This window comes from Aeromonas sp. s13 (assembly GCF_040907905.1).
In the GTDB taxonomy this organism is placed as follows: Bacteria; Pseudomonadota; Gammaproteobacteria; order Enterobacterales; family Aeromonadaceae; genus Aeromonas; species Aeromonas veronii.
Map to the genome: position 1 here is coordinate 65601 of NZ_JBFOCS010000081.1, position 56048 is coordinate 121648.

At 59.0% G+C, this 56048-nt stretch carries 53 protein-coding genes (1 of these 53 only partly in view); 27 read left to right on the forward strand and 26 right to left on the reverse strand.

Features of this window, described 5'->3' with window-relative positions:
* Positions 1-67: 67 nt before the first annotated feature.
* Entirely contained in the window at positions 68-670 is a 603-nt protein-coding gene (locus AB5Y82_RS18830; RefSeq protein ID WP_368174382.1) for a nitroreductase family protein, read from the reverse strand.
* 487 nt (positions 671-1157) lie between these two features.
* Between AB5Y82_RS18830 and AB5Y82_RS18835 the strand changes: the two genes are divergently transcribed.
* Positions 1158-1640: a YMGG-like glycine zipper-containing protein gene (locus tag AB5Y82_RS18835; RefSeq protein WP_323936622.1), complete on the forward strand. Its 483-nt coding sequence runs from the start codon at positions 1158-1160 to the stop codon at positions 1638-1640.
* 80 nt (positions 1641-1720) lie between these two features.
* Here the strand turns inward: AB5Y82_RS18835 and AB5Y82_RS18840 are convergent, their stop codons facing one another.
* The 5 genes from AB5Y82_RS18840 to AB5Y82_RS18860 form a co-directional block, all read right to left on the reverse strand.
* On the reverse strand, positions 1721-2677 hold the full coding sequence (locus AB5Y82_RS18840) for a D-2-hydroxyacid dehydrogenase (protein ID WP_368174383.1): 957 nt from the start codon (positions 2675-2677) through the stop codon (positions 1721-1723).
* 132 nt (positions 2678-2809) lie between these two features.
* Positions 2810-3574, reverse strand: a complete 765-nt coding sequence (locus tag AB5Y82_RS18845; protein WP_368174384.1) for a DUF3530 family protein — start codon at positions 3572-3574, stop codon at positions 2810-2812.
* A gap of 134 nt (positions 3575-3708) precedes the next feature.
* Positions 3709-4275 (reverse strand): elongation factor P, encoded by a 567-nt coding sequence (efp, locus tag AB5Y82_RS18850; RefSeq protein ID WP_005335100.1) that lies wholly within the window; start codon positions 4273-4275, stop codon positions 3709-3711.
* Positions 4276-4320: 45 nt separating this feature from the next.
* A complete protein-coding gene (gene earP / locus AB5Y82_RS18855) occupies positions 4321-5529 on the reverse strand; it encodes an elongation factor P maturation arginine rhamnosyltransferase EarP (RefSeq protein ID WP_368174385.1) in 1209 nt (402 codons plus the stop codon).
* A 96-nt stretch (positions 5530-5625) separates the two neighbouring features.
* The gene (locus tag AB5Y82_RS18860) at positions 5626-6669 is read right to left on the reverse strand and encodes a GMP reductase (RefSeq protein ID WP_005348017.1); all 1044 of its coding nucleotides are present in this window, start codon (positions 6667-6669) and stop codon (positions 5626-5628) included.
* A 381-nt stretch (positions 6670-7050) separates the two neighbouring features.
* Between AB5Y82_RS18860 and AB5Y82_RS18865 the strand changes: the two genes are divergently transcribed.
* From AB5Y82_RS18865 to AB5Y82_RS18875, 3 genes are all read left to right on the forward strand, one after another.
* Positions 7051-7545, forward strand: a complete 495-nt coding sequence (locus tag AB5Y82_RS18865; RefSeq protein ID WP_368174386.1) for an ATP-dependent zinc protease — start codon at positions 7051-7053, stop codon at positions 7543-7545.
* Between the two features lie 138 nt (positions 7546-7683).
* Complete coding sequence (locus tag AB5Y82_RS18870) at positions 7684-8160, forward strand: CesT family type III secretion system chaperone (protein WP_236758015.1); 477 nt, start codon at positions 7684-7686, stop codon at positions 8158-8160.
* 33 nt (positions 8161-8193) lie between these two features.
* Positions 8194-9486 (forward strand): phospholipase, encoded by a 1293-nt coding sequence (locus AB5Y82_RS18875; RefSeq protein ID WP_368174387.1) that lies wholly within the window; start codon positions 8194-8196, stop codon positions 9484-9486.
* A gap of 94 nt (positions 9487-9580) precedes the next feature.
* On the opposite strand, the gene AB5Y82_RS18880 is transcribed toward AB5Y82_RS18875, so the two are convergent.
* From AB5Y82_RS18880 to AB5Y82_RS18910, 7 genes are all read right to left on the reverse strand, one after another.
* Positions 9581-11023 (reverse strand): ATP-binding protein, encoded by a 1443-nt coding sequence (locus AB5Y82_RS18880; RefSeq protein WP_368174388.1) that lies wholly within the window; start codon positions 11021-11023, stop codon positions 9581-9583.
* The gene (locus AB5Y82_RS18885; RefSeq protein ID WP_111900775.1) at positions 11020-11706 is read right to left on the reverse strand and encodes a response regulator; all 687 of its coding nucleotides are present in this window, start codon (positions 11704-11706) and stop codon (positions 11020-11022) included. The genes AB5Y82_RS18880 and AB5Y82_RS18885 overlap by 4 nt, the downstream gene beginning before the upstream one ends.
* Positions 11707-11836: 130 nt before the next feature.
* Positions 11837-12469, reverse strand: a complete 633-nt coding sequence (locus AB5Y82_RS18890; protein ID WP_201987357.1) for a tetratricopeptide repeat protein — start codon at positions 12467-12469, stop codon at positions 11837-11839.
* A 1-nt stretch (position 12470) separates the two neighbouring features.
* Positions 12471-13340 carry an SDR family oxidoreductase gene (locus AB5Y82_RS18895; protein WP_368174389.1) on the reverse strand — a complete coding sequence of 290 codons (870 nt, stop codon included), beginning with the start codon at positions 13338-13340 and terminating at the stop codon, positions 12471-12473.
* A 34-nt stretch (positions 13341-13374) separates the two neighbouring features.
* Positions 13375-14028 (reverse strand): TenA family transcriptional regulator, encoded by a 654-nt coding sequence (locus AB5Y82_RS18900; RefSeq protein WP_005362310.1) that lies wholly within the window; start codon positions 14026-14028, stop codon positions 13375-13377.
* Positions 14025-15521, reverse strand: coding sequence for an AMP-dependent synthetase/ligase (locus AB5Y82_RS18905; protein WP_368174390.1), 1497 nt, complete (start codon positions 15519-15521; stop codon positions 14025-14027). The genes AB5Y82_RS18900 and AB5Y82_RS18905 overlap by 4 nt, the downstream gene beginning before the upstream one ends.
* Positions 15518-16192 carry a thermostable hemolysin gene (locus tag AB5Y82_RS18910; RefSeq protein ID WP_111900771.1) on the reverse strand — a complete coding sequence of 225 codons (675 nt, stop codon included), beginning with the start codon at positions 16190-16192 and terminating at the stop codon, positions 15518-15520. Before AB5Y82_RS18910 ends, AB5Y82_RS18905 begins: the two co-directional genes overlap by 4 nt.
* Before the next feature lie 144 nt (positions 16193-16336).
* Between AB5Y82_RS18910 and AB5Y82_RS18915 the strand changes: the two genes are divergently transcribed.
* The 3 genes from AB5Y82_RS18915 to AB5Y82_RS18925 all read left to right on the forward strand — a co-directional run bounded on the left by AB5Y82_RS18915 (position 16337) and on the right by AB5Y82_RS18925 (position 19117).
* Positions 16337-16996: a class I SAM-dependent methyltransferase gene (locus tag AB5Y82_RS18915; protein WP_111900770.1), complete on the forward strand. Its 660-nt coding sequence runs from the start codon at positions 16337-16339 to the stop codon at positions 16994-16996.
* Positions 16997-17049: 53 nt separating this feature from the next.
* A complete protein-coding gene (locus AB5Y82_RS18920) occupies positions 17050-18276 on the forward strand; it encodes a winged helix-turn-helix domain-containing protein (protein WP_368174391.1) in 1227 nt (408 codons plus the stop codon).
* Positions 18277-18367: 91 nt separating this feature from the next.
* On the forward strand, positions 18368-19117 hold the full coding sequence (locus AB5Y82_RS18925; protein ID WP_368174392.1) for a substrate-binding periplasmic protein: 750 nt from the start codon (positions 18368-18370) through the stop codon (positions 19115-19117).
* A gap of 89 nt (positions 19118-19206) precedes the next feature.
* On the opposite strand, the gene AB5Y82_RS18930 is transcribed toward AB5Y82_RS18925, so the two are convergent.
* The 10 genes from AB5Y82_RS18930 to mscM form a co-directional block, all read right to left on the reverse strand.
* Positions 19207-20331 (reverse strand): M20 family metallopeptidase, encoded by a 1125-nt coding sequence (locus tag AB5Y82_RS18930; protein ID WP_368174393.1) that lies wholly within the window; start codon positions 20329-20331, stop codon positions 19207-19209.
* Between the two features lie 25 nt (positions 20332-20356).
* Complete coding sequence (locus AB5Y82_RS18935) at positions 20357-20824, reverse strand: YjiG family protein (RefSeq protein WP_058059223.1); 468 nt, start codon at positions 20822-20824, stop codon at positions 20357-20359.
* Complete coding sequence (locus AB5Y82_RS18940) at positions 20821-21549, reverse strand: nucleoside recognition domain-containing protein (protein ID WP_005335061.1); 729 nt, start codon at positions 21547-21549, stop codon at positions 20821-20823. The genes AB5Y82_RS18935 and AB5Y82_RS18940 overlap by 4 nt, the downstream gene beginning before the upstream one ends.
* A gap of 252 nt (positions 21550-21801) precedes the next feature.
* On the reverse strand, positions 21802-22158 hold the full coding sequence (frdD, locus tag AB5Y82_RS18945) for a fumarate reductase subunit FrdD (protein ID WP_005335059.1): 357 nt from the start codon (positions 22156-22158) through the stop codon (positions 21802-21804).
* Between the two features lie 10 nt (positions 22159-22168).
* A complete protein-coding gene (locus tag AB5Y82_RS18950) occupies positions 22169-22567 on the reverse strand; it encodes a hypothetical protein (RefSeq protein ID WP_005335058.1) in 399 nt (132 codons plus the stop codon).
* A 16-nt stretch (positions 22568-22583) separates the two neighbouring features.
* Complete coding sequence (locus AB5Y82_RS18955; RefSeq protein WP_005335057.1) at positions 22584-23318, reverse strand: succinate dehydrogenase/fumarate reductase iron-sulfur subunit; 735 nt, start codon at positions 23316-23318, stop codon at positions 22584-22586.
* Entirely contained in the window at positions 23311-25095 is a 1785-nt protein-coding gene (frdA, locus tag AB5Y82_RS18960; protein ID WP_005335056.1) for a fumarate reductase (quinol) flavoprotein subunit, read from the reverse strand. The genes AB5Y82_RS18955 and frdA overlap by 8 nt, the downstream gene beginning before the upstream one ends.
* Positions 25096-25604: 509 nt before the next feature.
* Positions 25605-27482, reverse strand: coding sequence for a methyl-accepting chemotaxis protein (locus tag AB5Y82_RS18965; protein ID WP_005354019.1), 1878 nt, complete (start codon positions 27480-27482; stop codon positions 25605-25607).
* 155 nt (positions 27483-27637) lie between these two features.
* Positions 27638-28321, reverse strand: a complete 684-nt coding sequence (locus tag AB5Y82_RS18970) for a glycerophosphodiester phosphodiesterase (protein ID WP_368174394.1) — start codon at positions 28319-28321, stop codon at positions 27638-27640.
* A 24-nt stretch (positions 28322-28345) separates the two neighbouring features.
* Positions 28346-31627 carry a miniconductance mechanosensitive channel MscM gene (gene mscM / locus AB5Y82_RS18975; RefSeq protein ID WP_368174395.1) on the reverse strand — a complete coding sequence of 1094 codons (3282 nt, stop codon included), beginning with the start codon at positions 31625-31627 and terminating at the stop codon, positions 28346-28348.
* A gap of 155 nt (positions 31628-31782) precedes the next feature.
* On the opposite strand from mscM, the gene AB5Y82_RS18980 reads away from it, so the two are divergent.
* Positions 31783-33120 carry an MATE family efflux transporter gene (locus tag AB5Y82_RS18980; protein ID WP_368174396.1) on the forward strand — a complete coding sequence of 446 codons (1338 nt, stop codon included), beginning with the start codon at positions 31783-31785 and terminating at the stop codon, positions 33118-33120.
* A 73-nt stretch (positions 33121-33193) separates the two neighbouring features.
* Here AB5Y82_RS18980 and AB5Y82_RS18985 read toward each other — a convergent pair whose 3' ends face one another.
* Positions 33194-34015 carry a peptidoglycan DD-metalloendopeptidase family protein gene (locus AB5Y82_RS18985; protein ID WP_368174397.1) on the reverse strand — a complete coding sequence of 274 codons (822 nt, stop codon included), beginning with the start codon at positions 34013-34015 and terminating at the stop codon, positions 33194-33196.
* Between the two features lie 302 nt (positions 34016-34317).
* On the opposite strand from AB5Y82_RS18985, the gene AB5Y82_RS18990 reads away from it, so the two are divergent.
* Positions 34318-35097, forward strand: a complete 780-nt coding sequence (locus tag AB5Y82_RS18990) for a BPSS1780 family membrane protein (protein WP_368174398.1) — start codon at positions 34318-34320, stop codon at positions 35095-35097.
* Between the two features lie 66 nt (positions 35098-35163).
* Here AB5Y82_RS18990 and AB5Y82_RS18995 read toward each other — a convergent pair whose 3' ends face one another.
* The gene (locus AB5Y82_RS18995; protein WP_111900764.1) at positions 35164-36063 is read right to left on the reverse strand and encodes a LysR family transcriptional regulator; all 900 of its coding nucleotides are present in this window, start codon (positions 36061-36063) and stop codon (positions 35164-35166) included.
* 126 nt (positions 36064-36189) lie between these two features.
* Here AB5Y82_RS18995 and AB5Y82_RS19000 point away from each other — a divergent pair, with 126 nt between their 5' ends.
* The 4 genes from AB5Y82_RS19000 to oxyR all read left to right on the forward strand — a co-directional run bounded on the left by AB5Y82_RS19000 (position 36190) and on the right by oxyR (position 40638).
* Positions 36190-37050, forward strand: coding sequence for a Vmh family MBL fold metallo-hydrolase (locus AB5Y82_RS19000; protein WP_111900781.1), 861 nt, complete (start codon positions 36190-36192; stop codon positions 37048-37050).
* 74 nt (positions 37051-37124) lie between these two features.
* Entirely contained in the window at positions 37125-37769 is a 645-nt protein-coding gene (locus AB5Y82_RS19005) for a DsbA family protein (protein WP_111900763.1), read from the forward strand.
* Positions 37770-37941: 172 nt separating this feature from the next.
* Positions 37942-39582 carry a methyl-accepting chemotaxis protein gene (locus AB5Y82_RS19010; RefSeq protein ID WP_019446348.1) on the forward strand — a complete coding sequence of 547 codons (1641 nt, stop codon included), beginning with the start codon at positions 37942-37944 and terminating at the stop codon, positions 39580-39582.
* 156 nt (positions 39583-39738) lie between these two features.
* Entirely contained in the window at positions 39739-40638 is a 900-nt protein-coding gene (oxyR, locus tag AB5Y82_RS19015; protein ID WP_005354003.1) for a DNA-binding transcriptional regulator OxyR, read from the forward strand.
* A gap of 48 nt (positions 40639-40686) precedes the next feature.
* Here oxyR and AB5Y82_RS19020 read toward each other — a convergent pair whose 3' ends face one another.
* On the reverse strand, positions 40687-43158 hold the full coding sequence (locus tag AB5Y82_RS19020) for a penicillin-binding protein 1A (protein ID WP_047437955.1): 2472 nt from the start codon (positions 43156-43158) through the stop codon (positions 40687-40689).
* Between the two features lie 300 nt (positions 43159-43458).
* Here AB5Y82_RS19020 and tapM point away from each other — a divergent pair, with 300 nt between their 5' ends.
* The 14 genes from tapM to AB5Y82_RS19090 form a co-directional block, all read left to right on the forward strand.
* The gene (tapM, locus tag AB5Y82_RS19025; RefSeq protein WP_162632569.1) at positions 43459-44520 is read left to right on the forward strand and encodes a PilM family type IVa pilus assembly protein TapM; all 1062 of its coding nucleotides are present in this window, start codon (positions 43459-43461) and stop codon (positions 44518-44520) included.
* The gene (tapN, locus tag AB5Y82_RS19030; RefSeq protein ID WP_005353997.1) at positions 44508-45086 is read left to right on the forward strand and encodes a PilN family type IV pilus biogenesis protein TapN; all 579 of its coding nucleotides are present in this window, start codon (positions 44508-44510) and stop codon (positions 45084-45086) included. The genes tapM and tapN overlap by 13 nt, the downstream gene beginning before the upstream one ends.
* Complete coding sequence (tapO, locus tag AB5Y82_RS19035; protein ID WP_111900761.1) at positions 45083-45682, forward strand: PilO family type IV pilus biogenesis protein TapO; 600 nt, start codon at positions 45083-45085, stop codon at positions 45680-45682. Before tapN ends, tapO begins: the two co-directional genes overlap by 4 nt.
* Positions 45679-46212: a pilus assembly protein PilP gene (locus AB5Y82_RS19040; protein WP_111900760.1), complete on the forward strand. Its 534-nt coding sequence runs from the start codon at positions 45679-45681 to the stop codon at positions 46210-46212. The genes tapO and AB5Y82_RS19040 overlap by 4 nt, the downstream gene beginning before the upstream one ends.
* Before the next feature lie 16 nt (positions 46213-46228).
* Entirely contained in the window at positions 46229-48463 is a 2235-nt protein-coding gene (locus tag AB5Y82_RS19045; protein WP_111900759.1) for a type IV pilus secretin PilQ, read from the forward strand.
* A gap of 191 nt (positions 48464-48654) precedes the next feature.
* Positions 48655-49173, forward strand: coding sequence for a shikimate kinase AroK (gene aroK / locus AB5Y82_RS19050; RefSeq protein WP_005335014.1), 519 nt, complete (start codon positions 48655-48657; stop codon positions 49171-49173).
* Positions 49174-49187: 14 nt separating this feature from the next.
* On the forward strand, positions 49188-50270 hold the full coding sequence (aroB, locus tag AB5Y82_RS19055) for a 3-dehydroquinate synthase (protein ID WP_111900758.1): 1083 nt from the start codon (positions 49188-49190) through the stop codon (positions 50268-50270).
* A complete protein-coding gene (locus AB5Y82_RS19060; RefSeq protein WP_368174399.1) occupies positions 50260-51840 on the forward strand; it encodes an SPOR domain-containing protein in 1581 nt (526 codons plus the stop codon). The genes aroB and AB5Y82_RS19060 overlap by 11 nt, the downstream gene beginning before the upstream one ends.
* A 70-nt stretch (positions 51841-51910) precedes the next feature.
* A complete protein-coding gene (locus AB5Y82_RS19065) occupies positions 51911-52783 on the forward strand; it encodes a Dam family site-specific DNA-(adenine-N6)-methyltransferase (protein ID WP_088868683.1) in 873 nt (290 codons plus the stop codon).
* A gap of 190 nt (positions 52784-52973) precedes the next feature.
* Positions 52974-53648: a ribulose-phosphate 3-epimerase gene (rpe, locus tag AB5Y82_RS19070; protein WP_005335006.1), complete on the forward strand. Its 675-nt coding sequence runs from the start codon at positions 52974-52976 to the stop codon at positions 53646-53648.
* On the forward strand, positions 53635-54303 hold the full coding sequence (locus tag AB5Y82_RS19075; protein ID WP_111900755.1) for a phosphoglycolate phosphatase: 669 nt from the start codon (positions 53635-53637) through the stop codon (positions 54301-54303). The genes rpe and AB5Y82_RS19075 overlap by 14 nt, the downstream gene beginning before the upstream one ends.
* A 42-nt stretch (positions 54304-54345) precedes the next feature.
* Positions 54346-55350, forward strand: a complete 1005-nt coding sequence (gene trpS, locus AB5Y82_RS19080) for a tryptophan--tRNA ligase (protein WP_111900754.1) — start codon at positions 54346-54348, stop codon at positions 55348-55350.
* Between the two features lie 118 nt (positions 55351-55468).
* Positions 55469-55684: a hypothetical protein gene (locus AB5Y82_RS19085; protein ID WP_005334997.1), complete on the forward strand. Its 216-nt coding sequence runs from the start codon at positions 55469-55471 to the stop codon at positions 55682-55684.
* 21 nt (positions 55685-55705) lie between these two features.
* Positions 55706-56048: the 5' portion of an aminodeoxychorismate synthase component II gene (locus AB5Y82_RS19090; protein ID WP_111900753.1), read on the forward strand. It continues 239 nt past the right edge of the window; 343 of the gene's 582 nt are visible here — the first part of the coding sequence; its start codon is at positions 55706-55708; its stop codon lies off the right edge, out of view.

Sequence of the window (56048 nt, forward strand, 5' to 3'; positions counted from 1 at the left end):
TATCCGCACTCTTGATGTCGAAATGAAAACGCCCCCGAGATGCGGGGGCGTTTTGCTTTCTCAACGGTTATTTGAAAACGCGGAAACGGGTAGCGTCGTCGATAAAGGTTTTGTCACCGGCCGGTTGCTTGATGCTGCCAAAGGGCATCTGGGCACGCAGCAGCCAGCTGGCGGGCAGGTTCCACTCCTTGCGTACCGCCTCGTCGATCAGCGGGTTGTAGTGCTGCAGGGAGGCGCCGACTTTCTCCTGCGCCAGCGTCGTCCAGACCGCAAACTGGGCGATGCCGGTGGCATGTTCCGACCAGATGGGGAAGTTGTCGGCGTAGAGGGCGAATTTTTGCTGCAGATCCTTGATGACGTCGGTGTCTTCGAAGAACAGCACGGTACCGAAGCCTGCGCGGAAGCTGCCATCTACCTTGGCCTCACTCTGGGCATAGGCCTCTGGCAGCACAATCTTTTTCAGCTCGGCTTTGACGATATCCCACAGCTTGTGGTGCTGGGCGCCAAACAGGATGACGGCGCGGGAGCTCTGGGAGTTGAAGGAGGAGGGGCTGTGTCTGATGGCATCCTGGATCAGGGCCGTCAGCTGCTCCGGCGTATGGGACACCTGGTCGCCCAGGGCATAGATGGTACGACGTGCTTTGATCTGTTCGATAAACGGACTGCTCATAACATCTCCTTTGCTTGATAGTCACCGGGCGCCAGCCTTGTGGCCAGCCATCCCCTGTTGTTCAAGCTATAGACTATACCACCCGATTATCTTCCGGGCGTTTACATGCAGTGGTGACACTTTCAACTGAGGGTTAACACCCCGCACATAGGCGATCCTGTTGCTCCCCAGTGAACGGGGTTGAGGCGCGCTGAACTGCCAGTCCAGCTGAGATTGCGCCACCCAACCCTGCGCAGGTGACAGGAGCTGTCCGATCGCCAGTAGTTGGGGTGGAGCTGCGACAGCCTCCCGCCCCTGCCGAGGGACGCGCCATACCTGTGAAATAGAAAATTTCTTGTGGTTATTCAAGAGATTGAATTCGGACTTGCCGGTCACGCCTATTGCCGGGTTTCAAGTGAAAATCTACTTGCCGCTAGTCACCCACTGGTTTGCTGCCTGCCGGTTTGTATAGTGCAGAGGAAATTAATCAGATTTGACAGGAGTACCCATGGAGATGAATTCGCGTGCTCTTCGCGCACTGGCACTGCTGGGCACCTTGCTGGCTGGCAGCACGACCGTGCACGCCTCCGAGACCCTCAATACCATTTTGGGTGGCGGTGCAGGCGGAGTAGCGGGCACCATGATTGGCAAGGAGCTGGGTGGTGATACCGGTGCGCTGGTGGGGGCTGCGTTGGGCGGTGCTGCCGGTGGGGCTGCGACGGCCAACAAGGGCAACAAGAATGAAGCGGCCCTTGGCGGCGCTGTGGGGGCGCTGGGTGGTGCTGCTATCGGCAAGAGTGTCGGTGGTGATACCGGTCAGCTGATCGGCGCCGGGGTCGGCGGGGCGAGCGGTTCGGCCATCGGTGCCAAGACCGGCGATGGCCACAAGAGCCAGGATCGCTATTACGATGATGACGATGATCATCACCATCACAAGCACCACAAGAAGTACAAAAAGCATAAGAAGCACAGATGGCACGACGACGATTGATGTGCGCGCAGTGAGTGCGAAAGATGCAAAACGGGGCCTGTTGGCCCCGTTTTGCATTGTGTGGTGACTCGCTCGTGCGGTTACACCAGCCGGTGCTGGCGGCGACCGGCGGCAAAGGCGTTGATGTTGTCGATCAGCTGATCGGCGAGACGCTGCATCGACTCCTCGCTGGCCCAGGCCACATGGGGGGTCAGAATGAAGTGGGGGTATTGCAGCGCCTTCATCAAGGGATGGTCGGGAGGCGGCGGTTCGACGCTCGCCACATCGAAACCGGCACCGCCGAGGCGGCCATTGGCCAGTGCTTGCAGCAGCGCCTCCTCATCCACCAGCCCGCCACGGCCGACGTTGATCAGCAGGGCGCCAGGTTTCATCAGATCCAGCTCCCGCTCGCCAATCAGGTTGCGGGTGTAGGGGGTGAGCGGGCAGTGCAGGCTGATGACGTCCGAGCTTTGCAGCAACTCGTCGAGGGGGAGGCGATCCTCGCCGTGACTGGCGCCGACCTGGCTTTGGGCGTAACGCACTGTCATCCCCATCCCTTTGGCCCGCTCGCCAAGCGCCTGTCCCAGAGTTCCCTTACCGATGATGCCAAGCTGCTTGCCGTGCAGATCCATGATGTTGTGGTCGAAGAAGCAGAACTGGCCGCTCTGTTGCCAGCGCCCCTCCAGCAGCGACTGGCGCCAGCAGAAGAGGTTGCGCGACAGGGCCAGTATCAGCGCCATGGCGTGCTCTGGCACCGAGGGGCCCGAGTAGTTGCGGATATTGCACACCCCGACGTTGGCGGCGCGGCACGCTTCCAGATCCACGTTATCGCTGCCGGTGGCGGCAAGCGCGATGAGTTTGAGCTCTGGCAACTGGGCCAGCTCGGCGGCGCCGATGCGCACCTTGTTGATGATGGCGATGCTGGCATCTTTCAGCCGCTCGACCACCTGTTCCGGGGCTGTGCTGGGATAACTCTGCCAGTGGTGGGGAAAGTCGGGATGATGCAGGGTGATGCCCGCATCCAGGGTATCGCTGTCGAGAAACACAATCTGCTGCATGTACCTTCCTGCCATATTCGGGTTTGAACCGTCATGATGCCAAAAAGGGCGCCATCAGGGCCAGTATGCCGCGCCATGGCGGGTGGGCTTTCTCCGGCAGATGTGATGTTGCGCGTGCTTTGTGGCCCGAGGTCAGAGCCAGCCCAGATGGTTGAGCCACCCCTGAATGCGGGTAGGGGTTTCGCCCAGTTCCATCAGGGCGTAGGGGCGATAATTGAGCTTGTGGCTGCGCCGGCTCTCGCTTCTGCGGGCCTCGGCGGCCAGCCGTGGCCAGCGACCGCCATCCTCCTGATAGAGGTCTAGAGTGGGGATGGCCGCCTGAGCCACCTGTTTGGCCAGGGTCTGATTGCTCTGCTGATTGGGGAAGAAGCCATCGAGCAGCACCAGCGCGTCGGGGGCGGGCAACTGTTCGCTGGCGATAAGGTTGGCGGTCCAGGCGGCGCCTGTGCCTTGCGCCAGGATCAGCTTGAAGCCCCCCTCCTGCAGCTTGGCATCCGCCAGCTTGCTGATCCGCTCGGCAAACTGTTTGCGAAATGTATCGCTGTTTTTCGCTTTTTTCTCGGCGGCTGGGTCCAGTTCGGTCTGTTGGGGGGAGGGCAGCAGCAGCAGGGTATCAAAGCCCAGTCGGCCGAGGGCGCGAGTCAGTTGCCAGAGCTGGCCGCTGCGCTGCCAGTCGGGCAGTAAAATGGCGAGCCCCACATAGTTTTCACTGTCGTGTTTGGCGAACAGCACCGTCTGCTTGTCGATTTGGGTGGCATCGGGCAACCCTTTCCAGTCGCTCGCTTGCCAGTGGTCGAGGGGCATAGGTTCGGCAACGGGGGGCGCAACCTCGCTCGCCTCTGCCCCATGGCCAGCCAGCAAGGTCAATAACAGCAGTGATAAGGATAATCTGGCCATAGTGTGCTCCCCCGGTTATCTGGGTTAGCGGCGGCGGCGGGATTTTCTGAAGGCGGGCGGTGTGATGGCAACTCGGAGGCAATAAAAAAGCGAGCCGGAGGCTCGCTTTTTTGCAATCAATTCAAAGCGGTCAATTAGTTGACGCGACGCTTGAATTCACCGGTGCGGGTATCGATTTCGATCTTGTCACCGATCTCTACGAAAGCGGCAACAGCCAGCTCGTAGGTAGTGCCTTTCAGACGGGCAGGCTTGGTCACTTTACCGGAGGTGTCGCCACGGGCAGCCGGCTCTGTGTACTCAACTTCGCGCACGATGGTGGTCGGCAGTTCTACGGAGATGGCTTTCTCGTTGTAGAAAGTCACTTCACACAGATCTTCCATGCCGTCTACCAGGTAGTTCAGCACGTCACCCAGGTTGTCTTTCTCTACGTCGTACTGGTTGTACTCGGTGTCCATAAAGACATACAGGGGGTCGGAGAAGTAGGAGTAGGTGCACTCTTTACGTTCCAGCTGAACAACGTCCAGCTTGTCGTCGGCCTTGAAGACGGTCTCGGTAGCGCTGCCGTTCAGCAGGCCCTTCAGCTTCATTTTGACCACGGCGGAGTTACGGCCGGATTTGTTGAATTCAGCCTTCTGAACCACCATCGGCTCGGTGCCGATCATGACTACGTTACCAGCGCGGATTTCCTGTGCGGTTTTCATGTAAAAAATTCCTGTTCGTGAAACGGACGGATAAAAACTGCCAGATTATATACGGCTTTCTAAAAATTTCACCAACCTCGTGACGAGATCCCCGTCCCGGAGCAACTTCTGTGACCAGTTTCGCCCATGTTGCTGCCAAATGGCGCTATATCGGGGCCATTGGGCCCAAAGTTCGCCGCAATCTTCGCCACGGTTGAGAGCCAGATTGAAGCGGCGCAGCCATTGGGCGCAATCGGCAGGCAGATCGGCAAGATAGTGGTCAAGGAACTGCTCCAGCTTGATCAGATGGGCCTCCTCCTCCTGTTGGTAGATATGCCAGAGGAAAGGACGGGCGGCCCACTGGGCCCGCACGAAGGAGTCCTCCCCGCGCACCAGATTGAGATCGCAGCTCCACAGCAGTCGATCGTAACCAGCCTGATCGGTCATCGGCAGCAGCTTGATGGTGAGGTTGCCCGAGTGGAGCAGCTCCCCCGCCTTGGCGGTGGTGATGGCATCTTCAAGGCTTGCGCCGCGCAGCACATCGTTGAGAGAACGTCCCAGCGGCAGCAGCAGGGTGACGGGCGTGGTGCTCTGGCACCAGCTCTCGACCAGGCTTTGCAGCGCATCGCTCTCGTAGGTAAAGAGGCTGACCCGCAGCTCGTTCTCTTGTCTGGGCGGTAAACCGAGGCTGGCCCAGTAGGCTGCCAGTCCCGCATCATCTTGCTGCCACTGCTCCCGTTCGGCGATGAGGTCGTTCTCGCACAAAAGGCCGCCGGTTTTAGCGGTAAAGCCCGGGAAGAAGAAGTATTTGTTGAGGCTTTTATTGCCAACACGCTGGGGCGAGGCGAGGCCGTGGCAATCCTCGACCCAGCTCTCTGCCGAGAGGTATTCCAGATTGAGCCAGCATGGGGGGCTGGGTTGGCTCGCCATCAGCTCGGCCATTCGTTCAATGAAGGGGGCGGGCAGCTCGCAGGCAAAGGCCTCGATCACCACCTTGGCCGGTGTCATGTCGCTCGGCAGGGTCTCATGCCAGTGCTGGATATAGATGCCCTCGACCCACTGGCCATCCTGCGCCGGGTCGAGCCCTGGGCAGATGCGGGCGAAACTTGCCAGATCGTCCACCCAGAGCCGCACCTGAACCTCATCGCCATGTGCCGCTATATTCCCCTCTCGTTTTAGCTGGCGGGCGAGTCGCCAGGTGACGCCGATGTCGCCGAAGTTGTCGACGACGCAGCAGAAGATGTCCCAGTCAAACGGGGGCAGGGGAGTTGTCATGGCTCGGGATCCCGGATGCAAAAAAACCGGTGCGCAGGGTAGCACACCGGTTGACTGGCTTCTAACCGTCAGCGCGTGACGGCGGTCTGTGGCAGGTTACTCTTTGCCGTAGACGTTGTTCTCTTGTTCGCGAACCCGGATAAAGGTGGTGCGCTTGGTGAGTTCTTTCAGCTGGCTGGCACCGACGTAGGTACAGGTGGAGCGCACGCCGCCCAGAATGTCGCGCACTGCGTTCTCGACCGGGCCGCGGTAGGGCAGCAGTACGGTTTTTCCCTCGGAGGCGCGGTATTCGGCGACGCCACCAGCGTGCTTGTCCATGGCGCTGGAGGAGCTCATGCCGTAGAACTTCATGAAGGGTTCGCCGTCTACATCGACGATCTCGCCACCGCACTCCTCGTGGGCTGCCAGCATGCCGCCCAGCATTACGAAGTCGGCGCCGCCGCCGAAGGCTTTGGCGACGTCGCCCGGGCAGGTGCAACCGCCGTCACCGACGATCTGGCCGCCAAGGCCGTGGGCTGCATCGGCACACTCGATGATGGCGGAGAGTTGCGGATAGCCGACGCCGGTCTTGACGCGAGTGGTGCAGACCGAGCCCGGGCCGATGCCAACCTTGACGATGTCGGCGCCGGAGAGGATCAGCTCTTCGACCATCTCGCCGGTCACCACGTTGCCCGCCAGAATGACGTGGTTGGGGCAGGCTTCACGAATTTTGCGCACGAACTCGACGAAGTGTTCGGAGTAGCCGTTGGCAACGTCGACACAGATGAATCGCAGCGCTTCGGACATGGCGAGGATCTGGCGGGTCTTGGCGAAATCTTCAGCCGAGGTGCCGGTGGAGACCATCACGTGGCCCAGCAGCGCCGGGTCGGTCTCGTTGACGAAAGCTTGCCACTGCTCAAGGCTGTAGTGCTTGTGTACCGCGGTCATCATCTCGAAACCGGCCAGCGTACGCGCCATGGCAAAGCTGCCGACGGTATCCATGTTGGCGGCGATAACGGGTACGCCTTGCCATTGGGTCTGAGTGTGTTTGAAGGTGAACTGACGGGTCAGGCTTACTTGGGAACGGCTCTTGAGAGTAGAGCGCTTGGGGCGGAACAGGACATCCTTGAAACCGAGCTTCAAGTCTTCTTCGATACGCATTACAAATTCCTTATTGAGCCTTGTTGAAAGTCACTTTTGCAGTGGCAAATTTTCGGCAGGCGCAAAAAAACCGGTGGTTTTCAGGCCCTCCGGTTTACAACAGTGTAGGCAAAAATCCCTTCAGAACAAGACTGATAATTTGTAAATCCTTGTGGTAGCCTTTGGCGTCACAACCTGAGGTTAACCACCAGTTTCATCCAGCACCGTTCGGTGCCTTGCTCTCCTTCGATATTCCCGCTCGCTTGGGCCGCCGTTCGGCCACTCTTTGTCGTCTCTCTCCTGACCTGCCAGATATTATCCAAGTAGCTGAAATAAATCGGATTGACCCACAATGGGACTGTGGTAGATCTGGGCGCAGGATTGACAAGGCAGGGCAGTAAAATGGGCAAGATGATGGTGGGGATCACCCTGATGCTGGCACTGTGTGGCAGTGTGCTGGCAGAGACCCCGACCAGCTATGGCTGGATCGAGAAGGGACTTATTTTGCCTACCAGCGTGGCGGTGAAGATGAAGCTCGACACCGGGGCGCTTACCTCTTCCCTCGATGCACGCGCCATCACCAGATTCAAACGGGATGGCAAGCCCTGGGTGCGCTTCATGCTGGTGGTGACCGATGCCGACAGCGGCAAACTGGTCAAGCAACAGTTCGAGCGGAGGGTCGAGCGCAGCGTGACGGTGCGCGGGGCGGGCGGTATGGAGCAGCGGCCAACGGTGACCATGTCCATCTGTCTGGGGGACAAGGTGTATGAGGAGTGGTTTACCCTGCGGGATCGCAGCAAGATGATCTATCCGGTGCTGCTGGGCCGACGTCTGCTGGCGGAGCTGGGCCCGGTGGATGCCAGTCGAACCTTTACCGTACAGCCCGCCTGCCGTTAGGGGCAATTTCGGCGTGAATCTAAAAAACGCCGTTTCACAGCTAAATCCCCGCCCCTCTACCAGAGGTAGCATCTCCACCATACCCTGAAGCGTGCGAGCTCGTTCGCCAGCAAGGGCTTGAGCGTGGAGTGCATCATAGTGAAACCCTATCAACAAATCGTATCTGAATGGCTATTGCTCGCGGGCGAACAGCAGGGCGTAGCCTTGAGTCTGGGCAGCGATGGCCACTGTCGTGTGCCATTCGGTCTGGATGGCGAGTGCCTGGTCGAAGTGCCCGATAACGATGAGCTGCAGGCATGCTACCTCTATATCCCCTTGCTAAGTCTGCCTGACGATGCGGTCAGTCAGTTGCAGCTGACCCGCTCGGCCCTTGAGCTGAACATGTTTGGTTTGACCACGGGGGGGAGCCAGATCAGTCTGGACAGTCGCAGCAACCATCTGGTGCTGACCTTTTCCTCTCTTATCGAAATGCTCGATAAAACTCTGTTTATGCAGACCCTGGGCGAATTTCTTGATCTCGGCGTCACCTTGCAGACGCAATTGCAGGCGTTGAACGCCCGGCAGGAGACAGCTGCCATTCCCTCCCCGTTATCTGGCGTCATGATCCCGTGTTGATGGATCGTCATTGGTATTAATCAGGAGTAGAAGATGTCTATTCAAAGCATTGGACAACCCCAGCGTGCTAGCGCTGTAGCCTCTCATGAGCATGGCGAGGTGCAATCCTCATCGCGCCAGCACTCGGTTCATCACAATCTGGCCTCTCACTATACCAGTCTCGGCTTCGGCTCCCGGGTTCAGCCGGGCAAGGTCTTGAATACCTCGCTCAAGTGGTTGACCCTCAGTGCCCCGGCTCGCAAGATTGGCATCGCCATCCAGGGCGGCCATGATTCCCATGCCCAGAGTGCCAAGGGCAAGGCCCGTTATTGGACGGGTGCCATCATCAAAGGGCTGGCCAATATCACCGGTGGTGTCAGCAGCGTGGCCAGCGGTGCGGTGACGGCAGGAGTGGCCGGGGTGAAAAACCTTGGCGAGTCAGCGGCGCGTCTGGTGGCCTCCTCCTCTCTGGGGTTGGCGGGGAGCGTGATGAAGGGGGCCTCCCATCTGCCGCTCGGTATGTCAGAGCGGTTGCAACAAGGCTCACAGCAGGCCTTGAGTGCCGCCAAGGGGATCATCAAACCGGCCTTCGTGGCGAAGGCGCAGCAGGAACCGCTGACTGCCGAGGGGGCGAGAGCGGTGATGGATGCGGCCCAGCTGGCGCGGGTCAGCTGCTCCAGCAGTTATCGGGAGATGCCGGCAGGCTACAGTCACGCCACGCTGGCAGATATTCCCCCTTCGATATTGGCCCGCCGTGAAGATGGTTCCGGTGGCACCGGGAGTGCCCTGACACTTCATGTCACCCCGGGCAAGAACGAGAATGACCCCTTTATCCTGACAGGTGATGCCTGGTCTGCGCTCAAGGTCGCCGTTTACAAGCGTGGCGATACCATGGTGCTCTCGTTTGTGGGCACTCAGCCTGCCAAACGCCCCGGCACCCTGAAGAGCGATGCTGGCGCGGCCCTTGGCATCAAGGACAGCGCGTTTCAAGATGCCGACCGGCTGGTCAAGGCCTTTGCCCAGCAGTATGGCGGCAAGGTCGAGATGCTAGGCCACTCATTGGGGGGCGGTCTGGCGCAATATGCCGGCATCAAGCACGGGCTCAAGGTCACGGCGTTCAACAGCATGGGGCTGCATGTTGGGCTGCGGGATCGCCTCGCTCACAAGCTGGACGATGCCAATGTCACCCACGTCAACACCAGCGGGGATCCGCTGAGCCAGAAGGTGGAGCACGGTGTGTTCGGGCTGGATGCCTCTTCCCAGGTGGGCAAGCGTTATGTGATTGAACACTCTGGCGGGCATCGCATGGAGGCGGTGACGGCAGGTCTGGATGCGCTGCTTGCCTGATCTACGGGTGATGGCGCCGCAACAAGTCGTGTAGCGTCAGCGTGCGAACGATCCATGAACAACGCCTCCCTCGGGAGGCGTTGTCATTTTCGGATCAGGACTGGGAGTGGGTGTGGGTCGGTAGCCAGACGCTCACCTCCAGCCCCTCTTCCGGTCGGTTGTGGACATCGAGGTCGGCGCCGTGCAACTGGGCGATGCGCGAGACGATGGCCATGCCAAGGCCGACGCCATCCCCCTGCTGGGGATTGACCCGAAAGAAGCGTTCATACAGCCGGGGCAAGGCGCTGGCGGGGATGCCGGGGCCATTGTCGCTCACATCCACCCTCACCCGGTTGCCCTCTCGCAGTACCCGTACCCTGATCTCGCCCTCTGGCTGGGTGTAGCGCAGCGCATTGTCGATGAGATTACTGAACAGCAGCTCGAGCAGGGTGGCCTGCCCCATCACCAGCTGCGGCAATTCACACTCCAGCGACAGCTGCTGATCCTTCTTGAGCGCGATGGGTGCCAGGGTCGCGAGGGTGCCTTGCAGCAGGTGGCCTATCTCCAGCTCGGTCAATACCAGTCCCTGCTGGTTGTCGATACGGGCCTGGGTCAGCAGTTGGCGGATCAGCCGATCGCTGCGGTCTAGGGCCTGCAACATCTTGTGCAGGGAGTGTTGGCGACTGGCGTCATCAATGGCCGCAAGGGCATTTTCACTATGAATGCGCAGCACCGCCAACGGGGTGCGCAGCTCGTGGGCCGCCTCGTTGGTGAACTGTTTCTCCCGCTCTATGGTCTCCGCCAGCGCCTGCATCAGCCGGTTGATCTCGTTGGTGAGAGGCGTCAGCTCCTGAGCGCTTATCTTGAGGCTGAGGGGGCTCAGGTTGGCGGGGTGACGTTCGCTGATGGCCTGGGCCAGCTGACGAAGGGGGGCCAGCCCGCGAGTGATGAGCCACCAGAGCAGGGCCAGCAGGAAGGGCAGGGTGATCAGCAGCGGCAGCATGGTGAGGGTGGCCATCTTGCTGGCCAGTTCGCTGCGCTCGTCGTCCCGCTCGGCTACCACCAGCCAGGTCTGCTCCTGCTGGTTGTAGAGAGTGAAGGTGCGCCACTGGTGGTTATCTTTTTCGACCGTGTCAAAGCCGATGGCCAGGGTGACCAGCGGCTGCTCCGGGGCGCTGGGGGCGCGCAGTAGCAGGCCGCCCTTTTCATCGAGCAGCTGGAAGTAGAGATTGCGTTCGAACTCGTGGCCGTAGGGGGTGATCTCCCGATCCTCGCCGGTCAGGTTGAGGCTGAGGTCTTTTTGCCACTCATCGGGATTTTGCGCCTCCCACTCCTGATAGACGGTACCGTTGGCGGGCAGTTGCCCCTGCTGGGCCATGTAGCGGGCCAGCAGCTGGTTGGTGATGCGGGCCGACTGGGCTAGGCGCGCATCAAACAGCTCCTCCATTTCGTGGCTCGCCTCCATGTAGCCGATAAAGGCGCTGATGGTAAGACTCAGGCTCACCAGCGTCAGGATACCGGTGAGCAGAAAGCGGCGGATGGAGCGCGGTTTTTTCATCGGGGGGCACTCCGGCTGGCCTGCTCAAGCTGGGGAATGATGTAACCGACCCCGCGAATATTGCGGATGAGGTCGCTGTAAAACTTCTTGCGCAGATGGTGGATATGCACCTCTACCGCGTTGCTCTCGGCCCCTTCATCCCAGCCGTAGAGGCTCTGTTGCAGCTGATCCTTGCTCAGCACCCGGCCGCTCTGGCTGATCAGCTCCTGCAGCAGCTTGTATTCGTGGGGGGTGAGTTTGACAGCTTCCCCCTGATAGGTGACCTGCTGGGATTCGGGATAGATGAGGATGTCGCCATACTCCAGCACCGCTTGCGCCTGCCCCTTGCTGCGGCGCACCAGCGCGCGCAGGCGGGCGTTGAGCTCCTGCAGGGCGAAGGGCTTGACCATGTAGTCGTCGGAGCCGGCATCGAGGCCGACCACCCGATCGTCCAGCGCATCGCGGGCGGTGAGGATCAGCACAGGCAGTTGGTGTCCTTCACGCCGCAACTTGCGCAGCAGGCTGAGGCCATCGATGTCGGGCAGATTGAGATCGAGGATCAGGGCGGCGAACTCGTCGCTCTTGAGGGCTGCCAGAGCGGGCAACCCCTGTTGCAGCCAGTCCACCGTGTAGCCGCTATGGCGCAGTGCATCCTGCATACCATCCCCCAGCATCACATCATCTTCTACCAGCAGGATCCGCATTCTTTTCTCCCTGTTTGTTGGGTGTGGCGATCTGGCTCAGCGCCAGGGCGTGCCGTGGCATAAACAACCCTGCCCACCAGTATGCAAGCTGGTGGGCAGAGTTTAAATAGTTCTTTGATCCATCAGGGTTTTATAGCTTGGCCAGTCGATCGCGGATCTCCATTCTGCGCCCTTCGTCGGCCACTTCGCGGCCCGGGCGGGCCGGGGCGGCCAGCGCCTTGTCGAGGTAGGTTTTGGCCTCGGCTTTGCGACCCTGATCCAGCAGGAAGTCGCCATAGAAGAAGTTGGGGTCGATGCCATCCGGATTGATGGCCAGCGCCTGCTTGAGCAGCTGCTCTGCCTTTTCGTCATCGCCAAAACCGACCGGCCAGCCGGGCACCTGATAGTAGAGGGAGCCCAGGCTGGTATAGGCAGAGCCGTCCAGCGCCTTGGGATCCTGCTTGAGCGCCAGCTCCAGCTTGGCCTTGGCCTCTTTCACCAGCCCCAGCGCTCCCAGCCCGCCCTTGGCGCCAGCCCAGGTGCTCTTGACGATGGCCGACCAGATCAGCAGGTCGGCGCGAAAGGGCTCCTTGGCGCTGGCCGCTTCGGCCTGGGTGCTCAGGGTTTCGAGGCAGCTCTCTTTCGCCTTGCCGGTCTGTTGATACTGGCAGACGGCCCACTGTTGCTGGATGGGGACGAGGGCATCACCCGCGGCCATGACCGAGGAGGACCCCAGCAGGATGGCGATGGCACAAGAGGTCACTGATTGACGGACAAAATTCATATTAATGCTCCTTCTTGGTCGGGATCGGGCGGGACAAGTCTGGTTGTGGCGCACTGTTTGCGCCGGCATCAGCCGTCCCTGGCTGAAGATGACGGGCATAACGTTTGATGATCGGCAGCTGTCTGGCCAGCGCCTTGTCGACGATGCCGGGCAGCAGGGCATTGAGTCGCACGAACAGTTTTTCCGGCCAGCCGAGCCAGCTGCGGCGGGTTTCGTTGCACAGGGCGATGACCACCTCTTCGGCCACTTCCTGCGGGCTGTCGGTCTGGGTGCCGAGCGCTGCATTCATCTCGTAAGCGGCCTCGGAGTTGAGCTTGGTGCGGGTGGCGCGGGGGGCAAAATGCAGCACTTTGATGCCGCTGCTCTCCAGCTCCCGTCCCAGTGCTTCGCTAAAGCCCCGCAGGGCAAATTTGCTGGCGCAGTAGACGCTGTAACCGGGGTAGCCGATGCTGCCCAGGCTCGAGCCCATGTTCATGATGATCCCCGGCTTGCGCATGGTTGGCAGCAGGGCACGGGTGAGCTGGATGGGCGCCTCGATATTGAGCAGCAGTTGGCGCTCCACCTGCTCGAAGCTCTGATCTTCCAGCCAGGCAAACTGGTTGCAGCCAGCGTTGTTGATCAGGATGTCGATCCCGTCCTCCAGCGCAGGGTGTTGCAACAGCTTGGCCCGCTCCTGCGCAGAGCCGAGGTCGGCGAGCACCACCTGATGGCGCTCGGGATGAGGCAGTGACTTGCACAGCCGCTCCAGTGCCGGGCCGCGACGTCCGTGCAGCAGCAGGTGTGCCCCCTGGGCCGCCAGCTCCTGCGCCAGCTCCTCACCTATGCCACCGCTGGCGCCGGTGAGCAGCACGAGTTTCCCTTCAAGGTTCATGGTGTGGATTCCCTTTTTGCTGTCTGCTACCGACTTACGGTGTGGCGGTGAGGTTGTAGAGCATCTCGCCATAGAGGCGGTAGACCACCTTGGCCCCGTGGATGATGGCGGCCTGATCCGCCGGACTCTCGACCCGATCCATCAGGGATTCAAAGAACTTGAGGTGCTCCTGATCTAGGGCGCCGTGGGAACTCAGGTAGCTCATCGCCTGGGGGGGCAGGCCGAGACCCTTTTTCAGCTGGTCGGCGACGGTGAGGGCGATGGCCACGCTGGTGCCTTCCAGTACCTGTACCATGCCGAAGAAGCCCATGGGGTTGCCGCGCTGGATCTGGTCGTAGAGGAAGGCGACCATCAGCTCGATGGGCAGCCCGGGCTGGCCGTGGCGCACCGCCTCGGCATCGCCGCCACAGGCGCGGATGTCATTGAGGATCCACTCCTGATGGCCATACTCCTCGTCGATGTACTCGGCAATGGCGCCGCGCACCCACTCGTACTCCTGACCCAGCTTGCCGCCGGTTGCCATCAGCAGCGGAACTGTGTGGCGCACGTGGTAGTAAGCCTGCGCCAGAAAGGCGAGATAGGTGTCACGGCTGATATCGCCACGGCGACAGGCTTCGATGATGGGGGCGTTGAACAGATGTTCACGCTCACTGGCAGTGGCTTGTTGCAGAGTCTGATAGAAGCTCATGACGATTCTCCTGTAAGGCATTGGCTGATTTGCCGGGAAAAGTGTTGGTAAATCTCGTTGCGACGGGGGCGCCCGTTGGCGGTCAGCAGGCCGGGATGCTGGTCGAGTGCCACCGGCAACCAGTGGTGCAGCTGGGCATAATCGGGCAGCCGCTGGTTCAGACCGGCGATCTGGTGGGGCAGATCCGCCTCTTTGCCCGGCAGGGGCTGGATCAGCGCCACGTTGGCAGGCTGACCATCGCCAAACACCACGATGCGAGCGATGGCGGGGCAGAGCTGGGCCTCGGCCTCCACCCACTCTGGCGAGAAGTTGCGGCCAAAGGCGGTGATCTGGACATTCTTCTTGCGCCCGGTGATATGGAGGTAGCCTTCATCATCCAGATGACCCAGATCGCCTGTGGCGATCTGCATGGCAGAAGGTTCGCCGGTGGCGATCTGTTCGGGAGTCGGTTCGTTGCTGCCGAGATAGCCCAGCATGGCACTGCCGCTCACCATAATTTCGCCGTCGCTGGCGATGGTGACCTGACAGTGGGGCAGGGGGCGGCCGACGCTGCCTGGCTTGTCAGCATCCGTGCTGTTGAGCGCCACCACGGAGCCGCACTCCGAGAGGCCATATCCCTCATACACCGGCAGGCCGAGCTGGCGGGCATGTTTGATCAGGTCGGGTGCTACCTTGCCGCCACCGACGGCAATAAAGCGCAGGCTCTTGAGCTGCTGGGCCAGCGTCGGTGTGCTGGTGCAGAGCGCCAGCAGCAGGCGCAGCAGTTCGGGCACCAACACCAGACTGTGGGTCGGCCAGCGCAGCAGGGCCTCCCCCAGCATGGCTGGATTGAGCGAACTGGATCCGGTGAAACCGAGCTCCCCGAGGGACGGAATGCGGCTGCAGGCGCCGGTCAGCAGCGGTACATAGAGACCGGTGATGTTCTCAAGCAGGGTCGCCAGCGGCAGCAGGGTGAGGTGTTTTTCCACCTTGGCTGGCGCGACACGCTCGGCCAGCGCATGGCTTACCGCCATCATCTGGGTCAGTGACAGGCAGACGCCCTTGGGCTGGCCCGTAGTGCCAGAGGTGTAGGTGATCTTGGCGGTGCCCTTGGGCAGCGCCGGTCGATTAGCCGGTGCGTGGCGCCAGAGTGGCAGCTCGCCGGTGATCAGCGAGAGCGGTTTGGCGGCATGCCACCCCTGATGATATGGGCCCACCAGCGCATCGGCGCCGCTGCTCTTCAGAAGCCAATCTTGCTGCTCAAGGCTGAAGAAGTGGGGCACCGGGATCACCACGATACCTGCGCGGGTGCAGGCGAGATCCAGCAGCGCCCAGGGCAGGCCGTTGTCCAGTTGCAGCGCCAGACGGCTGATGTCGAGCTGTTGCAGCTGGCTGGCCAGACGCTGGATCTGTTGCCACAGGGTCTGGTAATCGAGACGCTGCTGGCTGCTCAGCAGCGCAGGGGATTGCGGATCCTCGTGGGCATGTTTGGCGATGGCGTCGAACAGGCTCATTGGGCGCACCTTTTTTGATGGGTCTGGTTATCACTGCTCTCGCCGGCATCGTCAAACAGGGTCGGCATGGGGGCCAGCAGATTGAGCAGCAGGCTGCGCTGGGCCAGCACCTCGCGCCCCTGATTGATGTCGCCCACCATCACCTTGGGTTGGCAACGGTAGTACTCACCCCAGGCGTCGGCGTCGGCCCCCACCTGATGGGCCTGTGCGGGGGCCAGCTCCACCGGATTGAGTTGCAGGCGGGCAAAGCTGTTGCGCAGCTTGGCGGTGCCGGTAAAGACCACGTAGTCGAGGGCGTTTTCACACAGCAGGCGGCACAGGGCCGCGAACATCAGACGGGCATTGCCCGGTTCGCTGCAGGCCAGATTGCCCACTTCGATAATGCGGTTGCGTGCCGGATAGACCCCGAGGCGGGTGTTGATGGCGGCCTCGATGGGTTGCTCCAGATACTGTTCCAGATAGAGAGGCCCCTCACTGGCATGATTGAGACCACAGGCACCGACCAGCGCCCCGTCCGCCCGATAGAGCCCCAGCAGACAGGGGAGAAAATGGGGGATGCGGGCGTTGAACTCGAGGGTGTAGGCGGCCTGGATATAGGTTTGCAGCGCCATGACTTGCTGCGGGGACTTGGCTAGCAGCAATCGGTAGGGGGCCTGGATCTCGATGGTCATGGGTGACTCCTTCTCTTGCGATGGTTTGAGAGTAAAAGGGCAAACTTAAGAAACCCTTAAGGAGCAAAAAAAGTTGTCAGCGAGGCAGCGGGCAGGCAATCTGCGCCGCTGTTATCCAACAGGAAGCCCCCAAGAGGAACCGCCATGTCATCCACCGTCAGCTGCCCCCTGTGTGCCAGCCATCGCAGTTATCCCCTGCCGGTGGCGGGCAAGCGCTATCATCGCTGCCTCGCGTGCGAGCTGGTCTGGCTGGATGAGGCGGATCATCTGGATGAGGTGGCGGAGAAAGCGGTCTATGACGGTCACGACAACCGGGTGGATGATCCCCGCTATCGCACTTTTTTGATGCGGGCATTTGGCGAGGTACTGAGTCGGGTGCCAACTCCTGCCTGCGGCCTTGATTTTGGCTGCGGTCCCGGCCCTGCGCTGGTGGCGATGGGGCATGAGGCGGGTTACCAGATGGCGGGGTATGACAAGTTCTACGCCGATTTTCCAGAGTTGCTGACGCGTCAGTATGACTTCATCACCAGTACCGAGGTGATCGAGCATATTGCCGAGCCACGCACGGTGCTGGCGCAGTTGTGGGATTGCCTCAAGCCCGGCGGCCTGCTGGTGCTGCAGACCCAGCGGGTGCTCAGTGACGAGCGGTTTAAAAACTGGCGCTATCGCCACGACCCGACCCACATCGTCTTCTTTGCCGAAGCATCGTTTCAGGTGTTGGCCGCTCGCTGGCAGGCCGAGCTCAGCTTCCCCCACGCAGATGTGGCGGTGTTCACCAAACCTGAACAGGGTGTATTCATTTGATCATGGATTGGGCATGCTGATCGCCTGACTTCTGGAACGGATGCCCTGTTTTCATGTCCATACCCCACCTCTCACTGCAGGATGCCCGTCATCTGCAACTGGCGGCGCAGGGGCTGCTTGCCCCCCGTCGCTGCAAGGCGACCCCGGCCGATCTGTTGGCCACCATTCGCCGCATGGCGCTGCTGCAGATAGACACCATCTCGGTGGTAGCGCGCAGTCCCTATCTGGTGCTCTTTAGCCGTCTCGGCCAGTACGAACCTCGCTGGCTGGAGCAGTTGCTGGCCGACGGCGAGATCTTCGAATATTGGGCCCACGAGGCCTGTTTCGTTCCCCGTGAAGATTACCGGCTGCTGCGCCACCGGATGCTCGACCCCGTCGCCATGGGCTGGAAGTTTTCGGCCAACTGGCTCGCTACCCATCAGCAGGAGATTGGCCAGCTTATCGAGCGCATTCGCCAGCATGGCCCGGTGCGGGCTGCTGACTTTGAACGCACAACCGGCAAGGGGAATGGCTGGTGGGACTGGAAGCCGGAGAAGCGCCATCTGGAGGTATTGTTTACCAGCGGTCAGCTGATGGTGCGGGAGCGGCGCAACTTTCAGCGAGTCTATGACTTGGCCGAGCGGGTCATCCCCGAGTGGAGCGACCAGCGGGACCTGCCAAACGTCGAGCAGGCGCAGCGGGATATGGTGCGCGCCAGTTGCCGGGCATTGGGGCTGGTCAAAACTGGCTGGGTCGCTGATTACTACCGGCTTCGGCGTGGCAAATATGACGCCTTGCTCCATCAACTGGCGGACGAGGGGGAGCTGTTGCCGGTACGAGTGGAGGGATGGCAGCACGGCGCCTTTGTGCATGCCTCTCTGGCTGATGAGCTGGCAAGGGCACAGGCGGGCACCCTCAAGGCAACCCATACCACCGCCTTGTCGCCGTTCGATCCGCTGGTGTGGGATCGCAAGCGGGCAAGTGAACTGTTCAACTTCGACTATCGCATCGAATGCTATACCCCGGCCCCCAAGCGCCAGTATGGCTACTTCGTGTTGCCCTTGCTCCATCGCGGCAAGCTGGTGGGCAGGATGGATGCCAAGGCCCATCGCCAGCAGGGGATCTTCGAGATCAAGAGCCTCTACCTGGAAGCCGGGGTGAGAGTGACCCGCCAGCTTGCACAGGATCTGGCGAAAGCCCTGCAAAAGCTGGCTGACTGGCACCAGACCTCGCAGCTCCGTTATGGTGCCATTCCGGCCAATTTGCTGACATTGTGGCATGAAAGCGCCCCTGCAAAGTGAGATCTATCCCTTCTGGGCTAAGCTGCAAGAGGGATACACAGTCCGGGAGCGGGAGATGAGACGAGCGGCAACATGGTGGGCGGGATTGGCGATGGCCATCTTGTCCCCCGCGCTATGGGGGCAGGAGCCGCCAGTGAAGATCTGTCTGGGGGAGGGCAACGAGTGGGCCCCCTTTACCTACTGGGAGCGCAATGACGGGGTGCCCGATACCAGCCGCCTGACAGGTTCGGCGACGACGCTGGTGCTCGATGCGCTGCAACAGAGCGGGCTCTCGCACCAGATCCGCTATCTGCCCTGGGCGCGGGTGCAGCAGGAGCTGGCGGATTTTCGCCAGAATGGTCTGTGCGAGCTGACCTGGGATGCCAGCTACAAGCCGGAGCGGGCCGAGTTTGCCTTCTACAGCGTTCCCCTCTACTACACCCACCTCGGTTTCTTCTATCTCAAGCGCCGCTACCCCGAACCGCCGGATCTGCAGACGGTCAATCGTTCCCGGGTGTGCGGGGTGATTGGCTACAACTACACACCCTACGGGCTTGCGCAGGAGCCACGCCGGGTCAAGCAGTTGCAGCAGGCGCTCGATATGCTGGAGCGGGATCGCTGCGACTTTCTGCCGAGCGAAATCGAACCTCTGGTGGCAGGCATCAGCCTTGGCATCTACCGCAGCGAGAGCGGGTTGCTCAATCTCGCCCTGCCCAGCCGCAAGGGATTCTATCTGCTGGTGAGCAAGGGCTCCCCCCGCGGCCACGAGCTGGTGAATATCCTCAATCAGTCGCTGGTGGCATTTCAGGAAGGGGGGCATACGGATGAGGTGATGCGCCGATTCTTGCCGCCGATGGAGTAATAGCGAAGGGTTGCTGTCATTCAGGGGGAGCAGATAAACAGAGGGCCAGCCGGTGCAAACCGGCTGGCCCTTTTTTACGTGAGAGGCTGTCAGGCCGCCAGACGGGTCAGTACCTTCACCAGCAGTTCGATGCGCGGGGCAATGCTGGCCAGATCCAGAAACTCCTCGTCACTGTGGAAACCGGCACCGATAGGGCCCAGACCATCCAGAGTGGGGATGCCGAGGGCGGCGGTCAGGTTGGCATCGGAGCCTCCCCCCACCTCCTGCCAGCTGATCGGCAGTCCCAGTTCTGCACCACACTCTTCCACCAGCAGCATCAGTGCCTGAGTGCCCTCTGACGGCACCATGGCCGGTTTGTGGGCCTCGCGGGTCAGCTGGATGGTGACGCCGTCCAGATGGGGCCGCTCGGCTAGGGTCAGCAGATGATCGTCGATCTGGTGGTACTCCTGATTGTCCCAGAAACGGACGTCTACCACGGCGCTGGCATGGGCCGGCACTATGTTGGCGCCGTTGCCCCCCTCGACAATGCCGATGTTGAGGGTGGTGCCGCTCTCGAAGTTGGTCAGGGCGTTGATGGCCAGGATCCAGTGGCCCAGCTCGGTGATGGCGCTGCGCCCCTTCTGCGGTTCGTTGCCCGCGTGAGCCGCCTTGCCGGTGAAGTCGATGCGATAACGGGCCATCCCCTTGCGCGCCTTGACCAGCGAGCCATCGGCGCGGGCCGCTTCGGCCACCAGCACCTGTTTCGCCTGTTTGGCCACCGCTGCCAGCCAGTCACTGGAGTGGAGGGAACCAATCTCCTCGTCCGGGTTCATGCAGACGCAGATGCTCAGGCGATCGCGCACCTCGCGGGGCAGTTCACGCAGGGCATAGACGATGTTGAGCAGGCCGGATTTCATGTCGGAGACACCGGGGCCGTAAGCGCGCTCACCATCGACGCTCATCGGGCGGGCGGCGGCGGTGCCGAGGGGGAAGACGGTATCCATATGGCCGATCAGCATTACATCGATCTGTGCCGCATCAGGCTGGTTGCGGATCTCCAGCCCCACCCCGGCGGCGCCGCAGTCGACCCGCTTGATCTGCCAGCCACCCATCGCCTCATATTTGGCGGCCATCAGGTCGGCCACTGCCGCAATGCCCGGCTGGTGCAGGGATCCGCAATCCAGATTGATCAGCGGGGCCAGTTCGGTCAGGTATTGATCCAGAGAAAAAGTCATTGTTTGCTCCACTATCAGGTTCGGGTCAGAGAAGGATGTTCATCACCAGCATGGCGCCGAAGGCGTTGAGTACCGAGATGGCGACCATGATGGGGATGTAACGCCCTTCGGTGCCGATGCAGCCGAGGATGCGGCCCATGTACTGCACCTGGGAGCCCATCAGGTAGATGGCTGGCGCCAGAATGGCGATGTGGGTGCCGTTGAGGATCCCCTGATCGAACAGGGTAATGACCACACCGACCGCGCCGCCCATCGACATCCAGGCGCCGATCAGCACGGCTGCCGCCTCACCGGGCAGCCCGAAGATGGCCATGATGGGGGAGAAGATGGCGCCCATGGCATCCAGCGCGCCGGTGATCTGCAGCGCCTTGATGATGACGAAGGCCATCAGTACGTTGGGTACGGTGGAGGTGGTGGCGATGACCCAGCCCTTCTTGGCTCCTTCGACGAAGATATCGGTAACGATGGGTTTCTTGATGTTGGCCTGGCTCATTTGGCTTGCTCCTGAGTGTTGAGGGTCTGCTGGGTGTTGTTATCGGTCTGCTTGCCTTCGCTCATATTGAGGTAGACCCGGAACAGGTTGGCCCCGACAAATTTGAAGGCGAACATCACGATGACAGCCAGACCGATGGAGGAGCTGACCGCCGGGCTGCCATCCGCCAGCGTCAGGGTGAACAGCACGGCGCCGGAGGAGAAGAAGTTGACGATGGTGGCACCAGCGGAGAACTGGAACATGGTGAATACGTCGGTTTCACGCTTGGTGATGAGCCCTTCATCCTTGAGCTGACGAGTCATGGCGGCACCAGCATCGGTACTCTGCAGGGAGGCGATAAGTGCCAGACCTGTATTGCCCGGGATCCCCATCAGCGGACGCAGCAGCGGGGTCAGCAACTTGCGGGCCGCTTCCAGCGCGCCGTAGTGTTCCAGCACATTGATCATGCCGAGGGCAAACATCACGGTGGGGATCAGGGTCAGGGCAAACAGAAAGCCATCGCGAGCGCCGTTGCCCCCCTTGCCGCGCATGTCGGTCATGGCGGTCTTGATGCCGTCACCATTCTCGCTGACGCTCTGGACCATGGTACCGAACGAACCGTTCAGCGTGGTGAAATCGAATACCCCGTACCACTCGCCGGATTGCAACAGTCCGGAGAAGAAGACCACGGCGAAGGCCAGTGCCAGGTAACTGCCTATGCTCACCGAGCGTGTCTTGTCTGTCATTAGCTAGCTCCATATGAATAATTATTTAATCTGAATAATTATAATTGATATGGATGTCACTAAATTGATGGTGGTCAAAATGGTTTGCTACAAATGACGAATGTATTGGGGTTATGTGACTGTGATCGCCATATGCTTGGACGATAATCTGGTTTTTATTGAATTGTTTGAGTGAATAAAAAGCAGGGGCGGGATAGCGGGACAATAAAAAACCGGGCACGAGGCCCGGTTTGGTCAATCAGTCAGATGTGATTACTGGAGTACCAGCACCATCAGCAAGCCGACGCTAATGGCAGATACCAGGAAGGCAAAGCCATAGAACACATAGTGGTGCAGCTTGGTGGTGTGGATCCCCAGATCGTGCAGACCGTGGTAGATACGGTGCATACCGTGCCAGACTGGCAGGGCGATGATCACCAGCAGGATGCAGGCACCCCACCAGGAGCTGGCGAACGCGTGCACGCGGTCATAGCTCATGGTTTCCACGTCCATGATGCCCATGGGCACCAGCAGACCGGTGATGAGGACAATGACCGGCAGCAGCATGGCAACGACCATGCCACCCGCACCAAACAGACCCCAGTAAATTGGTTCGTCAGAACGTCTCATTGTTTTCTCCTCAGGCCACGATGATCAGGACAAGCAGGGACACCACCGCCAGCGCCACATACTGGGCGAGAACGATCGGCTTCTCCGGTACCAGGTCTTCACCACGGAAGATACGCATGGCTTTCGGCGCCAGGGCGAACCAGGTTTTGGCATGGAACAGGCACGCCGCCAGAGCGACGACATGGAACAGGATGGCGATCGGGCTTTGCAGGGATTCCAGCCAGCCGTTGAACGCTTCCTGACCCTGAACCAGGCGCATCAGGCCCCACATCAGCACAACGGCGTAGATGGAGACGAAGATACTGGTGCCTTCACGGATCATGTAACCGGTGTAGAAGGCGTTCTTCAGCCACCAGTCTTTCTTCATTTCGCGGACGTAAGGTTTACGTTTGCTATCAGTGTTGTTCATGGTCTCAATCCTGCTCTCAATCTGGCTTGAACATGGCGATCATGTAGTCCTTGGCGCTTTCGACCTTGCCAAGCTGGATGGCCGCTGCCGGATCGACGCCCTTCGGGCACACTTCGGAGCAGTAGCCCACGAAGGTACAGCCCCAGACGCCTTCGTCCTGGCTGATGATGCGCATACGCTCTTTGGCGCCGGCATCACGGTTGTCGACGTTGTAACGATAGGCCAGAGCCAGTGCCGCCGGGCCGGTGAACTTCTTGTTGATGCCGTACTGCGGGCAGGCCGCGTAGCAGAGACCACAGTTGATGCACTGGGAGAACTGCTTGTACTGCGCCATCTGGGCCGGAGTCTGGATGTACTCGCCATCACACAGGCTGCGCGGTTCGCTCGGGATGATGTACGGCTTGATGCTCTCCAGCTTCTCGATGAAGTCGGACATGTCGACCACCAGATCGCGCTCGATCGGGAAGTTGTTGAGCGGCTCGACGGTCATCTTGCCCGGCAGATAGTCGCGCAGGAACGCCTTGCAACCCAGCTTTGGCACACCGTTGACCATCATGCCGCAAGAGCCGCAGATCGCCATTCGGCAGGACCAGCGGAAGCTCAGGGTAGAGTCCAGGTGATCCTTGATGTACTGCAGGGCGTCCAGCAGAGACATCTCTCTCTGGTATGGCACCTGGAAGGTTTGCATCCAGGGCTCGTTATCCTGTTCCGGACGGTAGCGCAGGATCTCAATTTCAATCATCTCAGCCATTCTTCTTAGCCTCGTCTTGTTTCTCACCCTCGGAGCCGTACACGCGTTTTGCCGGCTGGGACTTAGTGATCTTCACATCGGAGTAATCGATGGAGGGCGTTTCGCCATTTTTGTAGAACGAGAGCGTGTGCTTGAGGAAGTTCACGTCATCGCGCTCTTCGTAACCATCCAGACGCTGGTGGGAACCGCGGGACTCTTTACGATTGATGGCGGAGTGCGCCATGGCTTCAGCCACGTCCAGCATGTAGCCCAGTTCGATGGCGTACAGCAGATCGGTGTTGAAGACAGAGGACTTGTCGTTGATCTTGACCTTCTTGTAACGGGCTTTCAGCTCGTTGATCTTGTCGATGGTGCCCTGCATCAGCTCTTCGGTACGGTAGATACCGACGCCGGCTTCCATGGACATGCCCAGCTCGTTGCGGATATCGGCCGGGTTTTCGGTACCGTCTACGTCCATCAGGGAGAGGTGCTGCTTGATGAGCGCCTCGGCCTTGGCGGCCAGGGCTTCGGTATTGCCATGCTTCTGAGTCTTGGCAAATTCACCTGCCTGCTCACCGGCCAGCTTGCCGAATACCACGATCTCGGACAGGGAGTTGGAACCCAGACGGTTGGCACCGTGCAGACCGACGGAGGCACATTCGCCCGCGGCGTAGAGGCCGGGCAGACGGGTGGCACACTTGTTGTCAGTCTCGATACCACCCATGGTGTAGTGGGCAGTCGGACGTACCGGAATAGGCTCTTTGGCCGGATCCACGTTGACGTAGGCTTTGGCCAGTTCGCAGATGAACGGCAGACGCTCTTTCAGGTACTTCTCGCCAAGGTGACGCAGGTCGAGGTGAACCACATCGCCCATCGGGCCCTGAATGACGCGGCCTTTCTGCTGCTCTTGCCAGAATGCCTGGGAAACACGGTCGCGCGGACCCAGCTCCATGTATTTGCTCTTCGGCTGGCCAATCGGGGTTTCCGGGCCCAAGCCGTAGTCTTGCAGGTAGCGGTAGCCATCCTTGTTCAGCAGGACGCCACCCTCACCACGACAACCTTCGGTCATCAGGATGCCGGTGCCCGGCAGACCGGTCGGGTGATACTGGACGAACTCCATATCACGCAGCGGTACGCCGTGACGGTAGGCCAGTGCCATGCCGTCGCCGGTGACGATGCCACCGTTGGTGTTGTAGCGATAGACACGGCCAGCGCCACCAGTGGCCACGATCACGGATTTGGCCTGGATGAAGCGGGTGATACCGTTCTGGATGTCGAAGGTCAGTACGCCCTGGACACGGCCGTCGTCCACGATCAGATCAAGACAGAAATGCTCGTCGAAGCGCTTGATGCTCGGGTATTTGACGGAGGTCTGGAACAGGGTGTGCAGAATATGGAAACCGGACTTGTCTGCGGCGAACCATGTACGGGGAACCTTCATGCCACCAAACGGACGCACGTTGGCTTTACCATCCGGCTTGCGGCTCCAGGGGCAACCCCAGTGCTCCAGCTGGATCATCTCTTTGGTTGCGTTGTTGACGAAGTATTCCACTACGTCCTGCTCGCACAGCCAGTCACCACCGGAGACGGTGTCGTTGAAGTGGTTTTCGAGGGAGTCGTCATCACGGACGACACCGGCGGCGCCGCCTTCGGCAGCAACCGTGTGGCTGCGCATCGGGTAAACCTTGGAAATCAGGGCGATGTCCAGGTCTGGCTGTGATTCGGCTATAGCGATAGCGGCGCGTAAGCCGGTACCGCCAGCACCGATGATGGCCACATCGGTCTTGATAATATCCACATCTGCCTCCTTAGGGATAGATTTGCTGGGCACGATTTTGCTCTATGAAAAAAATTCAGGCTTGATGCAAGTCAAACTGCTAGGTTTTATTCCCTTTTTATTGGTTATTTTTCTATAAAACACCCAAATCCCTGGATGAAAATGTCGTTATTATCGTCATTTTTTGGTGTTATTGAGCAGTTGAACACCTAGCTACGAGTACTTTAACTTCTGGATTGTACGTAGTTTTCTTTCAATAAAATGCGAATCACCTCTCTTTTTAGGTACTCGCGAAAAAAATTTTAAGTTTTTTATTGTAATTTTTTAATGAGAATTATTGGCATTTATCTATTCGAATAGAAATAGGTAATCCGAAATGCTGCGGTGACCACGGCTGTGATCTGATAATTCCAGACGAATTACAAGGATTTCAAGGCGGGGTATTTGGCGGGTAATGTGAGATTACTCACTGAAAATTAAGCGCTATTTAGAAAAATAAAAGGGGCCTGTACGGCCCCTTTTGCTCATGCTCAAATGCGGAACATGCCTACCTGATTGCTCAGTTCACCCGAAATATTTTTAAGTTGTTCAGAGAGATGGCGTGAGCTGTCTGCATCCACTGCCAGTTCGTCCGAGACATCTTTCACTGCCTGAATGTTGCGACTTACCTCATCGGTGACGGCCCGCTGCTCTTCAGCCGCGCTGGAGATCTGGGTCGCCATGTCGGAGATCTGGTTGATCGAGGTGGTGATCTGCTCCAGCGCATGGGTGGCGTTGTTGGCGTCATCCACGCTGTTCTGGGCCAGCAGCTGGCCTTCGTGCATGGTGCTGACCGCTCCCTGGGTATTGCGTTGCAGGGTTTCGATCATATTGCGGATCTCGACGGTGGAGCTGTGGGTACGCTGTGACAGGACGCGCACCTCGTCGGCTACCACTGCAAAGCCGCGGCCCTGTTCACCGGCACGTGCCGCTTCGATGGCGGCGTTGAGTGCCAGCAGGTTGGTCTGCTCGGCGATGCCCTGAATGGTGGAGAGGATGGTGTTGATCTCCTGAGCGTTTTTCTCCAGTTCCTGAATGATGTTGGAGGCCTGTTCCACCTGGGTGGCCAGATCGGTGATGGAGCGCTGGTTGCGGGCGATCACCTGTTTGCCATGCTCGCAGCTGCTGGAGGAGCTGCGGGCCGCTTCGGCGGTCTGCTCGGCGTTGCTGGCGACCTCGACTGCGGTGGCTGACATCTCGTGTACCGCAGTGGCGATCTGGGAGATCTCGTTTTGCTGGCGTGCCAGCCCCTGATTGGCCTTCTCCGCCATGCTGTGGGAGGACTTGGCCTGCTGGTTGAGCTGGCCGGAGGAGTTGGAGATATCCTGCACCATCACATGGATCCGCTCGATGAAGGTGTTGACGTGTTTGGCAACCGCGCCCACCTCATCCTCACGTTCAATCTTGATCCGGCGGGTCAGATCGCCGTTGCCACGGGAGAGATCGGCAATCGCTTCGCCCAGGGTTTTCAGAGGGGCCAGCGAGCTGTTGATGGCGACATAGGAGAAGCCTGCAACGATCAGTATGGTGATAAGCCCCTGAATGAGGGAGGAGGTAACCATGCGGCGTACCGACTGGTAGGCGATCTCTTCATCCACCATCATGCCGTAATACCAGTTGGTATTGGGAATGGCATTAAAGTCGTAGACCTCTTTCTTGCCGCTGATCACCAGCTCGTTGATCATTCCGTCATGGGCGACCTGATTGATGTAGGCCGCAGTCAGTTCCGGTGCCAGAGCGGTGGCGGATTTCAGGCTCAGGGAGGCATCGGGGTGCGCGATGATGGTGCCATTGCTGTCCACCAGCATGGCGTAGGTGCCCTCGGTGGTGACCGCCAGAATGTCCGAGATCAGTGAGCTGATGGAGACGTCACCGGCGATGACCCCCTGAGTATTGCCGCGCTGGAACGGCTCGGCAATGGTAACAATCAGCTGGCCGGTGGAGATGTCGGCATAGGGGGCTGTAATGACCAGCTTGCCTGCGGCGGCCGCGTCCTTGTACCAGGGGCGTTGACGTGGGTCATAACCGGCGGGCAAATCGGTTGGTTTGCTCTGGATCATCTTGCCGTCTGCGGTACCGGCATAGACCAGGTCGAAGCCACCGGCATTCATGGACTGGGCCAGATGACTGATGGGCTCGTCTTCTTTGGCGAATGCTTCCTTGGTGGTGCTGACCATGCTGATCCGGGAGTCGACCCAGCGGGAGATCCCCTTGACGTTGGCCATGGAGCTTTCGTCGATGATGTTCCAGACCAGTCGCTGGGTCTCGCTGCGCAGTTGCGAGGTGTTGTACCAGACCTGCAGGCAGGTGATCACCAGAATGATGACCCCGATAGCCAGAACAAGCTTGTTTTTAATGGATAAGTTCATAGTTACATCCTTGTGAGCGTCAGTCTGAAGTGTGTGTGGAATCTAGTTATTGTTATGAGCCTCTGTTTATCGGCTGAAGTTGAACTCTTTGTATCCCGGTCAGCTATTTAAAGTTAGTGCCTAAATCAGTGGTTATCCATGCGCGTATCGCCCCCTCACTGTGTCAGAAAACGATCTGGTCGATTGGTGAAGACTCCATCGACCCCCATGCTAGAGAGCGTTTCATAATCTTCTGGATAATCAACGGTATAAACCAGAACTTTGAGCCCCCGGCGATGTGCATCATCGACCAGCGCGGCGTCGATAAAATCAACATCGCAATTGATGGACCAGGCTCCCAGCTTGTCGGCAAACTGCGCCAGGTTGAGCGGCAGGTTGGCGGTCAGGGCACCGAGCCGGATATCGGGCCGCAAGGCGGCAAATCGGGCCAGCTCCGGGTGATGGAAGGAGGAGACCACCCACTGGCCGGGAGTAAAGCCCAGCTCGGCTTCTGCCCGTCGGGTCAGGGCTGCCACCGCATCGGCGGTATGAGCCCCCTTGAGCTCGATGTGCAACTCGCAGCGTCCGGCGATGATCTCCATCACCTGCCACAGGGTCGGGATCACCTCTCCCTCACCGGCATCGAGCTGCTCCAGATAGGAGCGGGATTGCTCGGTCAGCACCCCCTTGCCATTGGTGCAGCGCTCCAGCCGCCGGTCGTGGAAGATCCACAACTCGCCATCGGCCGCCTGCACGTCGATCTCGATGGCTGATGCTCCCAGCTCCAGCGCTTTGGCCATCGCCTTTAGGGTGTTCTCCGGTGCCAGACCGCTGGCGCCACGATGGGCAATAATCTGCATGTTCTGCTCCTTTTACCTCGCGGGTCAGCCGCGGCTCAGGTGAATGTCGATCTGTTGATGGGGCAGGGTAAGTCCCTGCTGCTGCATCTTCTCCAGCACCAGCGAGTGAACCTCGTGAGTGATGGGCATCCGGTGATCCATGTTGTTGACGTAGAGGCGGATCTCGTAGATCAGTGCCGAGTCGGTGAATTCGATCAGGAAGACCTCTGGCGTCGGCGTCTCCAATACCAGGGTCGATGCCTGGATGGACTCTTCCAGAATGCGCTGCACCAGTTTCGGATCCCGGGTCAGGCCGATCCGGATCCGCAGTTTGACCCGGGTGATGGCATCGGAGAGCGACCAGTTGATGAACTGCTCGGTGATGAAGGCCTTGTTGGGCACGATGATCTCCTTGCGATCCCAATCCACTATGGTGGTGGCCCGGGTCTTGATCTTGGTGACTGTGCCGGTGAGATCGCGGATGGTGACGGTGTCACCGAGCCGGATCGGCTTCTCAAACAGTATGATGAGGCCGGAGACAAAGTTGGCGAAGATCTCCTGCAGACCGAAACCCAGCCCCACCGAGAGGGCGGCGACCAGCCACTGGGTCTTCGACCAGTCGATGCCGAGCATGGAGAAGCCGGTGAGGGCGCCGATCAGGATCACCAGATACTTGCTGGTGGTGGTGAGGGCAAAGCCGGTACCCGGGGAGAGGCTGAGGTGTTGCAGCAGGGTCAGCTCCATCAGCCCCGGCAGGTTGCGGGCTGTCACCACGGTCAGAATGAAAACGAAGGCGGTCAGCATCAGATCCTGCAAGGTGATGGCCGAGAGCTGCTCGATGCCGCCAATCTTGCTGCTCACCTGCCACACCTCGATATTGCTGAGGAAGCTGAAGGCGGAGTTGAGATCCGACCATTGCACCACCACCAGCATGGTGAAGCCCAGCATCAGCAGGGTGCGCACCAGTCCCAGCGACTGGGCGCTGATGGTATCGAGATCCAGCTCAGTCTCTTCCACCACGTCCGGGGTCTCGGAGCTGAGCTCGTCATGCCCCTCTTCCCTGCCGCGCTGGGCCAGGATCTCGGCCCGCTTGCTCTTGGCGCGCTCGAAGGCAAGGCGGCGGCGCTGGATCAGCATCCAGCGTCTGGCCAGATAGTAGACCAGCAGGCAACCCAGCCCCATCAGCAGGCTAAGCTCCAGCTGGCGCAGCAGGGTGCGCGAGGTATAAAAGTAGCCAAACAGGGCGCCAATCACCGCTAGCAGCGGCGCCAGCATCAGGCTGTTCCAGATGAAGTGGTGCAGCAGATGGGGCTTGGTCATATCGGTCTGGCCCCAGGTGAGTGGCAGCCGCTCCCGGTTGAGACGGGCAAAGAAGAGCAGCAGCCAGAGTGCACCGATCATGAAGGCCATCCGGCCGAGGGAGTCGTAGAAGGCGTGCTCCTGATAACTGTTGGCCATCCCCTGCACGAAGAAACTCGGGATCAGCACCAGCAGCAGGGTGCGAAACTGCCCCCATACCTTTTGCACCTGTTCCCGGGGCCAGCGGAAGTGGTGGATCAAAATCCCCCGCTCCAGCGTCAGATGGCGGGCCATCACCAGCGCCAGCAGCAGAAACCAGATCTCGCCAAGACCGCGCGCCACCGCCACCGCAAACGGGTATTGCCAGGCCCCTTCGAGCAGGCCGCGCACCATCAGCACCATGGCGGGCAAGGGGAGGGCGGCAAGCAGGGAGCGCAGCAGCAAGCGGCTGGTGAGGCTGAATTTGTCCTGAGTTACCTTGCCGATCCGCGGCGCAATATGGTCGCAATAGAGGCTCAGGTGACGGGCCAACTTGAACCAGCTCCAGGCCAGCACCAGCAGACCAATACCGGCCAGCGTGAGGCTCAGCGGGCTGTTTTCTGCGATGGCGTAGGGCAGTTGCAACCAGTTGTCCGGGTTGAAGGCCAGAGTCAGCGCGGCGGGAATGCCGAGCATGACCTGTGGGGTAAAGGGGCGCACATCCGGCATCCAGAACAGGTGGCTGGCGCTTATTTCACGGATCTCGTCGATCTTGCTGTTCTGACGGCTGTAGAGCAGCTTGAGACGGGTCTGCTCCTGAATGAGGGTGTCGGAGGCGTCGTTGAGCCGGGTCAGCAGTTGGCGCCGAGCCTTGAGCAGGTTGTCGAGCACCGCTTGCTGTGGCCGATCCAGCGTCACCTCCTCTTCGGCCATCAGCTTGTCGCGCAGCTGGCGGGTATCCTTGAGCCCATCCTGCTCGCTCTCGTACTGGTACTTGGCCATGCGGGCGCTGACGATGGCGGACTCCAGCTTGTCGAGGGGGAACTGGGGGGGCAGATCGGAGAGTTTACTGCGCAGGTTCTCGCCGTAGGCATTACTGATCTGCAGCCACTCCAGCTGTTCGCGCACCGAGTTGACCAGCTCATTCAGCTCAAACAGATTTTTGTCGACGCTGCGCTGCTCATCCAGCACCCGCTCAATCTGATCTTCCAGTGTGCCGAGCTGGATGGAGAGCGCCTGATTCTGCTGTTGCTGCTCCAACAGCAGCGGCATGTCGGTGGTGAGCTGTTTGCGCAGCCGTTCGCTCTCCTCCAGCGCCTGCTCGGTCTTCTCCCGCCGCAGCTGGTTCTGCTGGGTCAGCAGGCTGGCTTGCCACTCATCCTCGTCGGCGATGGCCAGATTGAGCTCCTGCAGTTTCAGCTTGCCGAGATCGTTGCGCTGCTGGGCCGAGAGCTGCTCCAGCTCCAGCATCTGGATCCGGTCGGAGAGGCTCTGCTCCTTCATTCTGGTCAGCAGCAGTTGTGCCTCCTGCTGGCGATCCGATTCGCTGCTGAAGCTCAGTCGCTCCAGCTGGCTGCGGGTCAGTTGCAGCTGTTTGCGCAGATCATCCACCCGCAGGTGATACTCCTGCCCGGTGCTCTCCAGCTGGTTGAGGCTGTCCATTACCCCCTGCCGCTCCTTGCGCAGGTTGAGCTGGCGGTTGCTGCTAAGGCCAATGGCCTGGCGCAGCGCCTCCTCCTTGAGGCTCGCCAGCGGCGGGCGAGCGGCGGGCTGATAGTTGTGCAGGCTCTCCTTGAGCCGTGCCGACTCCTTGGGGTAATCGATAAGGATCTGCTGATAGGCTTTGCTCTGCTCCCGGTAGCGCTCGGCCTCTCTGGCAAATTGCAGCGCTTGCTGGTAGCTCTCCCGCAGCTTCTGGTTTTCCGGGGTATCGCTCTTGGGCACGCTCTGCAACAGGGATTCGGCCTGGGCAATGGCATCGTCGGCGCGCACGGTTGGCGGCAACAAGAGAAGGGAGAACAGCAAGAGGGTGAGCAGGCGTTGCAACATGAGGCTCGTTTCCGTTCAGAAGAGGTGGCCCTAGCCTAAAACAGGGCAGGGAGGCGGGTAAAGCAGTCTATATTAATGATTCATAACACAAATAACAGGAAGTCGTGCTGCCGTTTCGCTATGATCCCGGCCGCTTTCTCTCCACCGAGTCGAATATGTCAGCTGTTGATCTGGGCACAGCCCCGCTATCTCGTCTTTTCTGGCGTTACGTAACCCCGACCGTGGCGGCCATGCTGATCACCGGCATCTATGTCACCATCGATGGCATCTTCGTTGGCCATGTGCTGGGTCAGGATGGCATGGCCGGTCTGATGCTGGCTTATCCCATCTGCGCCGTGCTCTATGCGGTGGGGGCGCTGATCGGCATGGGGGCCTCGTCGCTGGTCTCCTTCTATCTGGGGCAGGGCAACCCGGCCAAAGCCCGCCATATCGTCGGCAATGCCCTGGTGATGGTGTTGCTGGCCTCGGCAGTGCTCAGTTTTATCGGGATCCGTTATGGCGAGCCCATGCTGGCCTGGATGGGGGCGGAGGGGGAGATCTTCACCGCCGGGCTCTCCTACCTGCAGGCCTACGCCTGGCTGGGCGTCTTTGCGGTGCTGTCGATGGCGTTCAGCTCGCTGCTGCGCAACGATGGCCGCCCCGGATTTGTCACCCTCATCATGGTAGTCGGGGGGCTGCTCAACGTGCTGCTCGACTATCTGCTGATGGTAGTGTTTCCGTTCGGACTTGCCGGGGTAGCGACGGCCACTATGCTCTCCCAGGCGGTGACGGGCCTTGCCTGCCTGTGGCACTTCTTCACGCCGCGTAGCCAACTGCGGATAAGTTGGGACACCTTGCGCCCCGATCTGCGGCTGATGGGCGAAACGGTGCGCCTCGGGATATCCAGTTTTCTGATGTACCTCTATCTCTCGGTAGTGCTGGCGCTGCACAACAAGGCGTTGCTGGCGGTGGGTACTTCGCTGCATGTGGCGGCCTACGGGGTGATCAGTTACACCGAGGCCTTCTTCTATCTGGTGTTTGAGGGTATCGCCATGGGTATCCAGCCCATCGCCAGCTTTAACGCGGGCGCCGGTCACTGGCGGCGGGTGCTGAGGATCCGCAATCTGGCACTCGGAGTGACGTTGGGGATCGCCCTGTGCGCCATGTTCCCGCTTTATCTGTGGCCGGAGGCGGCGGTCTATCTGTTTGCCGGCGACAACGCCACCTTGCTGCCGGTGGCGAGCCTCGGGATCTGGCTCTACTTCTGGGGGCTGCCGATGGAGGGCTTGCTGCTGGTGGGGGCTACCTACTTCCAGGCCATCAATCGGGCTCGCATCGCCTCCCTGCTCACCGGCGGCAAGCTGGTGCTGATCGGCGGTTTCTTGTGGGGATTCTCGACCCTGTGGGGCGTGCCCGGGGTCTGGCTGGCATTGCCAACGTGCAGCTCGCTGCTGGTGTTGGTGATGTGGCGTGCGATGCGTCGGGAGTCCGGCGCCCACGCGCTGGCCGGATAGGTAATCAGGTTCGACGTGCAGATAGCAGACAGGCAGCCATGGGCTGCCTGTTTTGTTAACGGGCTCTGCCGATTCAGGGCTTGAAGGCACCGATAAAGATGGCGGGATCGACCCGGGTGTCGTTGAGGCTGACGTTCCAGTGCATATGGGGGCCGGTAGCGCGGCCGGTTGAGCCGACTCGCCCGACGATGCCGCCACGCGGCAGGCTCTGACCGAGCTTCACATCGATCTTCGACATGTGGCAGAACATGCTGATGAGCCCCTGACCGTGGTCGACAAAGACGGTATTGCCATTGAAGAAGTAGTTGCCGATCAGGATCACCTTGCCGGCGGCGGGGGACTTGATCGGGGTGCCGGCGCCCACGGCGAAGTCGAGGCCGGAGTGGGGGTTGCGCTCCTCGCCATTAAAGAAGCGACGCAGGCCAAACGGGCTGGAGAGGCGGCCGTTGACCGGCTTGTCGAACATCAGGTTGCTCGGCTGGTTGGGGCTGAAGGTCTGGTAAGCTCGGGTTTGCTCCGCCAGCTCGCGGTTGATACGGGTCATATCTTCGGCGAGCGGATTGACCTGACGGCTGTTCTTGAGCTTGATGTGCTGCTCGCGGTAGTGCTTGGGGGTCACGGTGAAGTCGAGAGTACGGCCATCACCTGTGGTCAGTTGCTGGGCGCCGGGCGTGCTTTTCAGAGAGATGCCGACGATGGCGATCCACTGGTTGTCTTCGCGCACTACCAGCACGGGTTTGTCGTGATAGCGGGCCGTGGGGGCAGTGGGTGACGCGCCAAGAGGGATCACCGCAACGCCACCCGGCACCGGATGGTTGAGCAGGCGACTGACAAAACCCTCGGCCAGGGCTGACTGGCTGGCCAGTAACAACAACAGACAACACACAACTCTCATGACGATACCACTCGATGTTAAAACGCCCGGGATGGCGGGATGACAACCCCCTGTCCGGCATTCGCCGATCACTAAAGGGTGATCACGACATGCTGGCCACGACAGGCGCGGCTGGAGGAGGGGACAGATTGTGCCTCGTTATGGTCGGGGCAGCCAGTGGCGGGGCGTGGCTGACGCCCCTTTTGTGCATAGCTGCGTCAGGTTTTATGTCGTGGTCGGGCCGCTTCGCCATTGAGTCGCCCCCGCTCTGGCTCTAGAATCGGCTTCCGGCACTGATGCCACCGATACTCCGAGGAGACGATATGAACGGATTACCCCCTTTGCGCACCACACCGGCTCGGTACACGACAGGTCGTGGCTGGCTCTGGGTTCGCAGCGGGTTCGATATCTTCAACAAGGGGATGGGGATCAGCGTAGCCATGGTGCTGGTCTGGTTTATGGTGGGCATGCTGCTGGAGCAACTGCCGGCGGGTGGCCTTATCTCCCAGCTGCTCTACATGGTGTGGGGCGCGGGTTGGGTGGCGGTCGCCGCTCGGGGTTATCGGGGTGAGCCGCTGCAGTTTGCCGATCTCTTCGCCGGTTTTCGCCACAAGCTGACCCCGCTGATGCTAGGCGGTCTGCTGGTGTTGCTGCTGTTTAGCCTGGTTGGCCTCGTCTGTCTCGGTCTGCTCTCCATGTGGGGGCTGCTCCCGCTGTTGACGCAGGATCCCGAGAGCATGGTGGTCTCAGCCAGCCAGTTGCAACAACTGCTGCTGGTATTGCTGGTGGGGATGCTGCTCATCATTCCCGTGCTGATGGGGGTCACCTTTGCTCCGGCGCTGATCTACCACCACGATATCGGCATCATCCAGGCGGTACGGCTGAGCTTCTTCGGCTGCTGGCGCAATATTTTTCCCTTCTTCTGGTGGGGGCTGCTCTCAGCCATGTTGTTGCTGTTTGGCGCTGTGCTGTTGCTGGTAGGTCTGCTGGTGGTGATCCCGGCGCTCAACTACTCCATCTATGTGGCTTATCGGGATATTTTCCTGGACGAGAGTGCGCAGTCGGAAGCACCGCACTCAGAACCATTCGGATTTGAAGCCTGATCAAGGGATCAGAGTGAAGAAGGGGCCCGCAGCGGCCCCTTCTTCATGATCGGGTTTGAGGTGTGCTTACTCCTGCCAGATGGGATCCGCCGCCATGCGTGCCAGCAGAAAATCGAGGAAGCTGCGCAGCAGTGGCGACATCTGTTTGCGGGTAGCATACACCCCGTAGACCCCGAGCCGCTTGGGCTGCCAGTCGGTCAGCAGGGGCACCAGTTCTCCGCGCTCCAGATAGGGTTGGGCCGAGTAGCGGGGTTGCAGGCTGATCCCTGCGCCTTCCAGCGTTGCTTCCAGTAGCAGGTTGGAGATATTGGCGCTCAGGTTACCGCTGACCGGCACTGACTCGGGACCGTCCGGTCCATTGAACTCCCACAGGCTCTTGCCGAAGTAGGTGTAGGTGAGGCAGTTGTGCAGCGCCAAATCCTGCACCTTGTGTGGCATCGGATGACGGGCCAGATAGGCCGGGCTGGCACAGACTACCGAGTGGCAGGTGCCGAGACGGCGTGCCACCAGATTGGGGTCGAGGTCGTTGGTGATGCGCACCGCCAGATCGATCCGCTCCTCTACCAGATTGACGGTTCTGTCGAGCAGCAGAATGTCGATGGCCGTCCCCGGGTATTGCGCCAGATAGTCGTTGGCAGCCCCGACCAGCAGCGCTTCTGACAGGGAGTAGCTGCTGGTGATCCGCAGTTGTCCCTTGGGGGCGTCATCTCCCTTCACCGCGATCTGCTCCATCTCTTCGCCGAGTGCCAGCATGGCGCGGGCCCGGTTCAGCGCCTCCTCTCCTGACCCTGTCAGGCTCAGACGACGGGTGGTGCGGTGCAGCAGGCGGGCGCCCATCCAGCTCTCCAGCTCGGCCAGATAGCGCGACACCATGGCGCGCGACATATCCAGTTTCTCTCCGGCGCCGCTCAGGCTCCCTTGTTCGACTACGCTGACAAAGACCCGCAAGGCGGTCAGTCGATCCATGTATGGCTCTCTATATGTTCGATATGTGCAACAGTGATGCGCTTTTTATGCTGTATTTGCACCTTAAGTGATCTAATACACTGTGTCCATCAAATGAACCCCCGAATACTTAATGAGGAATAGATGATGAACAACACCCTGATCCGCAACCTGACTCTGGCGACCACCCTGCTGAGTGGCGCCGCACTGGCCGCCCCCCTGAGCGTGACCGTCTACAACCCTGGCGAGAAGGCGATCTTCCCGGTCTCCTCCTCACTGGTGACCGGTGACAAAGAGGCCATCCTGATCGATGCCCAATTCGACGTGCAAAATGGTCAGGCGCTGGTCGACATGATCAAGAAGAGCGGCAAGAAGCTGACCACTGTCTATATCAGTGCCGGTGACCCCGACTTCTACTTCGGTCTGGAGCCGGTCATGGCGGCGTTCCCGGATGTCAAAGTGCTGGCCGATCAGCATGTGGTTGACCACATCAACCAGACCAAGGATGCCAAGCTGAGCTACTGGAGCCCGATCCTCGGGAAGGGTGCACCGAAGAGCCTGACCGTGCCGCAAGTGATGACCGCCAGCCACCTGACGCTGGATGGCGAGAAGATTGAGATCAAAGAGATGAACACCCCGAATGCCTACCTCTGGGTCCCTTCCATCAAGACTGCTTTTGGTGGTGTACCGGTCTACCACGGGGTGCATGTCTGGATGGCCGACAGCCAGACCAAGGCGGCCCGCAGTAACTGGGTCAAGGCGCTGGACAACCTGCTGGCCCTGAAACCCGAGCGCGTGGTACCGGGCCACTTCCTGGGGACTGCTCCCAAAGGCACTGCTGCTGTGACCTTTACCCGTGACTATGTAGAGCGTTTCGAACAGGAGCTGGCCAAGGCGAAAAACTCCGGTGAGCTGATTGAGGCTCTGAAGAAAGCCTATCCGGCACTGCCGGTTGACGATGGTCTGGCCATCGGTGCCAAGGTCAATACCGGCGAGATGAAGTGGTAAGCCACTGAGCCTGCTCTCCCTGTGTTTTTTACCGGGCCTAAGGGCCCGGTTTTTTATCCGAGATTGAAGTGAGAATGAAGATGTTCGAACAACAAACCACCCTCCATTATGTCTATGACCCGCTCTGTGGCTGGTGCTACGGTGCCGCCCCCCTGTTGCAGGCGGCAGCCACCATGGCCGGACTCAAGATCGAGCTGCATGCGGGCGGTCTCTGGATGGGTAGTCGCCGTCAGCCGATGGGCGAGGCATTGCGTGATTATGTGCGCCCCCATGATCAGCGGATCGAAGCGCTGACCGGCCAGCATTTTGGCGAACGCTACTTTAACGAACTGCTGCTGCGGGAAGGCTGTCTGCTGGACTCCGAGCCGCCGATCCGTGCGGTTTTGGCCGTCACGGCGTTGGGGGGCGATGGGCTGGTCATGTTGCACCGGATCCAGCAATCCCACTATCGGGACGGGATCTGGATTGGTGAGCCGGCATTTCTCGCCACGCTGGCGGCAGAGCAGGGGATTGCAGCCGAGGCATTCCAGCAATCCTATCTGCTGGCGCCCTTGCTGCAACATCTGGCAGATAGCCAGGGCTGGATGAAACGGCTGGGCGGTCAGGGTTATCCCACCCTTGGGTTGATGCACAACGGTAAGGTGAGTGCTGTGCGAGTGGCTGACTTTTTGGGCGATCCTGCCGGGTTGCGTCAGCATCTTCTTGAGTTGATGGAATAGTTATTAGAATGTGAACGGACAAGGTCTCTTTAGAAGTGGAGTGAATGGGCCGATATTCCTGTATGCAGAAGCGATATGAAAGCCTTCGACTTTCTGCTTGCAGACTATGCTCTATGTGACCATTCCCGGCGGATGTTGCGGGAGTGCAGACTCATTTCAAGGAAGCCCCCATATGTTCAAAAACATGTCTATCGGCCAGAAACTGAGTGCCGGATTCGCCATCCTGGCACTGCTGGTACTGGGCTTGGCCTGGTTCTCCATCAGCCAGTTGGCAAAGCTCTATGGTGATACCGAAACCATTACTGACAACCTGCTGCCGTCAACCCGCTATGCCAGCCAGATGCATGTTGCCATTCTGGATGCGCGCCGCTCAGAGCTGGCCCAGGTCATCGGTGGTCTGAACAAGGATGATCAAGAGGTAAGCGATCGCACCCTGACCTTCAATAAGGCCAGGCAGGAATTTGAGCAAGCAGCCCAAAAATACGGTGCTTTAGCTTTCACTACAGGTGAAGAGAAACAGGTTTATGAGCAGGTGGTTGCGGCGGGGGCCAAGTATTTTGCGGTGCATGACCAACTGTTGAGCGCCTTCGCTGCTGGCGATCTGGAGCGAGTCAGAAGTCTGCGCAAAAACGAAACCCGGGTCGCGCTGGAGGAGGTGGGAGCAAAATCCTTCCGCCTGCGGGAAATCAATAACGAGATTGCGGCCCAGATGACAAAAGATGTGGAGGCGCTCTACAGCAGTGCCAGAACCATGAGCGTCATTGTCAGTCTGGTGACGCTGGGTTTTGTTGTGGCAATTGCCTGGCTGCTGACCGGTCAGATCCGCAATCCGGTGATGGCGTTGCTGGAACAGACCCGGCGGGTCTCCTCTGGTGATCTCACCTCCCGCATCGATATGCAGCAGTTCAACAATGATGAACTGGGAACCCTTGCCAAAGGGTTTGGTGAAATGCAGACCAATCTGCGCACTCTGGTGAGTGAAGTGTCGGGCTCTGTGGTGCAACTGAGTTCCGCCGCGGAGGAGATCAGCTCTGTTGCCAGCCAGTCAGCCAATAACATGAATGCTCAGCAACATGAGCTGAATCAGCTGGCAACGGCGATGAACGAGATGCAGGCTACGGTGCAGGAGGTCTCTCGCAACACCAGCGATGCGGCCAGTGCCGCCACCTCGGCCAGTGAAACGGCCGAACTTGGTGCGCAAACGGTGAATGACTCCATTCAACGTATTGAACGGGTCGCAGGTGCCATCGAGAGTACCGCGGTGGTGATACGCCAACTGGGCGATGACAGCCGCAATATCGGCATGGTGCTGGAGGTGATCCGCGGTATTGCCGAACAGACCAACCTGCTGGCATTGAATGCGGCGATTGAAGCGGCTCGTGCCGGTGAGCAAGGACGGGGGTTTGCTGTGGTGGCGGATGAGGTGCGTACTCTGGCCAAGCGCACTCAGGACTCTACCTCCCAGATCAATACCATCATTGCCGAGTTGCAGCAGCGTGCCGAACAGGCCGGCAGTACCATGCAACAGAGTCAGGAGCTGATGAACACCACGGTTGCTACCGCGCGGGAAGCGGGCGAGTCTATCTCCCAGATCAGTGGCTCGGTCAGCAGCATCTCCCACATGAACATCCAGATTGCAACGGCCACCGAAGAGCAGGGCGCGGTGAGCGAGGAGCTCAACCGTAACGTGGTCAATATCAGTCATGCTTCCGAAGAGGTGGCCGCCGGTGCCACCCAGATGGCTCAGGCGTGCAACGAGTTGAACCATTTGGCTACCCAGTTGCAGGATATGGTGCGCCGTTTCAGGGTGTAATCCCTCGGCGAGTCAAACAGCCCGATTACTGCAAGGTGATCGGGCTTTTCTGTTTTGGAGGGGCAGCCAGAGAGGCTCACTGCAAGTGGATGACTTGTCCCGCCGGACGATATTGTGCATGCTGATGGCCCATTTTCCAGGCAGGACTCTTGCTGTATGAATCTTCGCGATCTCGAATATCTGGTGGCGCTGGATGAGGAAAAACATTTTCGCAAAGCCGCTGAACGCTGCTTTGTCAGTCAACCCACCCTGAGCGGCCAGCTGCGCAAGCTGGAGGATGAACTCGGGGTCATTCTGATCGAACGTACCTCGCGCAAGGTGCTGTTTACTCCGGCTGGTGATGCCATGGCCCATCAGGCTCGTCGGGTGCTCAAGGAGGTGCGCGAGCTAAAGAGCATCGGTCAGCACTTCTCCGAGCCGATGTCAGGGGAGATCCATATCGGTTTTATTCCGACCGTGGGCCCCTACCTGTTGCCTCGCATTATCCAGACCCTGCGTGAGCGTTTTCCCCAGCTGGAGTTCTATCTCTATGAGGAGCAGACCCAAACCCTGCTCAAGCGGCTGGAAGAGGGGGAGCTGGACTGCGTCATTCTGGCCGAGATGCCGGGGATGGAGGGGTTTGGTTCAATCCAGCTCTATCATGAGCCGATGTGGCTGGCGGTGCCTTGCCATCACCCCGAAGCACAGGCTAGACAGGTGCCGCTTGGCAATCTAAAGGGCAAGAAATTGCTGATGCTGGCCGATGGTCACTGTTTGCGGGATCAGGCGATGGGGTTCTGTTTCGCTGGCGGGATAGGTGAGGATCAACGCTTCAAAGGCACCAGTCTCGAGACCCTGCGCAACATGGTGGCCGCCGGTAGCGGCATGACTTTGGTACCAAAGCTGGCCGTACCTGCCGATCATGATGAGGGAGGGGTGAGCTATCGGCCGGTGGTTGACCCTGTGCCGGGGCGTACCATCTCGCTGCTCTATCGCCACTACTCGGTGCGTCGCCCCTGTTTCAACGAGCTGGCCGCCTCGATCGCTACGCTGATGAGCAAGCAGTTGGCCCAATAAAAAACCGGCAGCCAAGGCTGCCGGTTTTGCTTCTGCCGCGAGAGCAGCTTAGAAGATATCGTCGGTTGAGACAGGCCCTTCCACATCGGGGTTGTCACCGCCGTAGACCTGATTGCCATCCGAGCTCGGTGCTGCGTAGCGGGTCGGTTCGGTCCCTTCCTTGAAGTATTCGTCGGTGCCGCCACTGGTTGCCAGCAGGCCGGTTTCGCTATCAATCTTCACCGTCATGATCCCTTCGGGAACCGGCATCTTGTGCTCCGGCAGTTTTTTGAGGGCGACTTTCATGAAGTCGATCCAGATAGGCTGCGCGGCGCCACCGCCAAACTCGGCACGGCCAAGGCCACGCTGGTGGTTGTCAAAACCGATCCATGAGGTGGCAACGATGTCCGGGGTGTAGCCGGAGAACCAGGCATCCCGCGATTCGTTGGTGGTACCGGTTTTACCGGAGATGTCGTGACGTTTCAGGTCGCGGGCTGCACGCCAGCCGGTACCACGCCAGCCGTTGCCACCCCAGATGGCTGTGCTCAGGGTGTCGGTGATCAGGAACGCACTCTGGGCACTGATGGTATGCGGGGCAATGGTTGGCGCGAGAGGGGTCTGCGTGCCATCTTGTGCGGCTCCATCAACAGTTGGCACCGGCAGTGTGCTCTGCTCGGGTGCGGCCTGCTGTTCGCAGGTGGTACAAGCAATAGCAGGATTGGCCTGATAGAGGGTGTTCTCCAGGCTGTCGGTCACTTTGTCGATGAAGTATGGGGTCACCAGGAAGCCACCGTTGGCCAGAACCGAGTAACCACGCACTACCTCGAGGGGGGTGAATTCGGCAGCGCCCAGCGCCAGCGACTCATGGGGAGAGATGAAGTCGCGGGGGAAGCCAAAGCGGGTCAGACCGTCGATATAGGTATCCAGACCGATGGCGCGCATCAGTCGAACCGACATCACGTTCTTGGACTTGGCCAGACCCAGACGCAGCGGGGTGGGGCCATCATAAACGGCCGGGGAGTTCTTGGGCTGCCACATGGGCCCTTTTGATGGATCCCACTGGTTGATCGGCGCATCGTTGATGAGCGATGCCAGGGTATAGCCATGCTCCAGCGCGGTCGCATAGAGGAAAGGCTTGATATTGGAACCGATCTGGCGACGCGCCTGATCGACCCGGTTGAATTTGGATAGTTCGAAGCTGAAACCACCGACCAGTGCTTCCAGAGCCCCATTTTTCGGGTTCATGGCAACCAGCGCGGCGTTCACATCCGGGATTTGGGCCAGCAGCAACTCTTCGCCCTCTTCCCGCACCCAGATCTGGGCGCCGACTTTCAGCACATCGCGCGCCGATTTCGGGGCATAGCTCTGACGGTCGTCGGTAATAAAGGAGCGGGCCCATTTAATGCCGTTCCAGCCGAGCTCTGCTTCCTTGCCATTCTTCAGTACCAGCGTGGCGCTGCGATCACCGAGCTTGGTCACGACCGCCGCCATCAGCGGATCGTAAGTGGGTTGTTTGCCAAGGTGAGCGACGATCTGCTCGTAATCCCAGGCTGTCTCGCCAGCCTTCCACAACTGAGCCGTCGGGCCGCGATAGCCGTGGCGCATGTCATAGGCAAAAACGCCATCCAGCAGTGCCTGTCTTGCTGCCCGCTGACGCTCGGCAGAGACGGTAGTGTAGACGTGCAGGCCCATGGTGTAGGCATCTTCACCGAACTGCTCGACCATCTTCTGGCGCACCATTTCCCCCAGATAGGGGGCGTGCAGGGTCACTTCGGCGCCGTGAAAACGGGCCTTGATCGGCATCTTGGACGCTTCGTCAAACTGAGCCTGGGTTATCTTGCCAGTTTCCAGCATCCTGCCCAGTACAACGTTGCGGCGCGCAAAGGCGCGCTCGGGGGAGCGGATGGGGTTGAGCATGGAGGGAGCTTTCGGCAGACCGGCAATGATGGCGATCTCGTCCAGTCCCAGATCCTTGACCTCTTTACCAAAGTAAACCTGTGCCGCAGCACCGATCCCGAAGGAGCGATAACCGAGGGGGATCTTGTTGAGGTAGAGTTCGAGGATCTCGTCTTTTGAGAGATTCTGTTCGATCCGCCAAGCCAGGAAGACCTCCTTGATCTTGCGGATGATAGTCTTCTCATTGCTCAGGAAGAAGTTGCGGGCAACCTGCTGGGTGATGGTACTGGCCCCCTGACGGGCATGACCGGAGACAGCCCAGACGGATGCGGCTCGAATGATACCAATCGGGTCAATGCCCGGGTGCTCATAGAAACGTGCATCCTCGGTCGCCAGTACGGCATCGATCATGGGTTGCGGAATTTCGTCCAGACGCAGCGGAATGCGACGAATTTCGCCATATTGGGCGATCAACTCCCCATCCCGGCTGTAAACCCGCATCGGGGTTGCCAGCTTGACGTCACGCAGTGCAGTGACATCGGGCAGTTGGGGTTTGATATAGAAGTAGATACCGATGAGGCTGGCAACACCCAGCACTGCACCCAGCATCATGACAATAAACAGGCGAACGAGCCATTTCAGCATGGAAGAACTACCAATCGTCTTAAAATTAGCCAACGGGCGCAGAGTATAGCCCTTTTGCCATCGGGAATTCGAGGTTTTCCTGTGGCGAGCCACCCACCTCAAAAGGATGCGAGAGGTTAGCACTACGGGGAGTAATAACCAAGGAGGGCCACTTGCCATGAAGAAAGCGAGATGGGTCACTTTTCGACATAAACTTTATGACATTGATAGTTAGAGCATTTAGGATGAGTGAAGCACTCCTCTGATCGGGTGTCCTACACTCTGTTCAGGAATAAAACCAAATAACGCATGGATGTGTATATGTTTGGGCTTTTTAACAAGGGATCCCTCCTCCCTCTGGTGGGCATTGATTTCGGCAGCCAGACCATCAAGGCCGTTACCCTCAGTGGCCGACCCGGCAAGCTTCATCTCGAATGTGTCGCCGATATTGCCACCCCGAAAGGGACGCTGGTTGACTATCAATTGCAGGATATCGAGCGCGTCAGCCAATCTCTCAAGACTCTCAAGCGCCTGATCCCAGCTCACAGCGACTATGCCGCCACTGCGGTGACCGGCTCCAACGTGATAACCAAGGTGATCCAGATTGATGCCCGCCTCAGCGACAAGGAGCTGGAGAGTCAGGTGCAGCTGGAGGCCGAGCAGATCATTCCCTTCCCCCTCGATGAAGTGAGTCTCGATTTTGAGGTGCTGAGCACCAACAATAGCGAAGATCGTCAAGATGTGCTGCTGAGCGCAGCCCGCACCGAGAGTGTCAACGGCCGGGTCAGCGCCCTTGCCGAAGCCGGTATTGCCGTCAAGGTGGTGGATGTGGGCGCCCATGCGCTGGGCCGTGCCGTGGTGGCCTGTCTGCCCGAATTGCAGGAGAGTGAACGGCCGATCGGGGTGATCGACATTGGCGCCAGTGCCATGACCTTTGCGGCGCTGGTCAAGGGGGAGGTGATCTACTCCCGCTTGCAAAACTTCGGCGGCGATCAGTACAGCCAGGCGCTCTCCTCCTTTTATGGCATGACGCTGGATGAGGCTGAGCAGGCTAAAACCAAAGGTACCTTGCCTGTTGACCATGAGCTGGATGTGCTGATGCCCCACATCAACTCGCTGTTGCAGCAAGTGCGGCGCAATATCCAGCTCTTTTGCAGTTCATCCGGTTATCGCGACATCGCAAAACTGGTGCTGACGGGGGGAGGCAGTCTGCTACCCGGTTTGTTGGTGCAGGTAAAAGAAGAGGTCAATTGCGAGGTGTTGCACCCGGATCTGTTCGCTCTGTTTGGCAAACCGAAAGGGGAGGCCGAGCTGGTACATGGTGCTAAATATATGACGGCATTCGGGTTGGCTCTGAGGAGTTTCACACCATGTCAAATATAAACCTTCTACCCTGGCGTGAAGCCCGGGCCCAGCGCCAAAAGAAACAGTTCGGGGCCTTGCTGGGGATTTTTGTGCTGGCCACGGTCGCGTTGGGATTTTTTGCCAACTGGCTGGTTGATCGCCAGATCGTCGCCCAGCAGCAGCGCAACCAGAGGCTGGTTCAGGAGATGACTATTCTGGATGCCCAGCTGGGGGAGATCCGTCTGCTCAAAGAGCGTCGCAAGGAACTGATCGATCGGATGCAGCTCATCGAGCAGTTGCAGATGCGCCGCAATGTGCCCGTCCGCCTCTTCAATCAGCTGCCTTCATTGGTGCCCAACGGGGTTTACCTCAACACCCTCTCGATGCAGAACAATATTATTGATGTAAATGGCAAGACCGAAGCCTATGGTCGGGTGGCCAGCATGATGCGGCGGATTGATGGTTCCGGCTGGCTGGGTCAGGCAAAGATAAGCACTATTTTTGCGGCTGATGTTGCGCCAGTGTCATTGAGCCAGTTTTCCATGATGTTCCTGATCGCCAACAATGCTGCGGCTGCAGGGAATGTGGCCAAGGAGCAACAATGAACCTTCAGCAACTCAACGAGTTGGATATCAATGACATAGCAAGCTGGCCAAAATGGGCAAAAGGGCTCTTCATTTTTTTCTGCTGCGTGTTGACCGGCGGCGCCATCTACTACTACGTGATTGCCAACTCACTGACCAGTTTGACTCAGGAAGCGGGGAAGGAGACCGAACTGAAAGCCCAGTTTGAAAGTAAGGCGATGCTGGCTGCCAACCTGGGGGCATACAAGGCGCAAATGGTTCAGCTTGAGCAACTGGTCGATACCCAGCTCAAGCAGTTGCCCAATACCCATGAGGTCGCCGGTCTGCTGGACGATATCAGCTTTATTGCTACCGACAACGGCTTGAAATTGAACCGGATCAACTGGGAACCCGAGGTCAAGCACGAGTTTTCAACCGAGCTACCAATGCGTATCGAAGTCGTGGGCACTTACCATGAAATTGGCAAGTTTACCGCTGACATGGCCGCTTTGCCCCGTATCGTCATCCTTGACTCCTTCACTCTGGGTCAGAGCAAGGATGAAGGGGAGCTGATTTCGATGTCGATGCTGGCCAAGACCTACAAGTACAACGGTAAAACAGTGGAGCCGAAACAATGAGACGCATCTGCTGGTTGTTGCCTGCCCTCTTGCTGGCGGCCTGTGGTGGCCAGGAGGACATGGATAGCTATGTCGCCCAGACCAAAGCAAGGCCGCCCATACCTATCGAGCCCTTGCCCGAGCTGAAGCCTTTTGCCCCCATGCACTACCAGCAACGCGAGTTGCGCAGCCCCTTCATGGTTCCTCAGCCTGAGGCGACGGTCGGAAGTACAAGTACTACCAAGGCCCAGCCGGATTGTGCTCAGACCCTGATCGATCGTGAGAAAGAGGTGCTGGAAAATTATTCGCTGGCCAGTCTGTCGATGCATGGTTCTTTGGGTAAGGCAGGTCAGTTGTGGGCCTTGATCAGCACCCCGGATGGCAAATCGATGCGGGTCGGGCTCAACCAGTATATGGGGCTTGATCAGGGCCGGGTCATCAAGATCACTGACACTGCCGTGGATTTGCTGGAAACCATTCCGGACGGGAAGGGGTGCTGGGTAACAAGAGAAACCCAGTTGGCAATGGCCAATATGCAAGAAAAACAATAATCAGGGACGAACAGCAATGAGAACAACAATAGAGAGTGTATCCAAAGTAGCTTTGCTGTTTTGCGCCAGCGCCCTCAGTCAGGCGTGGGCAGTGGCAACCCTGCAGGAGATCAAGGTCAATCCGCTGCTTGCTGATCAATTGCTGGTGGAGCTCAGTTTCAGTGAGCCGGTCACTGGCTTTACCGATCGTCTCTCTTATCAGCCCAATCAGCTGTTGTTGCATGTTCCCGGTGCGGTAGGGGCACTTAAAGTGAACCCGCTGCCGATCCAGCGCCTGGGGGTAGATAATATCAAGGTTGAGGGTAAGGGCGCAGGTCTGGATATCAAGATCGCACTCGATCAGCTTGCTCCCTATCAGGTGCAGCAACAGGGGAACAAATTACTGGTGTCATTGGGCGAGGGGGCCTCTTCCGGGCTCATCAATGGTGAGAGCGCGCTGATTGCACCCGTAACCTCGGCTACTCCTGTGCCAGCGCCCTCTGCGATGGTGGCCACACCCTCTACTTCGGCACTGCTCAATCCTCAGATCGTCGCCCGGTCGATGCCTGTTGCGCCCGTGACTACGCCGGTAGCAACACAGCCTGCCAGCAAGCCGGTGCTCAACAACTATCAAAGCAGTGGGGGTGGCGCCTATTTCAACTCGGTTACCGGTGTGGATTTTCGTCGTGGCAAGGATGGTCAGGGGGAGTTTCTGGTCACGCTGGATAACAGCTCGGCCGCCGTCGATGTGAGCAGCCGAGGCCAGACCGTACTGGCCAAGTTTCATGGCACTCGGGTACCGGATGGCTTGCTTAATCTGATCAACGTGCAGGATTTTGCAACGCCGGTCTCTCAGGTTGAAGTCTCCCGGCAGGGCAGTGATACCCTGTTTGAACTGTCGATCAATGGTCAGTTTGATTACCGTTACGATCAGGCGGACAAGCTCTTCATTATCGAGGTAAAAAAGCGGACGACGGCCACGGCATCCAAGCAGTATCAGGGCAAACCCATCTCATTGAACTTTCAGGATATTCCAGTCCGTACCGTATTGCAGCTTATTGCTGATTTCAACAACCTTAACTTGGTAACCACAGATTCGGTATCAGGCAATATTACCCTGCGTCTGGATGGGGTGCCGTGGGAGCAGGCGCTCGACATTATTTTGAAGGTGCGGGGTCTGGATAAGCGGCTGGATAACAACATCTTGCTGGTAGCGCCTGCAGAAGAGATCGCAACACGCGAGAAGCAACAGCTGGAGAGCCGAAATCAGGTTGCCGATTTGGCTCCGCTCTATACCGAGTATCTGCAGATAAACTATGCCAAGGCCTCGGAAGTGGCTGCCCTGCTCTCTTCCGAAAGTACCAAGTTGCTGTCACCCCGTGGTGCGGTGAGCGTGGACGAGCGAACCAACGTGCTGGTGGTCAAGGATACCGCCGATGTCATCAGCAGCATCAAACGGATGCTCGATATCCTCGATATTCCGGTCAAGCAGGTGGTGATCGAGGCGCGGATGGTGACCATTGACGACGGCTTTGATGAAGCGCTTGGGGTGCGGTGGGGAGTGACCAAAAACGATGGTCATGGCAACAGTACGTCCGGTTCCATCGAGGGGAATGATGGCTCTGGTAACAACAACGGCAGTTCTGCGATTAATCCTAGCCCTCGGCCATCAGCAGACGATCGGCTCAACGTCAACTTGCCGGTGACCAATGCGGCCGGTACTTTGGCCTTCCAGGTTGCCCGTTTGGCTGATGGCACCTTGCTGGATCTCGAGTTGTCGGCGCTGGAAAAAGAGAGCAAGGCCGAGATTATCGCCAGTCCGCGCGTGACCACTGCGAACCAGAAACCGGCATTGATCGAGCAGGGTACCGAGATCCCCTATGTGGAGTCATCTTCCAGTGGCGCTACCTCGGTTACCTTCAAGAAGGCGGTATTGAGCCTGAAGGTTACCCCGCAGATCACCCCTGACAATCGGGTGATTCTCGACCTGACCGTGACCCAGGATACCAAGGGTGAAACGGTACCGACCGGTACCGGTGATGCGGTTTCCATCAACGCCCAGTCCATCACCACTCAGGTGCTGGTGAACAATGGCGAGACCCTGGTGTTGGGCGGCATTTATCAGCAGACCATCAAGAGCGATGTAACCAAGGTGCCGCTGCTGGGTGACATTCCCGGATTGGGGGCCTTGTTCCGCAAGACCACCAGCGAGAACAAAAAGCGGGAATTGCTGATTTTCGTGACGCCCAAGATAGTCACCGACGCCTTCTGAATGCTTTACATGTGAGGGTAAAACACATATAACCTTACGCCCCAATGAGGCTGGGGCGTAAGGGCTGCGGTTGCCAGTCCCGATATCTATTGAGATAATCCCCCTCCTGATCCATCGCAAGATAAGGTTCATAGGTACCCCGATCCAGTATTCATCGGGGTCGTACAGTTTGTAATTACTAACGAAAAGACATGGCTGAGAAACGCAATATTTTCCTGATAGGTCCCATGGGTGCGGGCAAGAGCACCATAGGTAGACATCTGGCAGAACAACTGCATATGGAGTTTTTCGACTCAGATCATGAGATTGAGCGCCGCAGTGGTGCTGATATCGGCTGGGTGTTCGATGTTGAAGGCGAAGAAGGTTTCCGGATTCGCGAAGAGAAGGTGATCGGCGAATTGTCAGAGCAGCAGGGTATCGTGCTGGCGACGGGTGGCGGTGCCATCAAGAGTCGTGAAACCCGCAACAAGTTGTCTGCTCGTGGCATCGTGGTCTACCTCGAAACCACAATCGAAAAGCAGCTGGCGCGCACACAGCGAGACAAACGCCGCCCTCTGCTACAGACCGAAGAACCGGCACGCGAAGTGCTGGAACGTCTGGCACAAGAGCGCAATGCCCTGTATGAAGAGGTTGCCGACTTTGTTGTGCACACCGATGACCAGAGCGCAAAAATCGTTGCCAATCAAATTGTAAAGCTGATCGGTATGTAATCTAGAGGACGTCCATGGAACGGTTGAAGGTCGAACTGGGTGAACGCAGCTATCCCATCGAGATAGCTGCAGGGTTGTTGCAGCGCCCCGAGGCGCTGGTATCGACCATCAAGGGCAAGCGGGTGATGATAGTGACCAACACGGTCGTTGCTCCGCTTTATCTTGAACAGGTAACCGCTCTGCTGTCGGGTTTTCAGGTTGAACACCTGATCCTGCCTGACGGCGAGGCGTACAAGAACCTGGCGACCTTTGAGCAGATCATGTCTGCTCTGCTTGAAACCAACCATGGGCGCGATACGACACTGATCGCTCTGGGAGGCGGCGTGATCGGGGATGTGGTGGGCTTTGCGGCAGCAAGCTATCAACGTGGCATTCCTTTTATCCAGATCCCGACCACTCTGCTCTCCCAGGTTGACTCCTCTGTTGGCGGTAAAACCGCGGTCAACCACCCCCTCGGCAAGAACATGATTGGGGCTTTTTATCAGCCCAAACAAGTTGTTATCGATACCGAATGTCTGAGTACCTTGCCAGCCCGCGAATTTGCCGCAGGGATGGCCGAGGTGATCAAGTACGGCATCATTTGGGATGCTGATTTCTTCAGCTGGCTGGAGCAGAACATTATGCGTCTGCAACAGCTGGAACCTGCCGCGCTGGCCTACGCCATCAAACGCTGCTGCGAGATCAAAGCCGATGTGGTCGGTCAAGATGAGACCGAGCACGGCGTCCGTGCGCTGCTCAATCTGGGTCACACCTTTGGCCATGCCATCGAGGCCGAGCAGGGGTATGGTAACTGGCTGCATGGTGAAGCGGTATCCGCCGGCACCATGCTGGCTGCCTGGACTGCGCAGGCCCGTGGCGATATGAGCGAAGCGGACGTTGCGCGAGTGCGCGCTCTGCTGCTGGCCGCCAATTTGCCCATTCATGCGCCTGCCGAGATGGATTTCGCCGCCTTTATTCGCCATATGCGCCGTGACAAGAAGGTGCTGGAAGGCAAGCTGCGTCTGGTGTTGCCGGTTGGTATCGGCCATGCGCAGGTGGTGGGGGATGTGTCCGATGCCGAGTTGCTGGCGGTGATCGAGTCTGGTCGTGACGAATAAACTGCTAAAACTTCCTTCCCAGCGGCAGCTGGTTGACCGGCTGCTGCATCTGATTGAATTCAATCACCCTTTCATTTTTCTCTCCGGTAAACCCGGTTGTGGTCGCGGTACCCTGTGCGAATCCCTGCTCGGCGTGTTGCCGGAAAAAGTGCGGGTGGTAAGCCTGATTGGTACACCTGCCATGAAGATGGTGGATGTACGCCAGCTGTTGCTACCACAGGTGGTGGCGCGCCCGCTGTTCAATCCACAGGATGCGCTGGCGGAGAGCTTCTTTCGCATGCTGGAGGGGAGCAAGCCTGCCACCCTGTTGCTGCTGATAGAGCGGGCCGACCAGTTGCCGGCCGAATTGCTGGGAGAGTTGTGGGCGATCATCCGTCATAACGATACCCTGGCGGCGCCCCATCAACTGGCCATTATCGTCTCGGGCAGTGACGTCTGGTGTCGTACCCAACGACCGCAGCTCAAAGGGCGTGCCATGCCAGCCCTTGAGCTGGAGGTGCCGCCCCTGAGCCCGCCCGAGCAGCGCATCTTCTTGTATGAGAAAGCCAAAGAGCTCAAGATCCCGGCGACCCTCTTGCCCAAGCCGCAAGTGGAGGAGATCCTGAAAACGGCGAACGGACATCCGTCCACCATCATGCAGTTACTGGAGGATATCATGACCGACAGAAGGCCCAAGAAGCGTCAGGCGGAGTTGCCTGTCAAGAAGATTGCCACTGCTATCGCGCTGGTCGCTGGCGGCCTGCTGGCGCTGAGCTACCTGCTGCCTGCGCTGTTTGACAATGAAAGCAAACCGGCGCTGCAGGATCCGGCGCAGAACACGGCATTGCCGATCCCGGTAGCGGGAGGCGATCCCCTCACCGCTGGCGGTTCGAATACCGATGCCGCTGCACAAGGCGCGCAAAACAGCGATGCAGCCAGCAATCCCAATGGTGTTGTGAAAGATTGGCAGCCGGAGGCGAAAGTGTTGCCCAAGTCGGTGGAGAGCGAAACTGTGACCACCGAATCAACCAATTACGAAGGGCGCCGGGTGGTGATCTCTGACGAGGTCGTGCAAAAGCTGATGACCGAACCCAAGGTGAGCGGCGCACTGCCTACTGATGTGGTGGACGAGCTGACCGGCAAGAACCCGAGTGGCACAGCCCCCAGTGGTGCAATCGCAACCACGGCGCCAGCCAGTACCGCCAAAGCACTGAATCCGGCGACAACCGCAACGCCTGCCACCACCACCAAAACCGCCAACAGCGAGCCGGTCGCCGCGCCAGCACCCAAGGTGGCCCTGACACCGGTCGCCACCTTGAACAAGAAGCCGCGCAACCACTACAGCGTTCAGCTGATGGGGGCGAGCAACACCAAGGCGGTGGATCAATTTGTTGCCGAGCATGGTTTGGCGGGTAAGGTCTGGGTCTATCAGACCAAATTCCGTGGCAGCCCCTGGTATGTGGTGCTGCAAGGGGATTATGCCGGTCTGACCCAGGCCAAGAGTGCCATTCGCAAGCTTCCGCCAGCCTTGCTGAAAGGCCAGCCCTGGCCCAAGTCGTTTGCACAGGTACAAAAAGAGCTGAAGCAATAGCCTTGATACCGGATAAGGGGGTAGAATCGTCCCCCTTTTTGGGTCTTGCCTTCTTACACACCGGATTTCCATGAAAAAAACACGCGCTTTTTTAAAATGGGCCGGGGGAAAATACTCCCTGGTTGAAGAGATTGCCGAGCGCCTGCCGGCCGGGCGTGTGTTGCTGGAGCCCTTCGTCGGGGCGGGGTCAGTGTTTCTCAACACCGACTACGACGCGTATGTGCTCAACGACATCAATCCGGATCTGATCTGCCTGTACAACCACCTCAAGCTGACGCCGGACAGTTTCATTGCCGAGGCGCGCAAGCTGTTTGTGGCAGAGCACAACCACAAGGCGGCCTATTACCGGCTGCGTACCCAGTTCAATCAGACCGAGACCACCTTCGAGCGGGCACTCTTGTTCCTGTTTCTCAACCGTCACGGTTTCAACGGACTGTGCCGCTACAACAAGAAGGGCGGCTTCAACGTGCCGTTCGGTTCCTACAAGAAACCCTATTTCCCGGAAAAAGAACTGTGGGTCTTTGCCGAAAAGGCGCAGAAGGCGACCTTTATCTGCGAGAGCTACGCCGATGCAATCAAGCGTGCCGAAGAGGATTGGGTTATCTATTGTGATCCACCCTATGCGCCGCTCTCCACTACGGCGAGCTTCACCACCTATGCCTCCGGCGGGTTTACCCTGGATGATCAGGCGATCCTGGCGCGACTGGCCCGTCACACAGCCGCTCACAAAGGGGTGCCGGTGCTGATCAGCAACCACGATATTGAGCTGACTCGTGAGCTTTATCGCGGTGCCCGCCTCGACGAAATCTTGGTCAAGCGCACCATCAGTCGCAACGGCGGCACCCGCAACAAGGTGGCCGAATTGTTGGCGCTCTATCCGCCCGGAATCGAACCGGAGCAGGGCTACTATCCCAGCGACAGTGAACTACTGCCACTGACGTAACAGACCATGCGGCGCCCAGGGGCGCCGTTTTTTTATGGGCGCGCCTGGGCCCGTGCCGATGCCGCAAAACCCGGGTGGTTGGGGGAGGGGAGGCGATTGCCCCATTTACCCCGCATTCGAGTCGTTTTCGCCCGCCTTTTACGTTAAAATTGCGCCGCTTTTTCTCCCTGGCTGCCAATGGATGATGCTGATGAAAGACTTTCTGATTGCCCCCTCGATCCTCTCTGCCGATTTTGCCCGTCTGGGTGACGATGTAGCCAAGGTACTGGCTGCCGGTGCCGACGTGGTTCACTTCGACGTGATGGACAACCACTATGTCCCCAACCTGACCATTGGCCCCATGGTCTGTCAGGCGCTGCGTGACTACGGTATCGAGGCCCCCATCGACGTGCACCTGATGGTCAAGCCGGTGGATCGCATCATTCCTGATTTTGCCAAGGCCGGTGCTTCCCTCATCACCTTCCATCCGGAAGCCTCTGATCACGTTGATCGCTCTTTGGGCCTCATCAAGGAGATGGGCTGCCAGGCGGGTCTGGTGCTGAATCCGGCTACCTCGCTCTCCTGCCTCGAATATGTGATGGACAAGCTGGATGTGATCCTGCTGATGTCGGTCAATCCTGGCTTCGGTGGTCAGAGCTTCATCCCCGGTACCCTCGACAAGTTGCGTCAGGTGCGTCGTCTGATCGACGAGAGCGGTCGCGATATCCGCCTCGAGATCGATGGCGGGGTGAAGGTCGACAACATTCGCGAGATCGCCGAAGCGGGCGCCGACATGTTTGTCGCCGGCTCGGCCATTTTCAGCCAGCCTGACTACAAGGCGGTGATCGACAAGATGCGTGCGGAGCTGGCTCATGTCACACGCTGAGCGCGCATTTGATTTGGTGCTGTTCGATCTGGACGGCACTCTCATTGACAGCGCCGCCCAGCTGGCGCTGGCGGTCAATCTGACTCTGGCTGATCTGGGTCTGGAGCAAGCTGATGAAGCGGTGATCCGTACCTGGGTCGGCAACGGTGCCGACAAGCTGATCCAGCGGGCGCTCGCCTATCGCGAGGCCGATCCCGAGCTGTTTGCCAAGGCCAGACCGATTTTTTTCCAGCACTACAACGCCTGCCTGCTGCAAGGGCTGGCGATGTATGAAGGGGTGGTGCAGAGTCTGCGTCGCCTGCAAAGCCTGGGCTACAAGAAGGCGATCGTCACCAACAAGCCGAGCGATTTCGTGGCCCCTATCCTCGATGCCCTTGGCATCAGCGATTGTTTCGAACTCTGGCTTGGTGGCAACTGCGTGCCGGTCAAGAAGCCGAGCCCGGAGCCCTTGCTGCACGCTTGCCAGGAGTTGGGGGTGAGCCCGGCTCGCACCCTGATGGTGGGCGACTCAGAAAATGACGTGCTGGCGGCCAAGGCGGCTGGCATGAAGGTGGTGGGTCTTACATACGGCTACAACTATGGCCGCCCCATCGCAGACTCCCATCCAGACTGGGTATTCGAGCAGTTTGCCCAGCTCGATGCACTTTTGGTCTAATAGCGCAGCTGGGCTGGCTGAATAACAAGGATTAACACTCTCATGACTAAACCAATCGTATTGAGCGGAGCGCAACCCTCCGGTCAACTGACCATCGGCAACTACATGGGGGCCCTGCGTCAGTGGGTCAACATGCAGGATGAGTACGACTGCCTCTACTGCATCGTCGACCTGCACGCCATCACCACTCGCCAGGACCCGGCTGCCCTGCGCAAGGCTTGTCTGGATGCGGCCGCCCTCTATCTGGCGGTCGGTATCGATCCCAAGAAGAGCACCGTCTTCATCCAGTCTCACGTGCCGCAGCACGCCGAGCTGGGCTGGATCCTCAACTGCTACACCCAGATGGGTGAGCTGTCGCGCATGACCCAGTTCAAGGACAAGTCCGCCCGTTTCGAGAACAACGTCAACGTCGGCCTGTTCGGTTATCCGGTGTTGATGGCCGCTGATATTCTGCTCTATCAGGCCAATCAGGTGCCGGTCGGCAACGACCAGAAGCAGCATCTGGAGCTGACCCGCGACATCTGCACCCGTTTCAACAACCTCTATGGTGAGGTGTTCACCATGCCGGAGCCCTTCATTCCGACCGAAGGGGCACGGGTGATGAGCCTGCAGGATCCGACCAAGAAGATGTCCAAGTCGGATGACAACGAAGCCAACTTCATCGGCCTGCTGGAAGATCCCAAGCAGATCGTCAAGAAGATCAAGCGTGCGGTGACCGACTCCGACGAGCCGGCGGTGGTGCGTTTCGACCCGGAAAACAAACCGGGTGTCTCCAACCTGCTGACCCTGATGTCCGGCGTCACCGGTCGTTCCATCCCCGAGCTGGAGCAGCACTTCGAAGGCAAGATGTACGGTCACCTCAAGACCGAAACCGCCGAAGCCGTGGTTGCGCTGTTGGAACCGATCCAGGCCCGTTTCCACGAGTTGCGTCAGGATGAGGCCCATCTGATCGCGATTCTGGCAGAAGGCGCACAAAAGGCGCGCGAAAGAGCTGAAAAAACCCTGACCAGCGTATATGATGTAGTCGGCTTCGTTCCTCGAGCCTGACATACTGGGAAGGTGTAGTAGAAGAGAGCTGGGTATTTGCCTGGCTTTCTTTATTTTCCGCCTAGCTATTTTGTTTAATTTCTTTATTTCAACCTGGGTAATATCCCCAAGAGAAAGCATGCCTGTTCAACCAACTATTTCTGCTGAAGAGCTGAGTGACAAAGGTCACTGGCTACGTAAATTTCGCAAGGCGAAAAACCTCAATACCCTGCAGTTGATGGTCTCCAATGCCATCGACAAGCACCATAAAACCCCTGCCGTTGCTGCCGCCATCTATCTGGCCGAGTGTCAGCGTGAACGGGAAATGGAACAGGGTCGTTATCTCGATCGTTAATTCTCCGCTGTTGGTTATCTCATGTTGTTGTTGATCGATAACTACGACTCTTTTACCTGGAACCTGGTGCAATATTTCGGCGCCCTAGGACAAGAGGTTGTGGTCAAGCGCAATGATGAACTGACGCTCGATGCCATAGCGCAGCTCTCCCCCCGTTTTCTGGTGATCTCTCCCGGTCCCTGTACGCCCAATGAGGCGGGGATCTCTCTCGATGCCATCAGCCACTTTGCTGGCAAGCTGCCCATTCTCGGCGTCTGTCTCGGTCATCAGTCGCTGGCGCAGGCCTTCGGTGCCCGCGTAGTCCGTGCCCGTCAGGTAATGCACGGCAAAACCTCGTTCATCCGCCATCGCCATGAGGGGGTGT

Excerpts from the sequence above, each read along its gene's own strand:
- AB5Y82_RS18830 (WP_368174382.1), bottom strand. The coding sequence starts at position 670 with ATGAGCAGTCCGTTTATCGAACAGATCAAAGCACGTCGTACCATCTAT.
- AB5Y82_RS18835 (WP_323936622.1), top strand. The coding sequence starts at position 1,158 with ATGGAGATGAATTCGCGTGCTCTTCGCGCACTGGCACTGCTGGGCACC.
- AB5Y82_RS18840 (WP_368174383.1), bottom strand. The coding sequence starts at position 2,677 with ATGCAGCAGATTGTGTTTCTCGACAGCGATACCCTGGATGCGGGCATC.
- AB5Y82_RS18845 (WP_368174384.1), bottom strand. The coding sequence starts at position 3,574 with ATGGCCAGATTATCCTTATCACTGCTGTTATTGACCTTGCTGGCTGGC.
- efp (WP_005335100.1), bottom strand. The coding sequence starts at position 4,275 with ATGAAAACCGCACAGGAAATCCGCGCTGGTAACGTAGTCATGATCGGC.
- earP (WP_368174385.1), bottom strand. The coding sequence starts at position 5,529 with ATGACAACTCCCCTGCCCCCGTTTGACTGGGACATCTTCTGCTGCGTC.
- AB5Y82_RS18860 (WP_005348017.1), bottom strand. The coding sequence starts at position 6,669 with ATGCGTATCGAAGAAGACTTGAAGCTCGGTTTCAAGGATGTCCTGTTC.
- AB5Y82_RS18865 (WP_368174386.1), top strand. The coding sequence starts at position 7,051 with ATGGGCAAGATGATGGTGGGGATCACCCTGATGCTGGCACTGTGTGGC.
- AB5Y82_RS18875 (WP_368174387.1), top strand. The coding sequence starts at position 8,194 with ATGTCTATTCAAAGCATTGGACAACCCCAGCGTGCTAGCGCTGTAGCC.
- AB5Y82_RS18880 (WP_368174388.1), bottom strand. The coding sequence starts at position 11,023 with ATGAAAAAACCGCGCTCCATCCGCCGCTTTCTGCTCACCGGTATCCTG.
- AB5Y82_RS18885 (WP_111900775.1), bottom strand. The coding sequence starts at position 11,706 with ATGCGGATCCTGCTGGTAGAAGATGATGTGATGCTGGGGGATGGTATG.
- AB5Y82_RS18890 (WP_201987357.1), bottom strand. The coding sequence starts at position 12,469 with ATGAATTTTGTCCGTCAATCAGTGACCTCTTGTGCCATCGCCATCCTG.
- AB5Y82_RS18895 (WP_368174389.1), bottom strand. The coding sequence starts at position 13,340 with ATGAACCTTGAAGGGAAACTCGTGCTGCTCACCGGCGCCAGCGGTGGC.
- AB5Y82_RS18900 (WP_005362310.1), bottom strand. The coding sequence starts at position 14,028 with ATGAGCTTCTATCAGACTCTGCAACAAGCCACTGCCAGTGAGCGTGAA.
- AB5Y82_RS18905 (WP_368174390.1), bottom strand. The coding sequence starts at position 15,521 with ATGAGCCTGTTCGACGCCATCGCCAAACATGCCCACGAGGATCCGCAA.
- AB5Y82_RS18910 (WP_111900771.1), bottom strand. The coding sequence starts at position 16,192 with ATGACCATCGAGATCCAGGCCCCCTACCGATTGCTGCTAGCCAAGTCC.
- AB5Y82_RS18915 (WP_111900770.1), top strand. The coding sequence starts at position 16,337 with ATGTCATCCACCGTCAGCTGCCCCCTGTGTGCCAGCCATCGCAGTTAT.
- AB5Y82_RS18920 (WP_368174391.1), top strand. The coding sequence starts at position 17,050 with ATGTCCATACCCCACCTCTCACTGCAGGATGCCCGTCATCTGCAACTG.
- AB5Y82_RS18925 (WP_368174392.1), top strand. The coding sequence starts at position 18,368 with ATGGCCATCTTGTCCCCCGCGCTATGGGGGCAGGAGCCGCCAGTGAAG.
- AB5Y82_RS18930 (WP_368174393.1), bottom strand. The coding sequence starts at position 20,331 with ATGACTTTTTCTCTGGATCAATACCTGACCGAACTGGCCCCGCTGATC.
- AB5Y82_RS18935 (WP_058059223.1), bottom strand. The coding sequence starts at position 20,824 with ATGAGCCAGGCCAACATCAAGAAACCCATCGTTACCGATATCTTCGTC.
- AB5Y82_RS18940 (WP_005335061.1), bottom strand. The coding sequence starts at position 21,549 with ATGACAGACAAGACACGCTCGGTGAGCATAGGCAGTTACCTGGCACTG.
- frdD (WP_005335059.1), bottom strand. The coding sequence starts at position 22,158 with ATGAGACGTTCTGACGAACCAATTTACTGGGGTCTGTTTGGTGCGGGT.
- AB5Y82_RS18950 (WP_005335058.1), bottom strand. The coding sequence starts at position 22,567 with ATGAACAACACTGATAGCAAACGTAAACCTTACGTCCGCGAAATGAAG.
- AB5Y82_RS18955 (WP_005335057.1), bottom strand. The coding sequence starts at position 23,318 with ATGGCTGAGATGATTGAAATTGAGATCCTGCGCTACCGTCCGGAACAG.
- AB5Y82_RS18965 (WP_005354019.1), bottom strand. The coding sequence starts at position 27,482 with ATGAACTTATCCATTAAAAACAAGCTTGTTCTGGCTATCGGGGTCATC.
- AB5Y82_RS18970 (WP_368174394.1), bottom strand. The coding sequence starts at position 28,321 with ATGCAGATTATTGCCCATCGTGGCGCCAGCGGTCTGGCACCGGAGAAC.
- mscM (WP_368174395.1), bottom strand. The coding sequence starts at position 31,627 with ATGTTGCAACGCCTGCTCACCCTCTTGCTGTTCTCCCTTCTCTTGTTG.
- AB5Y82_RS18980 (WP_368174396.1), top strand. The coding sequence starts at position 31,783 with ATGTCAGCTGTTGATCTGGGCACAGCCCCGCTATCTCGTCTTTTCTGG.
- AB5Y82_RS18985 (WP_368174397.1), bottom strand. The coding sequence starts at position 34,015 with ATGAGAGTTGTGTGTTGTCTGTTGTTGTTACTGGCCAGCCAGTCAGCC.
- AB5Y82_RS18990 (WP_368174398.1), top strand. The coding sequence starts at position 34,318 with ATGAACGGATTACCCCCTTTGCGCACCACACCGGCTCGGTACACGACA.
- AB5Y82_RS18995 (WP_111900764.1), bottom strand. The coding sequence starts at position 36,063 with ATGGATCGACTGACCGCCTTGCGGGTCTTTGTCAGCGTAGTCGAACAA.
- AB5Y82_RS19000 (WP_111900781.1), top strand. The coding sequence starts at position 36,190 with ATGAACAACACCCTGATCCGCAACCTGACTCTGGCGACCACCCTGCTG.
- AB5Y82_RS19005 (WP_111900763.1), top strand. The coding sequence starts at position 37,125 with ATGAAGATGTTCGAACAACAAACCACCCTCCATTATGTCTATGACCCG.
- AB5Y82_RS19010 (WP_019446348.1), top strand. The coding sequence starts at position 37,942 with ATGTTCAAAAACATGTCTATCGGCCAGAAACTGAGTGCCGGATTCGCC.
- oxyR (WP_005354003.1), top strand. The coding sequence starts at position 39,739 with ATGAATCTTCGCGATCTCGAATATCTGGTGGCGCTGGATGAGGAAAAA.
- AB5Y82_RS19020 (WP_047437955.1), bottom strand. The coding sequence starts at position 43,158 with ATGCTGAAATGGCTCGTTCGCCTGTTTATTGTCATGATGCTGGGTGCA.
- tapM (WP_162632569.1), top strand. The coding sequence starts at position 43,459 with ATGTTTGGGCTTTTTAACAAGGGATCCCTCCTCCCTCTGGTGGGCATT.
- tapN (WP_005353997.1), top strand. The coding sequence starts at position 44,508 with ATGTCAAATATAAACCTTCTACCCTGGCGTGAAGCCCGGGCCCAGCGC.
- tapO (WP_111900761.1), top strand. The coding sequence starts at position 45,083 with ATGAACCTTCAGCAACTCAACGAGTTGGATATCAATGACATAGCAAGC.
- AB5Y82_RS19040 (WP_111900760.1), top strand. The coding sequence starts at position 45,679 with ATGAGACGCATCTGCTGGTTGTTGCCTGCCCTCTTGCTGGCGGCCTGT.
- AB5Y82_RS19045 (WP_111900759.1), top strand. The coding sequence starts at position 46,229 with ATGAGAACAACAATAGAGAGTGTATCCAAAGTAGCTTTGCTGTTTTGC.
- aroK (WP_005335014.1), top strand. The coding sequence starts at position 48,655 with ATGGCTGAGAAACGCAATATTTTCCTGATAGGTCCCATGGGTGCGGGC.
- aroB (WP_111900758.1), top strand. The coding sequence starts at position 49,188 with ATGGAACGGTTGAAGGTCGAACTGGGTGAACGCAGCTATCCCATCGAG.
- AB5Y82_RS19065 (WP_088868683.1), top strand. The coding sequence starts at position 51,911 with ATGAAAAAAACACGCGCTTTTTTAAAATGGGCCGGGGGAAAATACTCC.
- rpe (WP_005335006.1), top strand. The coding sequence starts at position 52,974 with ATGAAAGACTTTCTGATTGCCCCCTCGATCCTCTCTGCCGATTTTGCC.
- AB5Y82_RS19075 (WP_111900755.1), top strand. The coding sequence starts at position 53,635 with ATGTCACACGCTGAGCGCGCATTTGATTTGGTGCTGTTCGATCTGGAC.
- trpS (WP_111900754.1), top strand. The coding sequence starts at position 54,346 with ATGACTAAACCAATCGTATTGAGCGGAGCGCAACCCTCCGGTCAACTG.
- AB5Y82_RS19085 (WP_005334997.1), top strand. The coding sequence starts at position 55,469 with ATGCCTGTTCAACCAACTATTTCTGCTGAAGAGCTGAGTGACAAAGGT.